The organism is Nocardia brasiliensis (assembly GCF_011801125.1).
In the GTDB taxonomy this organism is placed as follows: domain Bacteria; phylum Actinomycetota; class Actinomycetes; order Mycobacteriales; family Mycobacteriaceae; genus Nocardia; species Nocardia brasiliensis_C.
The window spans coordinates 2626050-2680475 of sequence record NZ_CP046171.1; the positions used below are offsets into that span (position 1 = coordinate 2626050).

61 protein-coding genes and 1 tRNA gene (2 of these 62 running past the window's edge) are annotated in these 54426 nt (G+C 68.0%); 41 read left to right on the forward strand and 21 right to left on the reverse strand.

The genetic code is table 11. The annotated features are described in order from the left end of the window. The 4 genes from hisD to hisH all read left to right on the forward strand — a co-directional run. A protein-coding gene (hisD, locus tag F5X71_RS11895) for a histidinol dehydrogenase (RefSeq protein WP_167461991.1) crosses the window boundary here: on the forward strand, positions 1-102 show its end. The gene continues 1236 nt to the left of window position 1, outside the view; only the last 102 of its 1338 coding nucleotides appear in the window; its start codon lies off the left edge, out of view; its stop codon occupies positions 100-102. Between the two features lie 73 nt (positions 103-175). Beyond that, complete coding sequence (locus F5X71_RS11900; RefSeq protein WP_167461992.1) at positions 176-1309, forward strand: histidinol-phosphate transaminase; 1134 nt, start codon at positions 176-178, stop codon at positions 1307-1309. Between the two features lie 20 nt (positions 1310-1329). Continuing rightward, positions 1330-1947 carry an imidazoleglycerol-phosphate dehydratase HisB gene (gene hisB / locus F5X71_RS11905; RefSeq protein ID WP_167461993.1) on the forward strand — a complete coding sequence of 206 codons (618 nt, stop codon included), beginning with the start codon at positions 1330-1332 and terminating at the stop codon, positions 1945-1947. Continuing rightward, on the forward strand, positions 1944-2579 hold the full coding sequence (hisH, locus tag F5X71_RS11910) for an imidazole glycerol phosphate synthase subunit HisH (RefSeq protein ID WP_167461994.1): 636 nt from the start codon (positions 1944-1946) through the stop codon (positions 2577-2579). Before hisB ends, hisH begins: the two co-directional genes overlap by 4 nt. A 9-nt stretch (positions 2580-2588) precedes the next feature. Here the strand turns inward: hisH and F5X71_RS11915 are convergent, their stop codons facing one another. Next, positions 2589-3050 (reverse strand): hypothetical protein, encoded by a 462-nt coding sequence (locus F5X71_RS11915; protein ID WP_167461995.1) that lies wholly within the window; start codon positions 3048-3050, stop codon positions 2589-2591. A 204-nt stretch (positions 3051-3254) separates the two neighbouring features. Between F5X71_RS11915 and F5X71_RS11920 the strand changes: the two genes are divergently transcribed. From F5X71_RS11920 to hisF, 4 genes are all read left to right on the forward strand, one after another. Next, positions 3255-3710, forward strand: a complete 456-nt coding sequence (locus tag F5X71_RS11920; protein WP_167461996.1) for a MarR family winged helix-turn-helix transcriptional regulator — start codon at positions 3255-3257, stop codon at positions 3708-3710. A 141-nt stretch (positions 3711-3851) separates the two neighbouring features. Further along, the gene (gene priA, locus F5X71_RS11925) at positions 3852-4583 is read left to right on the forward strand and encodes a bifunctional 1-(5-phosphoribosyl)-5-((5-phosphoribosylamino)methylideneamino)imidazole-4-carboxamide isomerase/phosphoribosylanthranilate isomerase PriA (RefSeq protein ID WP_167461997.1); all 732 of its coding nucleotides are present in this window, start codon (positions 3852-3854) and stop codon (positions 4581-4583) included. After that, on the forward strand, positions 4580-5410 hold the full coding sequence (locus tag F5X71_RS11930) for an inositol monophosphatase family protein (RefSeq protein ID WP_167461998.1): 831 nt from the start codon (positions 4580-4582) through the stop codon (positions 5408-5410). Before priA ends, F5X71_RS11930 begins: the two co-directional genes overlap by 4 nt. A 4-nt stretch (positions 5411-5414) precedes the next feature. Next, positions 5415-6188 carry an imidazole glycerol phosphate synthase subunit HisF gene (hisF, locus tag F5X71_RS11935; RefSeq protein ID WP_167461999.1) on the forward strand — a complete coding sequence of 258 codons (774 nt, stop codon included), beginning with the start codon at positions 5415-5417 and terminating at the stop codon, positions 6186-6188. Positions 6189-6512: 324 nt separating this feature from the next. Here the strand turns inward: hisF and F5X71_RS11940 are convergent, their stop codons facing one another. Together F5X71_RS11940 and F5X71_RS11945 are read right to left on the reverse strand one after the other, a co-directional pair. Further along, positions 6513-6833 (reverse strand): DMT family transporter, encoded by a 321-nt coding sequence (locus F5X71_RS11940; RefSeq protein WP_167462000.1) that lies wholly within the window; start codon positions 6831-6833, stop codon positions 6513-6515. Between the two features lie 37 nt (positions 6834-6870). Then, complete coding sequence (locus F5X71_RS11945) at positions 6871-7221, reverse strand: DMT family transporter (protein WP_167462001.1); 351 nt, start codon at positions 7219-7221, stop codon at positions 6871-6873. Positions 7222-7295: 74 nt separating this feature from the next. Between F5X71_RS11945 and F5X71_RS11950 the strand changes: the two genes are divergently transcribed. Together F5X71_RS11950 and hisI are read left to right on the forward strand one after the other, a co-directional pair. Beyond that, a complete protein-coding gene (locus F5X71_RS11950) occupies positions 7296-7712 on the forward strand; it encodes a MarR family winged helix-turn-helix transcriptional regulator (protein WP_203218287.1) in 417 nt (138 codons plus the stop codon). A 20-nt stretch (positions 7713-7732) separates the two neighbouring features. Then, entirely contained in the window at positions 7733-8080 is a 348-nt protein-coding gene (gene hisI / locus F5X71_RS11955; protein ID WP_167462002.1) for a phosphoribosyl-AMP cyclohydrolase, read from the forward strand. A 7-nt stretch (positions 8081-8087) separates the two neighbouring features. Here the strand turns inward: hisI and F5X71_RS11960 are convergent, their stop codons facing one another. From F5X71_RS11960 to F5X71_RS11975, 4 genes are all read right to left on the reverse strand, one after another. Then, positions 8088-8525, reverse strand: a complete 438-nt coding sequence (locus F5X71_RS11960; RefSeq protein ID WP_238815853.1) for a MarR family winged helix-turn-helix transcriptional regulator — start codon at positions 8523-8525, stop codon at positions 8088-8090. 202 nt (positions 8526-8727) lie between these two features. After that, positions 8728-9309, reverse strand: coding sequence for a permease (locus tag F5X71_RS11965; RefSeq protein WP_167462003.1), 582 nt, complete (start codon positions 9307-9309; stop codon positions 8728-8730). Positions 9310-9397: 88 nt separating this feature from the next. After that, on the reverse strand, positions 9398-9859 hold the full coding sequence (locus tag F5X71_RS11970; protein WP_167462004.1) for a peroxiredoxin: 462 nt from the start codon (positions 9857-9859) through the stop codon (positions 9398-9400). 161 nt (positions 9860-10020) lie between these two features. Further along, positions 10021-10320 carry a hypothetical protein gene (locus F5X71_RS11975; protein WP_167462005.1) on the reverse strand — a complete coding sequence of 100 codons (300 nt, stop codon included), beginning with the start codon at positions 10318-10320 and terminating at the stop codon, positions 10021-10023. Between the two features lie 174 nt (positions 10321-10494). Between F5X71_RS11975 and F5X71_RS11980 the strand changes: the two genes are divergently transcribed. From F5X71_RS11980 to F5X71_RS12030, 11 genes are all read left to right on the forward strand, one after another. After that, entirely contained in the window at positions 10495-12054 is a 1560-nt protein-coding gene (locus tag F5X71_RS11980; RefSeq protein WP_167462006.1) for an anthranilate synthase component I, read from the forward strand. Positions 12055-12127: 73 nt separating this feature from the next. Then, positions 12128-13027: a TIGR02234 family membrane protein gene (locus F5X71_RS11985; RefSeq protein ID WP_342803767.1), complete on the forward strand. Its 900-nt coding sequence runs from the start codon at positions 12128-12130 to the stop codon at positions 13025-13027. Positions 13028-13210: 183 nt separating this feature from the next. After that, entirely contained in the window at positions 13211-14029 is an 819-nt protein-coding gene (gene trpC, locus F5X71_RS11990) for an indole-3-glycerol phosphate synthase TrpC (protein WP_167462007.1), read from the forward strand. Then, positions 14026-15288 carry a tryptophan synthase subunit beta gene (gene trpB, locus F5X71_RS11995; RefSeq protein ID WP_167462008.1) on the forward strand — a complete coding sequence of 421 codons (1263 nt, stop codon included), beginning with the start codon at positions 14026-14028 and terminating at the stop codon, positions 15286-15288. The genes trpC and trpB overlap by 4 nt, the downstream gene beginning before the upstream one ends. Then, a complete protein-coding gene (trpA, locus tag F5X71_RS12000; RefSeq protein WP_167462009.1) occupies positions 15285-16085 on the forward strand; it encodes a tryptophan synthase subunit alpha in 801 nt (266 codons plus the stop codon). Before trpB ends, trpA begins: the two co-directional genes overlap by 4 nt. Positions 16086-16272: 187 nt before the next feature. Continuing rightward, on the forward strand, positions 16273-17622 hold the full coding sequence (gene lgt, locus F5X71_RS12005) for a prolipoprotein diacylglyceryl transferase (RefSeq protein WP_167462010.1): 1350 nt from the start codon (positions 16273-16275) through the stop codon (positions 17620-17622). Between the two features lie 246 nt (positions 17623-17868). Beyond that, positions 17869-18393, forward strand: coding sequence for a TM2 domain-containing protein (locus F5X71_RS12010; protein WP_167462011.1), 525 nt, complete (start codon positions 17869-17871; stop codon positions 18391-18393). A 220-nt stretch (positions 18394-18613) separates the two neighbouring features. Further along, entirely contained in the window at positions 18614-19342 is a 729-nt protein-coding gene (locus tag F5X71_RS12015) for an amino acid ABC transporter substrate-binding protein (RefSeq protein WP_167466411.1), read from the forward strand. Between the two features lie 12 nt (positions 19343-19354). Then, the gene (locus tag F5X71_RS12020) at positions 19355-20023 is read left to right on the forward strand and encodes an amino acid ABC transporter permease (protein ID WP_167462012.1); all 669 of its coding nucleotides are present in this window, start codon (positions 19355-19357) and stop codon (positions 20021-20023) included. 287 nt (positions 20024-20310) lie between these two features. Next, positions 20311-21729 carry a pyruvate kinase gene (gene pyk, locus F5X71_RS12025; RefSeq protein ID WP_174817047.1) on the forward strand — a complete coding sequence of 473 codons (1419 nt, stop codon included), beginning with the start codon at positions 20311-20313 and terminating at the stop codon, positions 21727-21729. Positions 21730-21732: 3 nt separating this feature from the next. Next, complete coding sequence (locus tag F5X71_RS12030; RefSeq protein WP_167462013.1) at positions 21733-22653, forward strand: acyl-CoA thioesterase; 921 nt, start codon at positions 21733-21735, stop codon at positions 22651-22653. A 63-nt stretch (positions 22654-22716) separates the two neighbouring features. On the opposite strand, the gene F5X71_RS12035 is transcribed toward F5X71_RS12030, so the two are convergent. From F5X71_RS12035 to F5X71_RS12045, 3 genes are all read right to left on the reverse strand, one after another. After that, positions 22717-23085 carry a hypothetical protein gene (locus tag F5X71_RS12035; RefSeq protein WP_238815854.1) on the reverse strand — a complete coding sequence of 123 codons (369 nt, stop codon included), beginning with the start codon at positions 23083-23085 and terminating at the stop codon, positions 22717-22719. A gap of 175 nt (positions 23086-23260) precedes the next feature. Continuing rightward, entirely contained in the window at positions 23261-23878 is a 618-nt protein-coding gene (locus F5X71_RS12040) for a low molecular weight phosphatase family protein (RefSeq protein WP_167462015.1), read from the reverse strand. A gap of 239 nt (positions 23879-24117) precedes the next feature. Beyond that, positions 24118-24630: a monooxygenase family protein gene (locus F5X71_RS12045; RefSeq protein ID WP_167462016.1), complete on the reverse strand. Its 513-nt coding sequence runs from the start codon at positions 24628-24630 to the stop codon at positions 24118-24120. Positions 24631-24794: 164 nt separating this feature from the next. Between F5X71_RS12045 and F5X71_RS12050 the strand changes: the two genes are divergently transcribed. From F5X71_RS12050 to crcB, 3 genes are all read left to right on the forward strand, one after another. Then, positions 24795-25451, forward strand: coding sequence for a hypothetical protein (locus tag F5X71_RS12050; protein ID WP_167462017.1), 657 nt, complete (start codon positions 24795-24797; stop codon positions 25449-25451). 216 nt (positions 25452-25667) lie between these two features. Then, positions 25668-26192 carry a fluoride efflux transporter FluC gene (locus F5X71_RS12055; protein ID WP_174817048.1) on the forward strand — a complete coding sequence of 175 codons (525 nt, stop codon included), beginning with the start codon at positions 25668-25670 and terminating at the stop codon, positions 26190-26192. After that, positions 26189-26554 carry a fluoride efflux transporter CrcB gene (crcB, locus tag F5X71_RS12060; protein WP_167462018.1) on the forward strand — a complete coding sequence of 122 codons (366 nt, stop codon included), beginning with the start codon at positions 26189-26191 and terminating at the stop codon, positions 26552-26554. Before F5X71_RS12055 ends, crcB begins: the two co-directional genes overlap by 4 nt. A gap of 122 nt (positions 26555-26676) precedes the next feature. On the opposite strand, the gene F5X71_RS12065 is transcribed toward crcB, so the two are convergent. Continuing rightward, positions 26677-27051, reverse strand: a complete 375-nt coding sequence (locus F5X71_RS12065; protein WP_167462019.1) for a nitroreductase family deazaflavin-dependent oxidoreductase — start codon at positions 27049-27051, stop codon at positions 26677-26679. A gap of 143 nt (positions 27052-27194) precedes the next feature. Between F5X71_RS12065 and F5X71_RS12070 the strand changes: the two genes are divergently transcribed. Next, the gene (locus tag F5X71_RS12070) at positions 27195-27842 is read left to right on the forward strand and encodes a TetR/AcrR family transcriptional regulator (RefSeq protein WP_167462020.1); all 648 of its coding nucleotides are present in this window, start codon (positions 27195-27197) and stop codon (positions 27840-27842) included. A 346-nt stretch (positions 27843-28188) separates the two neighbouring features. On the opposite strand, the gene hspQ is transcribed toward F5X71_RS12070, so the two are convergent. Further along, positions 28189-28419 carry a heat shock protein HspQ gene (gene hspQ / locus F5X71_RS12075; RefSeq protein WP_167462021.1) on the reverse strand — a complete coding sequence of 77 codons (231 nt, stop codon included), beginning with the start codon at positions 28417-28419 and terminating at the stop codon, positions 28189-28191. Positions 28420-29061: 642 nt separating this feature from the next. Next, positions 29062-29145, reverse strand: a tRNA-Leu gene (locus F5X71_RS12080). A gap of 226 nt (positions 29146-29371) precedes the next feature. Here F5X71_RS12080 and F5X71_RS12085 point away from each other — a divergent pair. From F5X71_RS12085 to polA, 8 genes are all read left to right on the forward strand, one after another. After that, entirely contained in the window at positions 29372-29989 is a 618-nt protein-coding gene (locus tag F5X71_RS12085) for an ANTAR domain-containing response regulator (RefSeq protein ID WP_014983319.1), read from the forward strand. Positions 29990-30276: 287 nt separating this feature from the next. Next, positions 30277-31473: a branched-chain amino acid ABC transporter substrate-binding protein gene (locus F5X71_RS12090; RefSeq protein WP_167462022.1), complete on the forward strand. Its 1197-nt coding sequence runs from the start codon at positions 30277-30279 to the stop codon at positions 31471-31473. A gap of 97 nt (positions 31474-31570) precedes the next feature. Then, entirely contained in the window at positions 31571-32608 is a 1038-nt protein-coding gene (locus F5X71_RS12095) for a branched-chain amino acid ABC transporter permease (RefSeq protein WP_167462023.1), read from the forward strand. Beyond that, positions 32605-34035: a branched-chain amino acid ABC transporter permease gene (locus F5X71_RS12100; protein WP_167462024.1), complete on the forward strand. Its 1431-nt coding sequence runs from the start codon at positions 32605-32607 to the stop codon at positions 34033-34035. The genes F5X71_RS12095 and F5X71_RS12100 overlap by 4 nt, the downstream gene beginning before the upstream one ends. Beyond that, a complete protein-coding gene (locus F5X71_RS12105; RefSeq protein WP_167462025.1) occupies positions 34032-35027 on the forward strand; it encodes an ABC transporter ATP-binding protein in 996 nt (331 codons plus the stop codon). The genes F5X71_RS12100 and F5X71_RS12105 overlap by 4 nt, the downstream gene beginning before the upstream one ends. Positions 35028-35035: 8 nt before the next feature. Then, entirely contained in the window at positions 35036-35794 is a 759-nt protein-coding gene (locus F5X71_RS12110) for an ABC transporter ATP-binding protein (RefSeq protein WP_167462026.1), read from the forward strand. 54 nt (positions 35795-35848) lie between these two features. Further along, the gene (locus tag F5X71_RS12115) at positions 35849-37525 is read left to right on the forward strand and encodes a DUF885 domain-containing protein (RefSeq protein WP_238815855.1); all 1677 of its coding nucleotides are present in this window, start codon (positions 35849-35851) and stop codon (positions 37523-37525) included. Positions 37526-37650: 125 nt separating this feature from the next. After that, positions 37651-40395 carry a DNA polymerase I gene (polA, locus tag F5X71_RS12120; RefSeq protein ID WP_167462028.1) on the forward strand — a complete coding sequence of 915 codons (2745 nt, stop codon included), beginning with the start codon at positions 37651-37653 and terminating at the stop codon, positions 40393-40395. Between the two features lie 1224 nt (positions 40396-41619). Here polA and F5X71_RS12125 read toward each other — a convergent pair. From F5X71_RS12125 to F5X71_RS12140, 4 genes are all read right to left on the reverse strand, one after another. Then, a complete protein-coding gene (locus tag F5X71_RS12125) occupies positions 41620-41979 on the reverse strand; it encodes a hypothetical protein (RefSeq protein ID WP_238815856.1) in 360 nt (119 codons plus the stop codon). A 429-nt stretch (positions 41980-42408) separates the two neighbouring features. Beyond that, positions 42409-42642 carry a hypothetical protein gene (locus F5X71_RS12130; RefSeq protein WP_167462029.1) on the reverse strand — a complete coding sequence of 78 codons (234 nt, stop codon included), beginning with the start codon at positions 42640-42642 and terminating at the stop codon, positions 42409-42411. A gap of 325 nt (positions 42643-42967) precedes the next feature. Continuing rightward, on the reverse strand, positions 42968-44176 hold the full coding sequence (locus F5X71_RS12135; RefSeq protein WP_174817049.1) for an FAD-dependent monooxygenase: 1209 nt from the start codon (positions 44174-44176) through the stop codon (positions 42968-42970). A gap of 352 nt (positions 44177-44528) precedes the next feature. After that, positions 44529-45101, reverse strand: coding sequence for a TetR/AcrR family transcriptional regulator (locus F5X71_RS12140; protein ID WP_167462030.1), 573 nt, complete (start codon positions 45099-45101; stop codon positions 44529-44531). 76 nt (positions 45102-45177) lie between these two features. Between F5X71_RS12140 and F5X71_RS12145 the strand changes: the two genes are divergently transcribed. Beyond that, a complete protein-coding gene (locus F5X71_RS12145; RefSeq protein WP_167462031.1) occupies positions 45178-45570 on the forward strand; it encodes a nuclear transport factor 2 family protein in 393 nt (130 codons plus the stop codon). Then, complete coding sequence (locus F5X71_RS12150) at positions 45567-46055, forward strand: DUF1772 domain-containing protein (protein ID WP_167462032.1); 489 nt, start codon at positions 45567-45569, stop codon at positions 46053-46055. The genes F5X71_RS12145 and F5X71_RS12150 overlap by 4 nt, the downstream gene beginning before the upstream one ends. 8 nt (positions 46056-46063) lie before the next feature. On the opposite strand, the gene F5X71_RS12155 is transcribed toward F5X71_RS12150, so the two are convergent. Both F5X71_RS12155 and F5X71_RS12160 read right to left on the reverse strand, forming a co-directional pair. Further along, positions 46064-46792 (reverse strand): MerR family transcriptional regulator, encoded by a 729-nt coding sequence (locus F5X71_RS12155; protein ID WP_167462033.1) that lies wholly within the window; start codon positions 46790-46792, stop codon positions 46064-46066. A gap of 190 nt (positions 46793-46982) precedes the next feature. After that, positions 46983-47885, reverse strand: a complete 903-nt coding sequence (locus tag F5X71_RS12160; RefSeq protein ID WP_167462034.1) for an alpha/beta hydrolase — start codon at positions 47883-47885, stop codon at positions 46983-46985. Positions 47886-48244: 359 nt separating this feature from the next. Between F5X71_RS12160 and F5X71_RS12165 the strand changes: the two genes are divergently transcribed. Next, positions 48245-48739: a beta-class carbonic anhydrase gene (locus F5X71_RS12165; RefSeq protein WP_167462035.1), complete on the forward strand. Its 495-nt coding sequence runs from the start codon at positions 48245-48247 to the stop codon at positions 48737-48739. A 492-nt stretch (positions 48740-49231) separates the two neighbouring features. Next, positions 49232-49666 carry a 2-keto-3-deoxygluconate kinase gene (locus F5X71_RS12170; RefSeq protein ID WP_167462036.1) on the forward strand — a complete coding sequence of 145 codons (435 nt, stop codon included), beginning with the start codon at positions 49232-49234 and terminating at the stop codon, positions 49664-49666. A gap of 73 nt (positions 49667-49739) precedes the next feature. On the opposite strand, the gene trxA is transcribed toward F5X71_RS12170, so the two are convergent. Then, a complete protein-coding gene (gene trxA / locus F5X71_RS12175) occupies positions 49740-50114 on the reverse strand; it encodes a thioredoxin (protein ID WP_167462037.1) in 375 nt (124 codons plus the stop codon). 220 nt (positions 50115-50334) lie between these two features. Here trxA and F5X71_RS12180 point away from each other — a divergent pair, with 220 nt between their 5' ends. The 4 genes from F5X71_RS12180 to F5X71_RS12195 all read left to right on the forward strand — a co-directional run bounded on the left by F5X71_RS12180 (position 50335) and on the right by F5X71_RS12195 (position 54226). Beyond that, positions 50335-51429: an isocitrate/isopropylmalate dehydrogenase family protein gene (locus F5X71_RS12180; RefSeq protein WP_167462038.1), complete on the forward strand. Its 1095-nt coding sequence runs from the start codon at positions 50335-50337 to the stop codon at positions 51427-51429. A 182-nt stretch (positions 51430-51611) separates the two neighbouring features. Beyond that, positions 51612-52475 (forward strand): ABC transporter substrate-binding protein, encoded by an 864-nt coding sequence (locus F5X71_RS12185; RefSeq protein WP_238815995.1) that lies wholly within the window; start codon positions 51612-51614, stop codon positions 52473-52475. 3 nt (positions 52476-52478) lie between these two features. Further along, on the forward strand, positions 52479-53438 hold the full coding sequence (locus tag F5X71_RS12190) for an amino acid ABC transporter permease (RefSeq protein ID WP_167462040.1): 960 nt from the start codon (positions 52479-52481) through the stop codon (positions 53436-53438). Between the two features lie 35 nt (positions 53439-53473). Beyond that, positions 53474-54226 (forward strand): amino acid ABC transporter ATP-binding protein, encoded by a 753-nt coding sequence (locus tag F5X71_RS12195; protein WP_167466416.1) that lies wholly within the window; start codon positions 53474-53476, stop codon positions 54224-54226. A gap of 59 nt (positions 54227-54285) precedes the next feature. On the opposite strand, the gene F5X71_RS12200 is transcribed toward F5X71_RS12195, so the two are convergent. After that, positions 54286-54426, reverse strand: the final stretch of a protein-coding gene (locus F5X71_RS12200) for a LysR family transcriptional regulator (protein ID WP_167462041.1). 771 nt of this gene lie beyond the right edge of the window; only the last 141 of its 912 coding nucleotides appear in the window; the start codon falls outside the window, past its right edge; it ends in the stop codon at positions 54286-54288.

Sequence of the window (54426 nt, forward strand, 5' to 3'; positions counted from 1 at the left end):
GCGCTGAAGGATGTCGCCGGGCACGTGGTCGCGCTGGCGAACGCGGAGGATCTGCCCGCGCACGGTCAGGCCGTGCAGGCGCGTTTCGAGGCGCTGTCATGAGCGAACGAAGAGAGCGAATCATGACACAGCGCGCATCGCGCATGACGGAGCCGAGCGCCGGCGAGGTGCGGTCATGAGCCGTCCCGCGACCGTGCCCGGGTCGGGGATCGGCCTCGACGACCTGCCGCTACGGGAGAGTCTGCGCGGCAAGAAGCCCTACGGCGCACCGCAATTGACGGTGCCGGTGCAGTTGAACACCAACGAGAACCCGCACCCGCCAAGCCGCGCCCTGATCGACGACGTCGCCGAATCCATCCGGATCGCCGCCGAGGACCTGCACCGCTACCCGGACCGGGACGCGGTGGCGCTGCGCGCCGACCTCGCCGAATACCTCACCCGGCAAACGGGTGTCGCGGTGACCGGTGGCAACGTCTGGGCCGCCAACGGTTCCAACGAGATCCTGCAGCAGCTGTTGCAGGCGTTCGGCGGGCCGGGCCGCAGCGCACTGGGTTTCGTGCCGTCGTATTCGATGCACCCGATCATCTCCGAGGGCATCGACACCGAGTGGGTCGAGGCGAAACGCAGCGCCGATTTCTCCCTCGACATCGACTACGCGGTGGCCGCGATCGCCGAGCGCACGCCGGACGTGGTGTTCGTGACCAGCCCGAACAATCCGACGGGGCACAGCATTCCGGTGGCGGAGCTGGCGCGGATCATCGAGGCAGCGCCGGGCATCGTGGTGGTCGACGAGGCCTACGGCGAGTTCTCGGCGCAGCCGAGCGCGCTCGGCCTGATCGACCGGTTCCCCAGCAAGCTGGTGGTGACCAGGACGATGAGCAAGGCCTTCGCCTTCGCGGGCGGTCGCCTGGGCTACCTGATCGCCGCGCCCGCGGTGATCGACGCGATGCTGCTGGTGCGGCTGCCCTACCACCTGTCGGTGGTCACCCAGGCCGCCGCGCGAGCCGCGTTGCGGCACGCGGACGAAACGCTCGGCAGCGTGGCCGAACTCGCCGCGCAGCGGGACCGGGTCGCGGCGCAACTGCGCGAGCTGGGCTTCGACGTGGTGCCGAGCGACGCGAACTTCCTGCTGTTCGGGCGGTTCCTGGACGCGCCGCGCACCTGGCAGCGCTACCTGGACCACGGCGTGTTGATCCGCGACGTCGGCATCCCCGGCTACCTGCGCACCACGATCGGCCTCGCCGCGGAGAACGACGAATTCCTGAAGGTCAGCCGCGTGCTGGTCGACACCGACCTGACGCCCCGATGAATCCGCCTGTGGAGGAAGCAATGACGAACCGAACCGCGCGGGTGGAGCGCATCACCAAGGAATCCAGCATCGTGGTGGAGCTGGACCTCGACGGCACCGGCAAGACCGAGATCGCCACCGGCGTCCCGTTCTACGACCACATGCTGACCGCGCTCGGCGCCCACGCCAGCTTCGATCTGACCGTGCGGGCCGAGGGCGATATCGAGATCGAGGCGCACCACACCGTCGAGGACACCGCGATCGTGTTCGGCCAGGCGCTGGGAAAGGCGTTGGGGGACAAGGCCGGTATCCGCCGCTTCGGTGACGCCTACATCCCCATGGACGAGACTCTGGCGCACGCCGCGGTCGACGTGTCCGGCCGGCCGTACTGCGTGCACACCGGCGAGCCGGAGCACCTGCTGCACGCGGTGATTCCGGGATCTGGCCCCGGCGCGCCGTACTCGACGGTGCTGAACCGGCACGTCTTCGAGTCGATCGCGTTGAACGCGCGGATCGCGCTGCACGTCCGCGTGCTCTACGGCCGCGACCAGCACCACGTCACCGAGGCCGAGTTCAAGGCGGTGGCCCGGGCGCTGCGCGCCGCCGTCGAGATCGATCCGCGGGTGCAGGGCGTGCCGTCCACCAAGGGGACGCTGTGAGCCTGAAATCTGTTGCGCTGCTGGACTACGGGTCCGGGAACCTGCACTCCGCCGAGCGGGCGCTGGTGCGCGCGGGCGCCAAGGTCGAGGTGACGGCCGATCCCGAGATCGCCTTGGCCGCCGATGGTCTCGTGGTGCCCGGGGTCGGTGCGTATGCCGCCTGTATGGCGGGGCTGCGCGCGGTGCGCGGTGAGCGGATGATCGGTCAGCGGCTCGCCGGCGGCAGGCCGGTGCTCGGCATCTGTGTCGGCATGCAGATCCTGTTCGAGCGCGGGGTCGAGTTCGGGGTGGAGACCGAGGGCTGCGCCGAATGGCCCGGCACCGTCGAGCGATTGGCCGCACCCGTGCTGCCGCACATGGGCTGGAACACCGTCGCCGCGCCCGCCGACAGCATGCTGTTCGCCGGAATGGACGCCGACACCCGCTTCTACTTCGTGCACTCCTACGCCGCACAGACCTGGGAGCTGCCGCCCGGCCAGCATTTCGCGGAGCCGAAACTCACCTGGGCCGAGCACGGCGTGCCGTTCCTCGCCGCGGTGGAGAACGGGGCGCTCTCGGCGACCCAGTTCCACCCCGAGAAGTCCGGCGACGCCGGCGCCCAGCTGCTGCGCAACTGGGTGCTGTCGCTTTAGCCCTGGGGGTCAGTCGGTCTCGGCCCGGTTGACCAGCCACCGGCCGTCCACGTTCACGACGGTGACCAGCAGCGAGAGCTTGTTGGTCTTGGGCAGGCCCGCGGTGGCGTCGCTGGTGGTGGTCTGCACGACGGTGAGGGTCACGTCGGCCTGGTTCGCGTCGCCGGAGACGACGCGGCAGTCCACCGAATTGACCTCCGCCCTGGTGTGATTGGCGGCGAGCTCGGCCTGGATCGTCGGCTGGGCCTGCTCGAATTGGTCCCGGAAGTCGCCGACGGTGACCTCGCGCATGCCCGACACGTGCGCGCCGAAGTCCGCGTAGTCGTATGTGCCTGCGATGCGGCCGAACTCGCACCCGGCCAGCCTGGCCTGCTCGGGTGCGGCGGCCGCGGCGGTCGGCGCGGCGGCGATGCCCGCCAGGCAGCAGGCCGCCGAGAGGGTGGACAGGGCGGCAAGAGTCGAGCGTGACATACGGGAACCCCAAGGGAGAGTACGGAATAGGCGATCGGAGTGAGCGCCGAGCCGAGACACTACCGGGCCGAGAGCCGCCGCGCCGGGTGCTCGGCGTAGCGCACCGCGCCCGCCATGCGCGCGCACGCTGATCCACGCGAGTGCCCCGCCTCGGCTCGGTCGATCCCGTGGTGGGTGCTGCCGGCACGGGCTACATTGGCCGTCATGGCGATCGCGCGCGACGGGGCGCCGGACAGGCTCGGGGCTATGCCGACACGACTGCTCGATCAAGTCGCGCTGCTGGCCAATCGGGCCGCGGAGCGAGCTCTGACCAGTACCGGCTCGCGGCGGCACCACTACGCGCTGCTCGCGGTGCTGGGTGAGACGGGCGCCGCGGGCCAGGCCGAAATCGGCAGGCGCACCAGGATCGACCGCAGCGACATCGTCACCACGGTCAACGAACTGGTCGCGCGCGGCTTCGTGGAACGCGGCCCGGACCCGGGCGATCGCCGCCGCAAGATCGTCACGTTGACCGCGGCGGGCGCGGCGCACCTCGCCGAACTGGACCGCCGGCTCGCCGGTGCGCAGGACGAACTGCTCACCGGGCTGGCCCCCACCGAACGCGCCGAACTCGTCCGGCTGCTCACCCACATCCTCGATCGGCACCACCCGCCGCGCTGACCGGCACGGCTATTCCCGCAGGCCGGAGGTGGGGCGCGCAGACCGAACGACTAGGCTGCCTGGAGTGAGTGAGCGGAGCGAACCAACCATCAACGCGGCGTCGCGGACAGTGACGAAGCCGAGCCTCGGCGAGGCGCTGTCGTGAGTCTTGTACTGCTGCCCGCGGTCGATGTCGCCAACGGTGAGGCTGTGCGCCTCGTGCAGGGCGAGGCCGGGAGCGAGACCAGCTACGGTTCGCCCCGTGAGGCGGCGCTGGCCTGGCAAGAGGCGGGCGCGGAGTGGGTCCATCTGGTCGACCTCGACGCGGCGTTCGGGCGCGGCTCGAACCGGGAACTGCTCGCCGAGGTCGTCGGCGAGCTCGACGTCAAGGTGGAGCTGTCCGGCGGAATCCGCGACGACGATTCGCTGGCCGCGGCGCTGGCCACCGGTTGCCACCGGGTGAACCTCGGCACGGCCGCACTGGAGGATCCGGTCTGGTGCGCCAAGGCCATCGCCCAGCACGGTGAGCGGATCGCGGTCGGTCTGGACGTGCGCATCATCGACGGCGAGCACCGGCTGCGCGGCCGCGGCTGGGTCAGCGACGGCGGCGATCTGTGGGAGGTGCTCGAGCGCCTGGAACGCGACGGCTGCACCCGCTACGTGGTCACCGACGTCACCAAGGACGGCACCCTGACCGGTCCGAACCTGGATCTGCTTCGCGAGGTCTGCGCCGCGACCGACGCGCCGGTCATCGCCTCCGGTGGCGTGTCCACCATCGACGACCTGATCGCGATCGCCGAGCTGGTGCCCGATGGTGTCGAGGGCTCGATCGTCGGCAAGGCGCTCTACGCGGGCCGGTTCACCCTGCCCGAGGCGCTGGCCGCGGTGAGATGAGCCAGGCTTCCCCGCTGCCCGACCTTTCGGCGCTGCTCGGTATCGCGCGCGAAATCCTCGACTCGGTCGCCTCGCGCTTCGTCGAGGGGGTCGGCGCGCCGAGCGCGGTGACCAAGGGGCGCAACGACTTCGCCACCGAGCTCGATCTGGAGCTGGAGCGCACCATCTCGGCGCAGCTGGAGCAGCGCACCGGAATCGGGGTGCACGGCGAGGAATTCGGCGGTCCCGACCTGGTCTCGGGCACCGCCTGGGTGCTCGATCCGATCGACGGCACCTTCAATTACTCGGCCGGGCACCCGCTTTCGGGCATGCTGCTGGCCTTGGTGCACGAGGGCGAGCCGGTGCTCGGCCTCACCTGGCTTCCGCTGCTCGGGCAGCGCTACGCGGCGCAGGCGGGCGGCCCGGTGCTGCTGAACGGACAGCCGTTGCCGCCCCTGCCGCACGGCAAGCTCGCCGAGGCGATGATCGGCTTCGGCGCGTTCAATGTCGATGCGCGGGGCCGGATTCCCGGCCAGTTCCGGTTCGATCTGCTCGGCCCGTTGAGCAGGCTCTCCTCCCGGGTGCGGATGCACGGCTCGACGGGCATCGACCTGGCGTTCACCGCCTCCGGGGTGCTCGGCGGCGCGATCGTGTTCGGGCATCACCCCTGGGACAACGCCGCGGGGGTGGCGCTGATCCGGTCCGCGGGCGGCGTGGTGACCGACTTGGCGGGGGAGCCGTGGACCATCACCTCGGGCTCGGTGCTCGCCGCGGCGCCAGGCGTGCACGAGGAACTGCTCGAGATGATCTGCACGGTCGCCGATCCGGCGACCGCGGAGGAAGGGTGAGGCAATGACGTTGGCGGTACGCGTGATTCCGTGTCTGGATGTCGACGCGGGCCGGGTGGTCAAGGGCGTGAACTTCGAAAACCTGCGTGACGCCGGCGATCCCGTCGAGTTGGCCGCGACCTATGACGCGCAGGGCGCCGACGAGCTCACTTTTCTCGACGTCACCGCCTCGACCGGCGATCGCGGCACCATGATCGACGTGGTGACCCGCACCGCGGAGCAGATCTTCATCCCGCTCACCGTCGGCGGCGGGGTGCGCACCGTCGAGGACGTGGACCGGCTGCTGCGCGCGGGCGCGGACAAGGTGTCGGTGAACACCGCGGCCATCGCGCGACCCGAGGTGCTGCGCGAGATGTCGGAGCGCTTCGGCTCGCAGTGCATCGTGCTGTCCGTCGACGCCCGCACGGTGCCCGATGGCCAGCCGGCGACGGCGTCGGGCTGGGAGGTCACCACCCACGGCGGTAAGCGTGGCACCGGTATCGACGCGGTCGAATGGGCCACCCGCGGCGCCGAATTGGGCGTCGGGGAGATTCTGCTGAACTCGATGGACGCCGACGGCACCAAGGCCGGTTTCGATCTCGCGATGATCCGGGCCGTGCGGGCCGCCGTCAGCGTGCCGGTGATCGCGTCCGGCGGTGCGGGCGCCGTGGCGCACTTCGCCCCCGCGGTCCAGGCCGGTGCGGACGCGGTCCTGGCGGCCAGCGTGTTCCACTTCGGCGAACTCACCATCGGCCAGGTCAAGGATTCGATGCGCGCCGCGGACATCGTCGTCCGCTAGCCGCCCCGTTGTCGCCTCGCACGAGGTAGTTCTACAACGACATTCCGTCCTATCGCCGCTCGATCGAGCTCTCCGGGGCCGCACGCGCGGCGGATCTGGTCGCCCTCGGTGACGAGGACGCGATCGCGGCCCGCGTCGCCGAGTACTTCGACGCCGGCGCTACGGAGGTCGTGTTCTCCCAAACCGATCTCGGCACACCGGAAGACGAGCAGCGCACCTGGCGGTTGCTGGGGGAGCTGAACCGAGCACGCCCGCGCTGAAACGGTTTACGCCCCAACGCACACGACCCGCTCAGCCGGTGGCCGAGCGGGTCGTTGTGTGGGTTCAGGCTCCAGCGGCCACCTTGAGCAGCACCGCGCCCGCGATGATCGCCGCGAAGGACACGACCTTGGGCAGGGTGATCTTCTCGTGGTAGACGAGCGCGCCGAGGATGACGGTGCCGACCGCGCCTACGCCGGTCCAGATGGTGTATCCCACACCGACATCCAGCGTGCGCAGCGCCAGGCTCAGCGTGAAGATGCCGCCCGCCGCGGCGAGCACGGTGAAGACCGATGGCCACAGCTTGGTGAAGCCGTTGGTCGCGTTGGTGCCGAGTGCGAACGCGATCTCGAAGATGATGGCGATGCCGAGGAAGATCCAGGCCATGACGAAAACTCCTGTGCTGGTAGTGAAATAGGGGAGATCAGGCGGCGACGGGGCGGGCCGAGCGGGCGGTGACGGTGTCGGCGAGTTTCAGGCCGAGTACCCCGCCGATGATCAAGACGAAGGCGAGCACCTTCCAGGCGTTCAGGGCCTCGTCGAAGATCACCGTGCCGAGGCTGACCGTGCCGACCGAGCCGATGCCGGTCCAGACGGTGTAACCCACCCCGACGTCGAGGGTGCGCAGCGCGAGGCTGAGGAAGAAGATCCCGCCAGCGGCGGCCGCCGCGGTGAGCAGGGACGGACCGAGCACGGTGAATCCGTCGGTGGCATTGGTCGCCAGCGCGAACACCACTTCGAACACCGCCGCGATCAGCAGGTAGATCCAGGCCATCGGAAACAGCTCCTTTAGTTGTATGTACGTGCAACTTTCTTGCGTGAGGAGAAGTATGCATGTACAAATAAGTTGTGTCAAATACTCTGCGGGACGAGGAGATGTGGGGTCGGCTCTCGGCCCTGTATGCCCAGGTGGAAGGCCGATTGGCGACGGCGGTGCAGCGCGGGCACGGGCTCGGGCTCTCAGAGTTTCGCGCCCTCGGGTTCCTGAGCGAGGCCGAGGACGGGGAACTGCGCATGCAGGATCTGGCGAACCGGCTCGGGCTCAACCAGAGCTCGGTGACGCGGTTGGTCGGGCGGCTCGACGCGGCGGGTCTGGCCTATCGCGACCTCTGTCCGGACGATCGGCGCGGCGTCTACACGGTGATCACCGACGAGGGGCGGGCGCGGCACGAGGCCGCGCGCGGCACCTATCGGGACACCCTTTCCGCGGCGTTGGACGACGCGGGCGATGACACCGTGGCCGCCCTGCGCCGGGCCCAGGTCTGAGTCCTGTTATAAACGGACACATGAGTCTCGATCCCTCCATCGCCGCCCGGCTCAAGCGCAACGACGCCGGCCTGGTGTCCGCCGTCGCCCAGGAGCGCGGCACCGGCGCGGTGTTGATGGTCGCGTGGATGGACGACGAGGCGCTGGCCCGGACCCTGGAAACCCGCAAGGCCACGTACTTCTCGCGTTCGCGGCAGCAGTACTGGGTCAAGGGGGAGACCTCGGGTCACACGCAGTATGTGCACGAGGTCCGGCTGGACTGTGACGGGGACACGGTCCTGCTGGTCGTCGACCAGGAAGGCGCGGCGTGTCACACCGGCACGCACACCTGTTTCGATACGGACGTGTTGCTCGCCGATCCGGCCTAGGTTCTGGCTAGGCCTGATCCGTGGCGCGCTCGGCGCCGGTGTCCGGGCGGCTGAGCGCGTCGGTCAGGTGCTCGGCGAGCAGGTCGCTGAGTTCGGCGAGCTGGGCGGTCTGTTCCGGTGTCAAACCGTCGAAAACCATGTGCCGCACCGCATCCAGGTAACCGGGGGCCGCCTCGACCACCTTGTGATAGCCGTCGTCGGTGAGTACCGCCTGGACGCCACGCCGCCCGGCGGTAGCCGAACGTTGCGCCCAGCCCATCCGCTCCAGCTTCGACACCACATGCGACAGCCGTGATAGCGATGCATTTGCCTTGTGTGCGAGGTCACTCATCTGCAGTCGATGTCCCGGTTCCTCGGACAGTAGCGTCAAAACCCAATACTCGAAATGGGTGACCCCGGATTCCCGTTGCAGCTGTGTATCCAAAGCGCCTGGTAGGCGCGTCATGAGCGCAACAACCGCGCGCCAAGCTCGTTGTTCTACGGGGTCTAACCACTTCGTCACTGGTGTGCCTTCTTTCAAGCCAAGTGACGTGGTTTTGTTAGTAAGCCTAGCGATTATTGAAAAGCGTGTTCACAGTCACCCGCGACTTCGAGTTTGCCACGACTTCGCTCGACCGTCATGAAGTTGGCAGGTGAGGTGAGTTCACTCACAGCTCGCCGGGGCCGGTCATGGGTTTCGCCGCATCGGCGGGCGGGCTCGATTGTGCATGTGCACGCTTCGGGTGACGCCTGCGCCACCAGCGGGTGACGGTCAGGCCAACCACCGCGAGCCACAGCACCGCGGCCGCGATCGCGCCGACCAGCGCGGCGCCGCGGAACGCGGGCGCGTCCACGTCCAGGATTCGTTGCCCGGCGTGCGCGGCGTTGCTGCCGCCGAGCACGATGGTCAGCGTCATCAGGTTGGGGATCGCGACCAGCGCGGCGAGCACCACGGCCACCCCGGCCAGGAAACGGCCTGCCCGTCGTCGCCACACCCGCACCGCGAACAGCAGCAGAAGCAGCGGGACGAAGGTGCAGATGACGCCGTAGACCAGACCCCAGCCGATGCCCTTGGCGAAGCTGCCGTTCACCATCTCCGCGATCCGCTGCGCCCACCAGCGCGGAATGAACGCGGAGAGGATGAAGTAGGCGACGACCAGCAGTGCGAGCAGGGCCAGCCCGCCGATGATCCACGTCCGCCACGCGGGCCCGCCCGACTTCTGCTCCAGCTGTCCCTCGGTCGCAGTCATGCCCCCAGGGTAAGCCGGGTCAGCGGCGGAAACGGGCTGATCTATCCGGCGTTTCGGTACGTCCGTGCCGAGACCGCGCGGTACCGGACTACTTCGCGCGCTCGCGCAGGAACTTCAGCGCCTCGTCGGCGTGCACGTTGGCTCGCAACTCGCCGGTGATGATCTTGCCGATGGTGCGGTCCTGATCGATCACGAATGTCTGGCGCTTGACCGGCGCGAGCTTGCCGAGCAGGCCGCGCTTCACGCCGAACTGCGCGGCGACCACGCCGTCGGGATCGGAGAGCAGGGGATAGCCGAGCCGCTGCTTGTCGGCGAACCCGGCCTGCGTCTGTACCGCGTCTGCGCTGATGCCGGCGCAGGAGGCGCCGAGCGCGGCGAAATCGGCGGCCACGTCACGGAAGTGGCAGGCCTCGGCCGTGCAGACCGGAGTATTGGCGGCGGGATAGAAGAACAGGACCAGTGGGCCGTTCGCGAGCAACGCGTCGAGCGAACGGGGCGTGCCGGACTGATCGGGAAGCTCGAACTGCGGAGCGAGCTGACCTGTGCGCATAAAAGAGACAGTACTGCGCCGGTGTCGCGTGGGCGTGGGGGCGCGGGCGCCCAAGGTGTCTCGCGTTCCGGCTGCCGTGCTTGGGTGCGACAGCGGGAACGCGAGACGGGTCGTGCACGGTGCGCGCCGGGCTCGCGTCCGCGGTGCGTTCCGATGGGAAGTCAGACGCCGATGAGCGCGGCGACTTCCGGGTTCTTGACCTGCATGACGTCGAGGATGCCGTGGGCGCGCAGGAACGGCTTGAGCTCCTTGATCCGGTCGGCGTGCATGGCGTACTCGTCCGGAAAGTGATTCCGGTCGAGCGATTCGAGCGCCTTCGCGTAGGTGACGAAGGTGGCTAGCGCGCTCTGCGCGCCTGCCGCCTGGGCGGCTTTGTTCGACTGCAGTCCGACCATCCGTGGGGGCTGGTTAGGCGCACCACCCGGTGCGGCGTGCCTGCCCTCCGGTTGCGAGGGGTACATCGGTTGACTCCTCTCGATATGGATACCGCGTGCGAGATGGAACGGAGCGAGTGTAGAGACGTCGATCACAGCCCTGTGCGCGGCATCGGAACCGGACGGTTGCTTTTGTGGTGGAAGTGAACAGAGTCAGGGTGCGCGCGAAAAGGCGCTGGAGGTACCTGGGATGATGGCCCCATGCACGGCGCGTCGACTCCAACCACCACGACCCGCGAACAGTTCCACCAGCTGGCCGCGGAGCATCGAGTGGTACCGGTGACCCGAAAGGTGTTGGCGGACTCCGAAACTCCGCTCTCCGCGTACCGCAAGCTGGCCGGCGACCGGGCGGGAACCTTCCTGTTCGAGTCGGCGGAGAACGGGCGATCGTGGTCGCGCTGGTCGTTCATCGGCGCGGGCAGCCCCTCGGCGCTGACCGTGGTCGACGGCGAGGCGGCGTGGCTCGGCGCCATCCCGGTCGACGCGCCCTCCGGCGGTGACCCGCTGGTGGCCCTGCGCGAGACGCTACAGCTGCTGCGCACCGAGCGGCTGCCCGGCCTGCCGCCGCTGACCAGCGGGATGGTCGGCTACCTCGGCTACGACGCGGTCCGGCGCATCGAACGGCTGCCGAACCTGGCGCTCGACGATCTGCGGCTGCCGGAGATGGTGCTGCTGCTGGCCACCGACCTGGCCGCGTTCGACCATCACGAGGGCGCGATCACGCTGATCACCAACGCGGTCAACTGGAACGGCACCGCCGAACGGGTCGACGAGGCCTACGACGAGGCGCTGGCCCGGCTGGACCGGATGACCGAGGCGCTCGCGGCCCCCGCGCCCTCCACGGTCTCGGTCTTCGATCAGCCCGACCCGCAGTACCGGCGCAAGCGCACCACCGACGAATTCGGCGCGGGGGTGCGTCGCCTGGTCAAGGAGATCGAGGCGGGCGAGGCGTTCCAGGTGGTGCTGTCGCAGCGCTTCGAGATGGACTACGACGGCGCCCCGCTGGATCTGTACCGGATGCTGCGTGCGTCGAACCCGAGCCCGTACATGTACCTGCTGCACATCCCCGACGGTGACGGCGGCACCGCGTTCTCCATCGTCGGCTCCAGCCCCGAATCGCTGGTGACGGTGAAGGACGGGGTGGCGACGACCCATCCGATCGCGGGCACCCGCTGGCGCGGCGCCACCGAAGAGGACGACTTGCTGCTGGAGAAGGGTCTGCTCGCCGACGAGAAAGAGAATGCCGAGCACCTGATGCTCGTCGACCTCGGCCGCAACGATCTCGGGCGGGTCTGTCAGCCGGGCACGGTGCGGGTCACCGAGTACCGCCACATCGAGCGCTACAGCCATGTGATGCACCTGGTTTCTACGGTGTCGGGCCGGCTGGCCGCGGGCAAGAACGCGCTCGACGCCGTGCGCGCCTGCTTCCCCGCGGGCACGCTGTCGGGCGCGCCGAAGGTGCGCGCGATGGAACTCATCGAGGAGCTCGAGCCCACCCGCCGCGGCGTCTACGGCGGCGTCGTCGGCTATCTCGACTTCGCGGGCGACGCCGACACCGCGATCGCGATTCGCACGGCGCTGCTGAAGGACGGAACCGCCTACGTGCAGGCGGGCGCGGGCGTGGTCGCCGACTCCGATCCCGAGTACGAAGACGTCGAGGCCCGCAACAAGGCCATGGCGGTGCTGCGCGCGATCGCCGCCGCGAAGACGGTGCGCGCGTTCGGCGCCGAGCCGGACGCGACGAACGGCGACACCGCATGAGCGAGCGAAGAGAGCGAATCATGCAACAGTGTGTCTCGCGCATGCCTGTGGCGAGCGTCAACGAGGCACAGGCATGAGTGAACCCGACCCGTCCCCGGCCGAAGGCGAGCGAGGCCCGGCTGGAGGCGAGCGCACTTCAGCCGAAGGCGTATCGAGCCCCGCGGAAGCCGCATCGAGCCCGGCCGAAGGCGCACGGCCGCCGGCCGATGGCGAACGGATTCCAGTCGAGGGCGAACCGAGCTCGACCGACGAAAGTCAGCACGCCGCAGGGGCGTCCGAGCCGGGACGCAAGTATCCGATCGTCCCGCTGGTGCTGCTCGCCCTGGCCGCCGCGGCGCTCTGGGGCGCCTCGCGACTGACCTGGGTGACGGTCACCTCGACCGACGGACTCACCGAGCCGCGCACCGACCGGCTCAACGGCGGCGTCTGGTTCGGTGCGCTCACCCCGCTGGCCCTGATGCTGCTGGCCTCGATCGCGGCGGTGCTGGCCACCCGCGGCTGGCTGCGCCGGTTGCTCGGGGTGCTCATCGCGCTGGTGGCCGCGGTCGCCGCGGTGCCCGCCTTCGCGCTGCTCACCAGCTCGGGCCAGATCGCCGAGCGGGCCGCGAAACTGGCCGAGCTGCCCGCCCGCGCAACGGTGGACCAGGCGAGCACCGCGCCGCTGCCCGCCGTACTCGCCCTGCTCGGCGCGCTGGCGGCGTTCGGGGCGGGCGCGCTGCTCACCCGGATGCCACAGGACACCGCGCGACTGTCCGGCAAGTACGACAATCCGGTGTTCCGGCGCGCGGCGGCCACCGAACAGGTCACCCAGCGGCGTGCGGCGCAGGCGGGTGCGCCGAATTCCGGCCAGCTCTCCGAGCGGGTGCTGTGGGATGCCCTGGACGCGGGCACCGACCCGACCGAGGACGCCGTGACCTCGGACGGGCAACCCGGCGACACCGGCACGGGTGAGGCGGGCGGTCGTGCCCGCTGAGATATCCGCGGCCGACGGCTGTGGCGGGCCCCACCTTGCGGGTGGATTGGTTGCCTGGTCCACAACGAGACCCGCCGGAAACGCGGCCGGTACGTCCATTTATTCTTTGTCAGCATCGGTGAGACAGCGCCTGGGGGGATTCTCAGGTAGCAAGTCCGTCTCCCCAGAAAGGATTCGAGCCAGATGACGGTACTCGACTCGATTCTCGACGGGGTCCGCGCGGATGTGGCCGCTCGGGAAGCCCTCCTCGACTTCCAGGCGATCAAGGCGGCCGCGGCGGCGGCGGCGAGCCCGCTCGACGCACGCGCGGCCCTGCTCGAAGACGGCATCGGCGTCATCGCCGAGGTGAAGCGGGCCAGCCCCTCCAAAGGCGAGCTCGCCGACATCCCGGACCCCGCGAGCCTGGCCAAGGCCTACGAGGACGGGGGCGCGCGGGTGATCAGCGTGCTCACCGAGGGCCGCCGCTTCCACGGGTCGCTCGACGACCTCGACGCGGTCCGCGCCACGGTGAACATCCCGATCCTGCGCAAGGACTTCGTCGTCGGCCCGTACCAGATCCACGAGGCCAGGGCGCACGGCGCCGACGTGATCCTGCTGATCGTCGCGGCGCTGGCGCAGGACGTGCTCTCCTCGCTGATCGACCGCACCGAATCGCTCGGCATGACCGCGCTCGTCGAGGTGCACACCGAGGAAGAGGCCGACCGCGCGCTCGAGGCGGGCGCGTCGGTGATCGGCGTGAACGCGCGCAACCTGAAGACGCTCGAGGTCGACCGCGACGTGTTCGCGCGGATCGCGCCCGGCCTGCCCACCGACGTCATCCGGATCGCCGAGTCCGGCATCCGCGGCACCGCCGACCTGCTGGCCTACGCCGGTGCGGGCGCGGACGCCGTGCTCGTCGGCGAGGGCCTGGTGACCAGTGGTGACCCGCGCGCCGCGGTGTCCGAGCTGGTGACCGCCGGTACCCACCCGTCCTGCCCGAAGCCCGCGCGGCGGGGCCGGTGACGACGGTGAGCGGTCTACCCGCGGCCAGCGCAGGCGTCGCCCACCGCAGCGCGCACGAGCCCGACGCGGGCGGCCATTTCGGCGTCTACGGTGGCAGGCACGTGCCGGAGGCGTTGATGGCCGTCATCGAAGAGGTCACCGCGACCTACGAGAAGTCCCGGCTGGATTCGGAGTTCCTCAACGAGCTCGACCGGCTGCAGCGTGACTACACCGGGCGGCCGTCGCCGGTGTTCGAGTGCACCCGCCTCGCCGAGCACGCGGGCGGCGCCCGCATCCTGCTCAAGCGCGAAGACCTGAACCACACCGGTTCGCACAAGATCAACAATGTGCTCGGTCAGGCGCTGCTCGCCAAGCGGATGGGCAAGACCCGCGTGATCGCGGAGACCGGCGCGGGCCAGCACGGTGTCGCGACGGCGACCGCGTGCGCGCTGCTCGGCCTGGACTGCGTGATCTACATGGGCGCCGTCGACACCGCGCGGCAGGCGCTCAACGTGGCGCGCATGCGCCTGCTCGGCGCCGAGGTGATCTCGGTGACCACCGGCTCGCAGACGCTCAAGGACGCCATCAACGAGGCGCTGCGCGACTGGGTGAGCAACGCCGACGACACCTACTACTGCTTCGGCACCGCCGCGGGCCCGCACCCGTTCCCGATGCTGGTGCGCGACTTCCAGCGCGTCATCGGTCTGGAGGCCAGGGCGCAGGTGCAGGAGTCGACGGGCGCGCTGCCCGACGCGGTGGTCGCGTGTGTCGGCGGCGGTTCCAACGCCATCGGCATCTTCCACGCGTTCATCGACGACGCCGACGTCCGGCTCGTGGGTTACGAGGCGGCCGGCGACGGCGTCGAAACCGGAAGGCACGCCGCCACATTCACCGGTGGCACGCCCGGCGCGTTCCAGGGCGCCTACTCGTACCTGCTGCAGGACGAGGACGGTCAGACCATCGAGTCGCACTCCATCTCGGCTGGTCTGGACTACCCCGGCGTCGGTCCCGAGCACGCCTACCTCAAGGACCTCGGCCGCGCCGAGTACCGCCCGGTCACCGACACCGAGGCGATGGACGCGCTGCTGCTGCTCAGCCGCACCGAGGGCATCATCCCGGCGATCGAATCCGCGCACGCGGTGGCGGGCGCGCTGAAGCTGGGCAAGGAACTCGGCCCCGGCTCGGTCATCCTGGTCAACCTCTCCGGGCGCGGTGACAAGGACATGGACACCGCGGCGCGCTGGTTCGGGCTGTTGGATGAAGGGGCTACGCAGTCATGAGCCAGCAATCTCGCCTTGCGAACACCTTCGCCGCCGCGCGCGGCGAAGGCCGGGCCGCGCTGATCGGTTACCTGCCCGCAGGCTACCCCGATCTGGCCGGTTCCATCGAGGTGTGCCGCACCATGGTCGAATCCGGTTGCGACATCGTCGAAGTCGGCGTCGCCTACTCCGATCCGGTGATGGACGGCCCGACCATCCAGGCCGCGGCCGATCAGGCGCTGCGCGGTGGCGTGCGGGTGCGCGACGTGTTCACCGTCGTCGAGGCGATCACCGCCGCGGGCGGCCAGGCCGTGGTCATGAGCTACTGGAATCCGGTGCTGAAGTATGGCGTCGACCGTTTCGCGCGCGATCTCGCGGCCGCGGGCGGGGCCGGAATCATCACGCCCAACCTGATTCCCGAGGAGGCCGACGACTGGTTCGTCGCCTCGTCCACGCACAACCTGGACCGCATCTTCCTGGTCGCGCCGTCCTCCACCGAGGAACGTCTGGTGAAGACCCTGGAGGCCTCGCGCGGGTTCGTCTACGCGGCGTCGACCATGGGTGTCACCGGCGCGCGGGACGTGGTCTCCTCGGCCGCGCCCGCCCTGTGCGCGCGGATCAGGACGCACTCCGACATCCCGATCGGCGTCGGTCTCGGCGTGCGCTCGGGCGCGCAGGCGGCCGAGATCGCTTCCTACGCGGACGGGGTCATCGTGGGTTCGGCGCTGGTGAGCGCCGCGGGCGAGAGCCTGGACGCGGTGCGCGCGCTGACGGCTGAACTGGCCGAGGGCGTGCGCTCGGCGACCGTCGCTTCCTGACGGTTCGCGCGGCGCGTGCCGCGCGTGTTCGGTGCTCCCGCGCGGGAATTCGCCGGTGGTTCAGTGCGCGTCAGCATGAGTTGCGCGCGGCTCGAGCCATGCGTCGGGGTCGGCGGCGGGCGGATCCCCAGTGGGGCATCGGTGCGGTGGTTCCAGCGCGTTGCGCGTTCTCCGCTACGGTGACCCCGTGACCTTACGAGTCCTGGCGTACATTCCCAGCCCCCCGCAGGGCGTGTGGCACATCGGTCCCTTCCCGCTGCGGGCCTACGCGCTGTGCATCATTCTCGGCATCATCGTCGCCATCTGGTGGGGCGAGCGCCGGTGGCGCGATCGTGGCGGACAGCCCGGCACGATCCTGGACGTCGCGATGTTCGCGGTGCCGTTCGGTCTGGTCGGTGGCAGGCTGTATCACGTCGCCACCGACTGGCAGAAGTATTTCGGCGCCGACGGCGACCCCATGGCCGCGCTGCAGATCTGGAACGGCGGCCTCGGCATCTGGGGCGCGGTGCTGCTCGGCGGCGTCGGCGCCTGGATCGGCTGCCGGGTGTATCGAATCCCGTTGCCCGCGTTGGGTGACGCGATCGCGCCGCCGATCCTGCTCGCCCAGGCCATCGGTCGCCTCGGCAACTACTTCAATCAGGAGTTGTACGGCCGCACCACCGAACTGCCGTGGGGCCTGGAGATCTACTTCCGCTACGACGACAACCTGAAGCCGGACGCGATGAACGGCGTCTCCAACGGCGTCGTCGACAAGGTCGTGCATCCGACCTTCCTGTACGAACTGCTCTGGAACGTGCTGATCGTCGTGCTGCTCGTGCAGCTGGACAAGCGTTATCGGATCGGGCACGGCCGCCTCTTCGCGCTCTACGTGGCCGGCTACAGCTTCGGACGCTTCTTCGTCGAGCTGATGCGCGACGACGAGGCGACCAAGATCGCGGGCATTCGGATCAACTCGTTCACCTCCGCGCTCGTATTCCTCGCGGCCATCGCCTATTTCGTGTTCGCGACCAAGGGCAGGGAGACGGCCGAGCAGCTGCAACCCGGGTCAGAGCCCCGGCCGTGGCCGTGGCAGCTCGGCGCGTTGCGGGCGGCGGGCGCGTCCGGCGCGGCAGCGGGTGCCGTTGCGCTGAGCAAGGATTCGGCAGACACGGAGGCGGCGGACGCCACCGGGTCGGGCGAGAGCGAAGCCGCGGCGGAGTCCGGCGGTGCGGCGGACGGGTCGACCGACGATGCCGCGGCGAAGGCGGAGGACGCGGCCGACACGGAAGCCGCCGCGGCAGCGGGCACTTCAGATGCCACAGGTAAGGCGGCCGCCGGAGCTACGTCCGCCGGTGAAGCGGCCGCCGCTTCGGACTCGACCGGTAACGCGGCCGACGGTGCCACCGGCAAAGCGGCCGATGCCGCGACAGCTGCCACCGGTAAAGCGGACGACGCCGCCTCGGATGCCGCCGAGGCGGACGGATCCGCCGACGCCGCTTCGGAATCCGGCGACAAGGCAGGCGCCCCGAAGGACGCCACCGACTCTGGCAAGTCCTGAACCGCACGGTGCCGCCGCACACCGCGGCGGCACCGCCACCGGTTTGCTCCGAATTCTCCACGGCGGATAACGGAACCACCGCGCGCGCGATAATTCGGGAGAATGCCCCGAGCGGTGAGGGGGCGACAAACTACGTCGGCCCGGCCAGAATGTCTCGTGATCGTCGCGAGCGGCTGCCCGCTCGGCGGATCGATCCAGGCCGGGGCCGATGAGGGAGCGTCCCGGACAACCGAGGAGGACATCTCAGTGACCGACCCCTACCAGCAGAACCCAGGTGCAGGCGGCCCGCAGTACGGCCCGCCCGGTACGGGTCCGGACCTGAACAAGCCCCAGGAGACGGCGGGCCAGCCGCAATACGCCCAGCCCGCCGACCAGTTCGCGCAGCCGCAATTCGGGCAGCCCGCCGACCCGTACGCCCAGCCGCAGTACGGTCAGCCCAGCCCGTACGGCCAGCAGCCGGGCGGCTACCCGCCGGTTGGCTACGGTCAGCCGCAGGGCTACAACCCGAACGATCCCGAGGCCCCTTACGGCCGTGATCAGTTCGGTGTGCCGTTCTCCGACAAGCAGAAGCTGATCGCGGGCTTACTCCAGATCTTCCTCGGCGCGTTCGGCGTCGGCCGCTTCTACACCGGCTACACCGGCATCGCCATCGCGCAGATCGCGGTCACGTGGCTGACCTGTGGTATCGGCGGCATCTGGCCGCTCGTCGACGGCATTCTGATGCTGGTTGGCAAGGTGCCCGACAGTGACGGTCGCCCGCTGCGCGAGTGAGTGCACGGACAGCGCAAGGGGCGGGTACCTCCGGGTGCCCGCCCTTCGCGGGTAACTGGTCGGATGATTCCGCGAGTACAACCGTTGGACTCACCATGATCGATATAGGGTTCTTCGCAGAAATACCGGCGTAGCCTTGGCCGGATTTGCGTGTTGTGTGTGGAGCGCTCCATACACCGAAGAGAGGGAACCCGTGCGTCGCAAGCTGTTCGCCGCCGCCATGCTCGCCATCGTCGCCGCCACCGGGCTCACTGCCTGCGGTAGCAGCAGCGATCCGAACGTGTTGAAGGTCGGCACCGAAGGCACGTACTCGCCGTTCAGCTTCCAGGGGGCCGACGGCAAGATCACCGGATACGACATCGAGGTGATCCAGGCCGTCGGCGACAAGCTCGGCAAGAAGGTCGAATTCGTGCAGACGCCGTGGGACGCGATCTTCGCAGGCCTCGAGTCCAAGCGTTTCGACCTCGTCGCCAACCAGGTGACGATCAACGACGAGCGTAAGAACAAGTACGCGCTGTCGAGCCCGTACACCACCTCCGACGGCGTGATCGTCACCCGCTCGGACAACAACGGCATCACCACACTGGCCGACCTGAAGGACAAGACCTGCGCGCAGTCGGCGACCAGCAACTGGGGCAAGGTCGCGGCGGGCGCGGGCGCGAAGGTCGAAGCGGTGGAAGGCTTCGTGCAGGCCATCCAGCTGCTGAAGAACGGCCGGGTCGACGCCACCGTCAACGACACCCTCGCCGTCGCCGAATACACCAAGAAGACCGGTGACACCGGCGTGAAGATCGCGGGCAAGACCGGCGAGACCAGCCAGCAGGCCTTCGCCGCCCGCAAGGACGACGCGCTGATCAACGATGTCGACAAGGCGCTCACCGAGCTGCGGGCCGACGGCACGCTGGCCAAGATCTCGGACAAGTACTTCGGCACCGACGTCAGCAAGTAGCCGACGCCGTTCATGGATGCCGCCACTCGGGAACTGATCTGGCACAACCTGTGGCCGATGCTGCAGGCCACGGTCAACAAGACGATTCCACTCACCGCGATCAGCTTCGTCATCGGTTTGGTGATCGCGCTGTTCGTGGCGCTGGCCCGGATGTCACCGGTGTGGCCGCTGTCCGCGGTCGCCCGGTTCTACATCTCGATCATCCGGGGCACGCCGCTGCTGGTGCAGCTGTTCATCGTGTTCTACGCGCTGCCGCAGTTCAACATCGTGATCGATCCGTTCCCGGCGGCGGTGATCGCGTTCAGCCTCAATGTCGGTGGCTACGCGGCCGAGATCGTCCGCGCGGCCATCCTCAGCGTGGCGAAGGGGCAGTGGGAGGCCTCGCAGGCGCTCGGCCTGCGCTACCCGCAGATGATGCGGTTGGTCATCTTGCCGCAGGCCTCGCGGATCGCGGTGCCGCCGCTGTCGAACACGTTGATCTCGTTGGTCAAGGACACCTCGCTGGCCTCGACCATCCTGGTCACCGAGCTGTTGCGGGTCGCGCAGCTGGCGGCGGCCCCGACCTTCGACTTCTTCGCCCTCTACGGCGTCGCGGCGGTCTACTACTGGGTCATCTGCCTGATCCTCGGCTTCGGCCAGACCAGACTGGAGACCCGGCTGGCCCGCCACGTCGCCACCTGAGCCCGCTGCTTCCGGCCCGCCGGACCGCGCGCCCGCCGCGTCGGTCCGGCCGGGATCGGCAGGAGTCGGGACGGTCCGCGGACACCGCGATTTCCCCCGATTCGGGGCCGCGAATTTCTACCAGCGAGTAACATTTTTCGGGCGCGTTTCAAATATGTACCGCTGGCCTGCGACGTTGCGCCATTCGTAACAGTTGTAGGTTTCACCAAGTCGCGATCGTTTTTTTCACCCAGCTTTCACCTGGGGCACAGCAGGCTATGGCTACCCGGCCGGACTAGGCTCTACCCGTGATGCGACGGACGAAGATTGTGTGCACGCTCGGCCCGGCTACTGCCACCGAGGAACGTATCCGCGAACTCGTCGAGAGCGGCATGGACGTGGCTCGGCTGAATTTCAGTCACGGCGAACACGCGGATCACGCCGAAAACTACAAGAAGGTGCGGCAGGCTTCCGATCACCTCGGCAGAGCGGTCGGCATTCTCGCCGACCTGCAGGGGCCGAAGATCCGCCTCGGCCGTTTCATAGAGGGCAAGACCGTCTGGGCGACGGGCGAAGAGGTCAGGATCACCGTCGACGACATCGACGGCACGCACGACCGGGTCTCCACCACCTACAAGGAACTCGCGAAGGACGCCAAGCCCGGTGACCGCCTGCTCGTCGACGACGGCAAGGTCGGACTCACCGTCATCGAGGTCGTCGGCAACGACGTGGTCTGCCGGGTGACCGAGGGCGGTCCGGTCTCGAACAACAAGGGCGTCTCGCTGCCCGGCATGGACGTCTCGGTGCCCGCGCTGTCCGAAAAGGACATCGAGGACCTGGAATTCGCGCTGAAGCTCGGCGTGGACTTCATCGCGCTCTCGTTCGTGCGGTCCCCGTCCGACGTCGAGCTGGTGCACGACGTGATGGACCGGGTCGGGCGCCGGGTGCCGGTGATCGGCAAGCTGGAGAAGCCCGAGGCCATCGACAACCTGGAAGCGATCGTGCTCGCGTTCGACGCGGTCATGGTCGCCCGCGGTGACCTGGGCGTCGAGCTCCCGCTGGAGCAAGTGCCGATCGTGCAGAAGCGGGCCATCCAGATGGCGCGCGAGAACGCGAAGCCGGTGATCGTGGCGACCCAGATGCTGGAGTCGATGATCGAGAACTCGCGCCCCACCCGGGCCGAGGCCTCCGACGTGGCCAACGCGGTGCTCGACGGCGCCGACGCGGTGATGCTCTCCGGCGAGACCTCGGTCGGCGCCTACCCGATCGAGACGGTGCGCACCATGGCGCGCATCGTGCACGCGGTGGAGACCGAGTCGACCAGGGTGCCCCCGCTGACCCACGTGCCGCGCACCAAGCGCGGTGTCATCTCCTACGCCGCCCGCGACATCGGCGAACGGCTCAACGCCAAGGCGCTGGTGGCGTTCACCCAGTCCGGCGACACCGTGCGCCGCCTGGCCCGGCTGCACACCCCACTGCCGCTGCTGGCGTTCACGCCGCTGCCGGAGGTGCGCAGCCAGCTCGCGCTGACCTGGGGCACGGAGACCTTCATCGTGCCGACCGTGGACAGCACCGACGCGATGATCCACCAGGTCGATGTAGCACTTCTCTCTATGGAGCGATACCAAAAAGGTGATCTGGTGGTAATCGTCGCGGGCTCCCCGCCCGGTACTGTCGGTTCCACTAATCTGATCCACGTACATCGCATCGGCGAGGAGGATCACTAGTCTATGAGCGGGTCTCTTGGTGGAACGGTGGTCGACACGTCGGCCGCCGGACGGTCTGATCTCGACGTTTTGCTCGGTCTGCTCGATCTGGAGCAGATGGACGAGGACGTGTTCGTCGGTCAGCACCCGGAGAAGGTGTGGAGCCGCACGTTCGGTGGCCAGCTGGTCGCGCAGGCGATCATCGCGGCGGGCCGCACGGTCGGCGACCGGCCCGTGCACGCGGTCAACGCGCACTTCGTGCGTGGCGGCGACACGAAGAAGCCGATCGAGTACCGAGTGGACCGGCACCGCGACGGCCGCGCGTTCGCCAACCGCACCGTCACCGCCTACCAGGACGACCAAGAGCTGTTCGTGATGCTCGCGGCGTTCCAGGATTGGAACAAGGGTCTCGAGCACGGGCATCCGCTGCCCGAGGTGCCCGACCCGGAGACCCTGCCCCGGGTCGAGGAGAGCTTCGAAGGCTTGGAAGACAAGCTGGAGATGTTCATCAAGGCGCCGCACCCGATCGATATGCGCTACACCAACGACCCGGCCTGGATTCTGAAGGGCACGGGGGAGCGGCTCAACCACAACCGCGTATGGATGCGCACCGACGGACGGCTGCCCGACGACCCGCTGTTGCATGTGGCGGCGCTGGGCTATTCCTCGGACACCACGGTGCTGGATTCGATCATCACCACCCACGGCCTGTCCTGGGGACTGGACCGGATCGTCGCGGCGACGGTGAATCATTCGATCTGGTTCCACCGGCCGTTCCGCTTCGATGAATGGGCGCTGTACGCCACCGAATCCCCGGTCGCCTCGGGGTCGCGCGGGCTGGCCACCGGCCGGTTCTTCTCGCGCAGCGGCGAGTTGCTCGCCACCACCGTGCAGGAGGGCCTGATCCGGCACTTCCCGGCGCGGTCCACCCGCGCCGCGGGCTGAACCTTCCGCTGTCCCGGCGACTCAGGTCGCCGGGCAGGCGGACGGGGAGTCGTTGGGCGGCAGTCAGATTCGTTCGCGCTCGGTGTCGAGATCGACGTCGGCGCGGGCCATGGCACGGATCGAGAACGGGATATCGGCACCGGCTACGCCGGAAATCCCTTGGCATAAGTGCAGTTCCAGCTGGGCCATATCGGCGTCGGTGAGTTCGGTGTCGGCGCCGACCAGGCTCAGTGCGATCTCGTAGGTGCCGCGTTCGGCCGGGTCGGCCTCGGGATGCGCCGCGCGCCATCGGGTTTCGAGTTCGGCGTGCGCCGGGTCGTCGGCGTCCACCGGCAGGGTGAAGCGCCAGGCGAATACGTCGCGGTCCTGCAGATGATCGTCGACCACCTCGCGCACGGTCTGGACGACGCGCTCGAGGGTTTCCGATGTCACATACACATTCAGAGAAAGATCCGAAATGCGATTCGGCATGTCTGATCCTGTCGTGTGTCGAACCAGCAACGGCGGAAGTTGTTGTCCGCGGGAGTGTAATCCCTCGCACCCGGAAATGGACATAGCAGCCCGGCATTGCTGTGTCGAACTGCGTTTATAGCCGAGGCGTACGCGGTTATCGGCGGTGTGCGGCGCGGAAAGAACCCAGCGGCGCGGATTCGCCGCCCGGCTCGATGATCAGGCCCGGCTCCGGGTCGCCGGCCCGGCGAGTGCCTTCGTGCGGTGCCAGCGCCAGCAGTAGCGGCACCAGCGCCTCGGCGATCCGGTCGCCCACCGCGCAGTAGGCCTGTTCGGACAGGCCGATCGGGTCGGTGATGTTCTCCCGGCCGACCAGTGCGAGATCGTCGCGCGCGTGGTGCAGTTCGGCGATCGAGCGCGCGCCGGTCACGTGCGCGATGCGGTGCGCCTCCAGCAGTGTGAAGGTGCGCGCCGCCACGCCGAACCCCATCTCGCTCACCTGGTCCCGGATCCGCTCGGTCATGGTGAGCACCAGATCGGCGTTGTCCACCAGCTCCGGCTTCAGCCGGCGCGCCTTGAACTCGCTCGCGTCCGCGCCGAGGCCCTCGATCGCCCGCGCGGCCAACGGCTCGACCGGAAAGCCCACCAGCGCACGGGTTCCCGCGCTCGCCGCGGTCAAATTCGGCAGCCCGTATTCGACCGCGAGAGCGCGGGTGACGCGCTCGGCAATCACCGAACGGCACACATTGCCGTTGCAGACGAACAGGACGTGCATGGGGATACGGTAAACGCTCGATATCGCCGTCGACGTTCGAAAACCGCCGAATTCGGGTACCTGGACGAGTGTTCATCTGCAGGTCGAGTGCCGTACACGGGCCGTCGTGGACAAAGTCGCGCGCCGTGCTGTGGATCGCATTCATCCGATGATCTCGGGCACTGCGTGGTCCGCACTTACCGCCCCTGTCGTTCCTCGAAAACAGGCGGTTGTGATTGCCTCGTGATCGGAGCGGACGATTACTCGAATTCGGTGCCGTAGAACGTCTTCTCGTCCACCACCGGCGCCAGCGAGTCCGGCTGGTCGTAGACCCGGCCGCGGGTACTGAACATCCGCCCGCGCGAATCGATCACCGGGGCGAACCGCGCCATCCCGGTCGGCCGGGCCATGTCGTCGTACATCGCGTCGATGCCGCCGCGCAGGAAGTACGCCTCGTGCCAGAAGCCCGTGCCGCCGGAGTCTCGCAGGAACCGGTGCCACCACTCGCGGTGCGGCTCGGAGCGGGTCCAGCGCTCCAGGCTCTCCAGGTCGCGCCAGTACTGGCGGGCGCCCCAGTGCGGCGGGAACAGCGACCAGATCACGTCCTCGTGCGAGAGCAATCCGTCCGGCCGATCCCGATGGGAGCGATACAGTTTCGGGCCCAGCCCGAGCAGGCGCAGCAGGCCGCGCGGTTTGTGTACCCGGATCCCCAGGTAGATGACCACCAGGTCCGGATAATCGTGCAGATCGACCGTTGTCCTGTGCACCCGCATCGCCACCTCCACTGACTCGGGCCCTGCCGCTGCCCTCTGCGGTGAATACGAGACGCGGGGCCGATCAGTTCAGATGAGCCGGTGGACGACCGGGTCCGCGCGACGCGGGCGTGGCGCGTCGGTGGTTCCGCGATTCTGTCGGTGCGCGGCGCTAATCTGCGGAGATGGCCACACCCGACGCGGCGCTGCGCCGCCTGCTGCGCGATACCGGAAAGCTCTTGCAGCCCTATGGGTTCGAGGGCGCCGAGCCCAGCTGGACCCGGGTCGAGGATGGCGGTGTCGCGGTGGTCGGCCGGACCAGGGCGATTCGCTCCTGGACCGACGGTCAGCAGGTGCTGCGCTTCGGGCTGTGCCTGCGCGCCACCCCGACCGCGTGGTGGGAGTTCGGTAATTGGCGTGCCGCGCAACTGGGCCGCGCGCCCAGTCCGATCGAGGCCGCCACCGGCCCCGATCTGCTCGCCGACGGCCTGCCGGAGGCCACGACCCAGCTGTGGTCCCTGCGCACGGAACCGGACCAGCCAGGCCAGGTCCAGAGTGGCGATGTCGAGCTCATCCGCGCCGAGCTACCCCGCCGCGTGCACGCCTACGCGCGCCGCGCCCGCCAACTGCTCGAGCCGGACCGCTACCTCGACGAACTGCTGGCACAGCCGGACCGGAACCGCGCCACCTGGGAGGCGATCTGTGTCCTGCTCGCCGAGCGTGGTCCCACTCCCGACCTCGACGATGCCCTCGCTCAACTACGCGCCCTCGCCACCCCGGACCACCCCACCCAAGCCGACGAGATCACCGCCTACGCCCAAGCCAGGGCCGCCGTGGGCTGAGCGCCGGCCCCGAGTGGTTGGCTCTGTGATTGCTGACCCGGCTGCGGGGCAGTGTACGGAGCAGTTCTATTCTTGGCAGAGTGCGGCATCGCTTGTCGAAGGCGTGTCGCGCGGCGGTGGGGCCCGCCGTACCCGAACCGCGGCGATGTTGCCGACAACGGTCCCTGCTTGTGATGGCACGCGCCCGCTGCGGGCGCTACACGAGTGGGAGCCTCGATGACTACCGCCAGTACCGGTTGCACGCAGACCGATATCGATCCTGATCTGTACGACCCCGCGCCGTTGCGCGCCGAGCTGAGCGCGCAGGCGCCGATCGTGGCGGTCATCGCGCTCGGCGGTGCGCTCGGCGCCGCCCTGCGCTACGGCGCGGCCCTGATCTGGCCCACCGCCCATGCCGCGTTCCCGGTCACCACGATGGTCGTCAACGTCACCGGCTGCGCGATCATGGGCGTGTTCATGGTCCTGATCACCGAGGCTTGGACCGCGCCCGCGCTGCTGCGTCCGTTCATCGGGACCGGTGTTCTCGGCGGCTACACCACGTTCTCCACCTACGCCGCCGACAGCGCGCACCTGCTCCGAACCGGAAGTCCGGCACTCGGTTCGGCGGTCTTGGTGGCCACGCCGCTGGCGGCGCTCGGTGCGATCTGGATCGCCGCGGGTCTCACGCGGCGACTCGTGCTCCGCGGTGCTCGGCACGTCCTGCTCGATGTCCAGGTCGCCACGCCGGAGGACGCGCGATGAACTGGGTGCTCGTCCTCGGTGCGGCCGCGGTCGGCGCACCGCTGCGCTATCTGGTCGACCGGTTCGTGCAGCGCCGCCACGGCAGTCTCTTCCCGTGGGGCACCCTCGCGGTCAACACCGTCGCCTGCCTGATTCTCGGCTTCCTCACCACGGCGGTGACCGCGGACTCGCGGCTGCTATTGCTGGTCGGCACCGGCTTCTGCGGCGCGCTGAGCACCTATTCGACCTTCACGTTCGAGTCGGTCCAGCTGGCCCGCAATCGCGCCCGCGGCTACGCCATCGCCAACGTCGTGGGCAGCATGGTCGCCGGCCTGGCCGCGATCTTCCTCGGTTCGGCTCTCGCCCAGGCCATTTGGGCCTGAGCCGACTCAGGCGCCCGGCTCGCGGTCACCAGCCCGGCGACCGCGAGTGCCCAGATGCTGAGAGATCGCCTGCCTGCTCGATGACATGTCGGCTTGCATGTCATGTCAGGTTGTTGTCGAACTCAGCTCGGCGCCAGGTCCATGCGGAGGAACTCGGTGATGCGGAGCAGCTTGGGCGGGCGCGTCACCTCCGGTGGCAGCGCGTCGAACGCTTCGGTTTCCCCGATCAGTCGCGGTGCCGCGAGGCGCAGTTCCTTGCCGTTGATCCGGAGCCGGGCGCTGCCCGCCTTCAAGATGTTCTGCACCCAGTCCGCGCCTGACCCGTACACCAGGACGAACAGGTAGCCGCCGTCGACCGGATGGGCGTCCAGCGGCGTGCGGTAGGTCATGCCCGACGTGCGTCCGACATGCGTCAGCACCGGCCACTTCCCGCCCGCGATCGCGCGCGGGTTGAACACCCGCTTGTTCACGTGTCCCCACCATTTCGGCATCGGCATCGCAGTCTCCTTATCTCACCTGTGGCGGCGCTTCGTGCGCGTCGAGCTTCCGGCTCGGCGACTTACGCCTGTAAGGCTGTCTTACATGTGTAAGGTTGACTTACGATCGTAAGGCTGTCAACTGTCTGTTCCGAGGAGCCGCCATGTCCCGCCCCCCGCTACCGCTCAGCAGAGGCCGCGTGCTCGAGGCCGCGGTCCGGGTCGCCGATCGCGGTGGGGTGGGAGCGATCACGATGCGTCGCGTGGCGCAGGAGCTCGGCGTCGAGGCGATGTCGCTGTACCACCACGTGCCGAACAAGGACGCCATCCTCGACGGAGTGGTCGACATCGTGTTCGCCGCGATCGAGCTGCCCGGCAGCGGGCAGGCGGACTGGCGCGATGCCATCCGGACCCGCGCCCACTCCGCGCGAAAGATCTTGTCCCAGCACCGATGGGCGCTCGGCCTCTTGGATTCCCGGCGCAATCCCGGCCCCGCCACGCTGCGGCACCACGACGCCGTACTCGGCGTCCTGCGCGGCGCGGGATTCACCCTGCCCGCCGCCGCGCATGCCATCTCGCTAATCGACAGCTATATCGGCGGCTACGTTCTCCAGGAGGCGAACCTGCCCGCGGCGACCCCGCACGATGTCGAGGATGTCGCGGCCGACATCCTCGACCGGATGCCCGACGACCTGCCGCACCTGCGCGAGCTGATCGTCGAGCATGCGCTGCGTCCCGGCTATGACCACACCGCGGAATTCACCTACGGCCTCGACCTCATCCTCGATGCCCTGGATGCGCGGCGCGGGTAGGCGTTCGTCATCTGCGTGACCCGTTTGGTCGTCGGCGCGGCCTCGGTTCTGTCCGTCGTCCCGCTACTGCCACGATCCTCGATACCGGCAGTGCGTGTTCCAGTGCCCCCGGTCCCGGGCACCCGGACGGCCCACCGCCGGTCGAGGGTGAGCCGTGCGGTGCGTACGGGATTCGTGGGTGCATCTGGAGGGCGGGAACGCCGCACGCTACGGCACCGCATGGCTGTGCCGATCCTGATCGTGCCGGGTCGATCCAGGGTCGTCGCTCTGATCCTGTTGTGCACGAAGCGAATCCGGAACGTTCCCGCAATCGTATGGGAGTGTCGCCCGATGCCGCCGGGCGAGCTCAGCTGTCCGAGGTGAGTTGGCCTTCGGAGAGGTAGGTGTCCACCGGTTCGCCTTGTTCGTCGTCGATGGTCACCAGGTACCAGGGACTCGAGCGCACGTCGGGGTTGAGGGTGAGCCCGTTGTCGTCGTGCGCGGGCGTGTATTCGAGGTCGACCTCGACGACGACGCCGTGCCTACCGAGGGAGACGTGCCGAACCCGATCGCCGACACCGTATTTGGCTTCCGACATGCTGCACGCTCCTTCGCTCTCGCATTCGCCTCTGTATCCGGTGTGCCCCCAACGAGATCGCCCAATCCTTCCCGATCAACCGGGCCGCGGCGGCGAGCGGCGCCCAACACGCAGGAATGCAGCCTAACCGCCCACCAGCCCACCGAGCCGCCCCCACGCCCACCAACCAAGATCAAAAATTCCAGAGGCTCAGTCCTATATAAGGACGGCAGCACTGCGTGCAACTAGCCGGCCCTGCGTGATTGGGGTTGCGGGCGCAAGCTTCACCGCGCGAACCTCGGTGGCCCACGCCGCAATCGCTGAAGCTGCACGCGCAGTTTCCGCAACCCTCCGCACACGTCGTCTGCCTAGATGGCATACGTTGCCTCGTCACCACGCACCCGCTCGCAACAATCACCAACACACTCCGCCATCGGCGGATTCAGAGCAAAGCGCCGCCGAGCGGGGACCAGCAACCGACGTGCCGCAACATCGGCAGCACCGCACACCTGACTCCGCAACACCCCCACCCAACGCCCCCACCACCAAGGGGGGTTCGGGGGCAAAGCCCCGCCGAGCGGGGCCCGGGGGTCGCACCCCCGGAAAACGCAACGAGCGACCCAGGTCCGCGCATTCCGCGGACAAGGGTCGCCCAGAGTCGAGTGCCGAGTGTGGGACTCGAACCCACACGTCCTTTCGGACAACGGTTTTTGAGACCGTCGCGTCTGCCAGTTCCGCCAACCCGGCGCACCGGGACGAAATGATAGCGGGTGTGGGGGGCTGGTACCTAACCGGTTGGTCGAGTGGCCGAGGGAAGGGGGTTTGCCCTGGGTATATGCGTTCTATGCGGAAGTGAAAGGTACTCTTTACATCACTCGACGACCGATGGTGAGGTCGATGGTCGGCAAGTTGGACCAACGTCCACTCTGCGGCGTGTCGGGGACAGGCATCGAAACCATGAGGGGTCTTACCTATGAGCACAGCAGCAGGGGGCGCAGGCACTAAGCGCGACGCGGGGGCCAAGCGCGTCGTCGTCGCGGAAGATGAGGCGCTCATCCGCATGGACCTGGTCGAGATGCTGACCGAAGAGGGCTATCTGGTGGTCGGCGAGGCGGGTGACGGGCAGCAGGCGGTGGATCTCGCGGTCGAGCACCGGCCGGATCTGGTGATCATGGATGTGAAGATGCCGCGCCGCGACGGTATCGATGCGGCGGCCGAGATCGCGTCGAAACGTGTTGCGCCGGTGGTGATTTTGACCGCGTTCAGCCAGCGGGATCTGGTCGAGCGGGCGCGTGACGCGGGGGCGATGGCGTATCTGGTGAAGCCGTTCACGAAGTCCGATCTGGTGCCTGCGATCGAGTTGGCGGCGAGCCGGTTCCACGAGATCACCGCGCTGGAGGGCGAGGTGGCGAATCTGTCGGACCGGTTGGAGACGCGCAAGCTGGTGGAGCGGGCCAAGGGCGTTTTGATGCAGACGCAGGGTCTGTCCGAGCCGCAGGCGTTCAAGTGGATTCAGCGCACGGCGATGGATCGCCGGACGACGATGAAGGCGGTCGCCGAGGTCGTGCTGGAGAACTTGGCCCCGAAGTGACAGGCGTGGTCCGGCGAGCGGACCACCGACCTTTGCACGCCTTGCTGACGGACTGTGCCCGCCTGCGCCGATTAGGCGGAAATTTTACTCACGCGAAACGGGATGGTGAACAAGAATTCGACACGATGTCGGATTCATGATCCGAATGTGATGCGGAACTAACGTACCAACGCTATGTTCTGACCGGGCTGACGTGGTCGGCCCCCTCGGTGATCCCGGGGGAGCACAGGACTTAGAGGTGAAACGTGCTTAGTTCGACATGGCACAGTCGTACGACGCGAGGTGTTTTGGCAATCGGTGCAGCTGCCGCGCTGGTGCTGACCGGTTGTAGTGACAAATCGACCAGCACCGGTACGGATGCGTCCGGTACCAGTGGGGCGTCCGGCCTGAAGATCACGCCGGTCGTGCAGGTGGACACCAACGGCAAAGAGGTCGCGAAGGTCGATCCGGCGAAGGCCGCCGATCCGGCCGGTGACGGTAAGGCGACGTGCGCGCCGACCAACATCGCCTTTGCCGGCGCGTTGACGGGTCCGAACGCTGCTCTCGGGATCAACATCGAGCTGGGTGCGAAGCTGGCCCTCGACCAGCACAACAAGGCCAACCCGGGCTGCCAGATCACGTTGAAGTCGTTCGACACCGAGGGTGACCCGCAGAAGGCCACGCAGGTGGTGCCGCAGATCGTCAACGACAAGTCGATCGTGGCGCTGCTCGGCCCGACGTTCTCCGGCGAGACGAAGGCGACCGGCAAGATCCTCAGCGACGCCGGCCTGCCTTCGCTGTCGTCGTCGGCGACCAACGCCTCGCTCACGTCCAACGGCTGGACCAGCTTCTTCCGCGGTCTGGCCAACGACGATGTGCAGGGCCCGTCGGTGGCGAAGTACCTGACCGAGACCGCCGGCTACAAGAAGGTCTGCGTCGTACAGGACAACAGCGACTACGGCACCGGCCTGGCCAAGAGCATCACCGATGGTCTGGGTGCCGCGGCCGACGCGAGCTGCTCGTCCAGCATCAAGACCGGTGACAAGGACTTCTCCGCGACGGTCACCAAGATCGCGGGCGCGAACGCGGACGCGGTGTTCTTCGCCGGCTACTACGCCGAGGGCGCGCCGCTGGCGCAGCAGTTGAAGTCGGGTGGCTTCAAGGGCGTCTTCGTGGCGCCGGACGGCACCAACGATCCGCAGTTCCTGTCCCAGGCGGGTAGCGCGGCCAAGGGTGCGACGCTGACCTGCCCGTGTGGCCCGGCCCCGGAGAAGTTCGAGCAGGACTACCAGGCCTTCAACAAGCAGCCCTCGGGTGTGTACTCGGTCGAGGCCTACGACCTGGCCACGATCCTGACCAAGGCGATCGGTGCGGGCAAGGTGACGCGCCCCGACATCCTGGAGTACGTGCGCGCCTATGACGGCGCGGGCCTGGCCCGTCAGTACAAGTGGAGTGCCAACGGCGAGCTGAGCAACGCGCTCATCTGGATCTACACGGTCAAGTAACCCGGCATACGAGTCGCGCAGCACGTAACGGGGTTCGCGCGAATCCCGTTACGTGCTGCTGTTTCGTGAAGGGCGAATCAATGAGGGCGAATTACGAATGACTTCCACTGTATTAGCCGACGCAGTACAACTCGTCGGTGGTTCGATCGACTTCAACTATCAGGGAGTGATCGACGATTTCTGGCGACTGACCGTCGACGGATTGTCCTACGGTGCTATCTACGCACTGGTTGCTGTGGGCTACACCCTGGTCTACGGCGTACTGCGGCTGATCAATTTTGCCCATTCGGAAATATTCATGCTCGGCCTGTTCGGCCAGTACGTCGGGCTGATGCTGCTCGGTTTCTCGCCGAGTGGTGATGTGTATTCGCAGGGCATCATCCTCACCATCACCTATCTGGCGCTGGCGATGATCTTCGGCATGGCGGTCTCCGGTGCCGCCGCGGTCGGCCTGGAGCGCATCGCCTACCGGCCGCTGCGCAGGCGCGGCGCCAAACCCCTGATCTTTCTCATCACCGCGATCGGCGCCTCGTTCGTGCTGCAGGAGATCGTGCACTTCGTCTTGCCGAAGATCTGGCCGAGCCTGGGCGGCTCGAACGCGCAGAAGCCGATCATGCTGGTGGAGCCGACGAAGCAGTTCAGCTTCGGTGGCGCCGACATCACCAACGTGACGATCGTGATCATCGTCGCGGCGGTGATCCTGGCGATCGCCACCGAGCTGGTGATCAATCAGACCAAGTTCGGCCGCGGCATCCGCGCCGTGGCGCAGGATCCGGATACCGCGACGCTGATGGGTGTTTCGCGGGAGCGGATCATCATGCTCACCTTCCTCATCGGCGGCGTGCTCGCCGGTGCGGCGGCGCTGTTGTACGCGTTGAAGATTCCGAACGGCATCATCTATTCGGGCGGGTTCATTCTCGGCATCAAGGCTTTCAGTGCCGCGGTGCTCGGCGGTATCGGCAATCTGCGCGGCGCGCTGCTCGGCGGATTGTTGCTCGGTCTGGCGGAGAACTACGGCCAGATTTTGTTCGGTACCGAATGGCGCGACGTGGTCGCGTTCGTGGTGCTGATCGCGGTGTTGATGATCCGGCCGACCGGCATTCTCGGTGAGAGCCTCGGGAAGGCACGCGCATGAGTGACGCAACCACGAAAACCGTTGTCCCCCCTGCCGAACCGGAACGGCCCAAGCACGGCGTCGGCGACGCCCTGCGGACCTGGTGGGGTGGTCTTTCCCGGCCGGCCCAGTGGGCGGTCGGCGTGCCCGCCATCATCGCGCTGGCACTGCTTCCGTTGTTCCCGCCGCCGTTCATCGATACCCCAGGCACCAGCTTCGGCGGTGTGATGGCGCAGTTCGCGATGTACGCGCTGATCGCCATCGGGCTGAATGTCGTTGTCGGACAGGCGGGTCTGCTCGATCTGGGCTACGTCGGCTTCTATGCCGTCGGTGCGTACACCGTCGGTCTGCTCACGAGTCCGAACAGCCCGTGGAACCAGACCGACGGCGGCTGGCTCGGCAGCAAATGGGCCTGGCTGGCCTGTGTGCCGCTGGCCGTGGCCGTCACCGCGGTGTCCGGGTTGATCCTCGGCTCGCCGACGCTGCGATTGCGCGGCGACTATCTCGCGATCGTGACGCTCGGCTTCGGTGAGATCGTTCGGCTGCTCGCCGACAACCTCGGCGATGTGACCAACGGCAGCCTCGGCCTGTCCGGCATCGCCTACCCGTCGGTCGGAGTGTCGGAAACCAAACCCAACGGTGTCTTCTCCGCGGGCAATGTCGGCAACCCGGATACCTCGAACCTGTTGGACCGGGCCAATGCCGGCGTGTGGTGGTTCTGGGTCGGCATGGTGCTTGTGGTGGTGATCCTGCTGATCGTCGGCAACCTAGAGCGCAGCCGGGTCGGACGGGCCTGGGTCGCGATCCGCGAGGACGAGGACGCGGCCGAGATCATGGGCGTGCCGACGTTCAAGTTCAAGCTGTGGGCATTCATGATCGGCGCCGCGGTCGGCGGGCTCTCCGGTGCGCTGTACGCGGGGCAGGTGCAGTTCATCAACCCGACCGGGTTCAACATCATCAACTCCGTGCTGTTCCTGTGCGCGGTCGTCATCGGCGGTCAGGGCAACAAGCTCGGCGTGATCGTCGGCGCGTTCGTCATCGTCTACCTGCCGAACCGGTTGCTGTCGGTGCAGGCGGTGGGTCAGTCCGCGGTGGGCTGGGTGTCGATCGTCGTCGGCATCGCGCTCGTCGTCGGCCTGATCGTGGTGTGGCGCAGGTGGGCTCGCGATCAGGAGCGCCCGATCCGGCTGGCCTATCTGGGCGGCGGCGCGGTCGCGGTGATCGCGATGCTCGTCGTGCTCAACAACGTGCTGGTGTTCCAGAAGCCGGGTGCGCAGTCGCTCGGCGACTACAAGTACCTGTTCTTCGGTATCACGCTGATGGTGGTCATGATCTTCAAACCGCAGGGCCTGTTCCCGGTCCGGCAGAAGCTGCTCGCCTACGGGCGGCAGGTGTATCAGGCGGTGCGCAGACCGTCCGGTGACGATGCGATCGGAGCGACCCGATGACCGGGCCCGGCGCCGGTGGCGCGCTGTTCGACAACGAGGACATGGCGGCGGGCTACGCGGCCGAGCCGGAGACCGAACCCAGTGCCGGCGTGGTCGATCTGACCGCGGTGATCCCGGACCTGGCCGACGCGGAGACGGTCGCGGAGGTGGTCGCCTCGCATCGCGAGATCGAGACGGCCGTCGGCGCGCCGTTGTTGCGCACCGAGGACCTGACCGTGAAGTTCGGCGGCCTGACCGCGCTGGACGCGGTGAGCTTCGAGATCCGCCGCGGCGAGATCCTCGGGCTCATCGGGCCTAACGGCGCGGGCAAGACCACCTGCTTCAACGCGATCACCGGCGTCTATCGTCCGGCCTCTGGCACCGTGTACTTCGACGGCGCACCGCTGACGAAGACCAAGCGCAACGCGATCACTCGGCTCGGTATCGCGCGCACCTTCCAGAACATCCGGCTCTTCGGCGAGATGACGGCGCTGGAGAACGTGGTGGTCGGCACCGACGCCAGGCACAAGACCTCGGTGCCCGGCGCCATCTTCCGCACCAACCGGCATCGCAGGGAGGAGCACGACGCGATCGAGCGGGGCATGGCGCTGCTCGAATTCGTCGGCATCGCACCGCGTGCGGTGGAGAAGGCGCGCAACCTGTCCTACGGCGATCAGCGCAGGCTGGAGATCGCCAGGGCGCTGGCCACCGAGCCGAAACTGCTCTGTCTGGACGAGCCGGCCGCCGGGTTCAATCCGAGCGAGAAGTCGGCGCTGATGGATCTGATCCGCAAGATCCGCGACGACGGGTTCACCGTGTTGCTGATCGAGCACGACATGCGCCTGGTCATGGGCGTGACCGACCGGATCGTGGTGCTGGAGTTCGGCCGCAAGATCGCCGACGGACTGCCCGCCGACATCAGGGAGGATCCCGCGGTGATCGCCGCCTACCTCGGGGTGCCCGACGACGGCACCGACCTGGGGACGGCAAGCGCACACGGGACCAACGGGTAGGAGCAGCGATGACATCGCAGACAGAATCGGTGCGGCCCAACGGCTCCGACGCCTTGCTCGCGGTCGAGGACATGGTCGTCAACTACGGCAGAATCCAGGCGCTGCACGGGATTTCGCTGGAGGTGGCGCCGGGTGAGCTGGTGACGCTGCTCGGCGCGAACGGTGCGGGCAAGACCACGACCATGCGCGCGCTGTCCGGGCTGCTGCCCCTGACCAAGGGGCGGGTCCTGTTCGAGGGCAAGGACATCAGCCACATGAAGGCGCACGAGCGGGTGGGTCTCGGGTTGATCCAGGCACCGGAGGGCCGTGGTGTGTTCCCCGGCATGACGGTGCAGGAGAACCTCGACATGGGTTGCTACGGAAGGCCGTTCAAGCAGAAGGCGGAGTACGACAAGACCCTCGAGTGGGTGTTCGAGTTGTTCCCGCGCATGCTGGAGCGGCGCAAGCAGGTCGGCGGCACGCTCTCCGGCGGCGAGCAACAGATGCTGGCGATCGGCCGTGCACTGATGGCACGGCCGCGGCTGCTGCTGTTGGACGAGCCATCGATGGGCTTGGCGCCCATGATCATTCAGCAGATCTTCCGGATCATCTCCGAGATCAACAAGCAGGGCACCACGGTGTTGCTGGTCGAACAGAATGCCCAGCAGGCGCTTTCGCGCAGCGATCGCGCCTACATCATGGAAACCGGTGAGGTCACCAAGACCGGCTCCGGTGCCGAGTTGCTGACCGACCCCGCGGTGAAGTCGGCCTACCTCGGCGTCGGCTAGATCGATGGCGTAACTCCGGTGCCGCTCGGCCGCGCTCGAGGCATGATCGTGCTCATGGACGAGCATGATCAGCTGACGGATCTGGCCGAGCGGTACTGGGATTGCTTCCTTGCCGCGCACCCGAGCGACGCGACGTTGCTCGGCGATCGGCGCTTCGACGACAAGATCGAGGATCTGTCCGCGGCCGCCGACGAGCGGTTGCTCTCGACCTGGCGGGATCTGCTCGGTCAGGTCGACGCGCTCGACCCGGACCGGCTCGCCCCCGCCGACCGGGTCACCCGCAGCCTGCTGCGCACCGAATTGTCCGGTGCGATAGACCGTTTGGCGTGGCGGCCGACCGAGCTTGCCTCCGATCAGATGGAGGGCGTGCACGCCTGGGTGCTGACCATGGCGCCGCAGCTCAACGCCCCGCAACCGGAGCACGCGCTTGCGCTGGTCCAGCGGTTCCGCCAATTCGGCGACCTGCTCGGGCAGGCGGTCGTGCGGTTCCGGGACGGTCTCGCGGCAGGCCGCACGCCACCGCGGATCACGCTGGAGCGTTCGCTCAACCAGCTCGACGGCTACCTCTCCTCGGAGCTGTCCGAAGACCTGTTCGTCACCTTCCCCGGCCCGCGGGACTGGGCGGGCGAGGCGCAGTGGCGCGCCGAATTGACCGAGGTGGCAAGGGATGTCATCCGGCCCGCGTTCCAGCGCTATCGGGACGTGCTGCTCGCCGATCTGGTGCCCGTCAGCAGGCCCGACGACAAGCCGGGCCTGTGCTGGCTCGGCGCCGACGGCGAGGACATCTACCGGCGCCAGCTGAGCTATCACACCACCCTGCCCGAACTCGGCGCCGAACAGATCCACGAGCTCGGCATGACCGAATTGGCCGGGCTGCGTGAGGAATACGCCACCATCGGCGAGCGGCTGTTCGGCACCGCCGAGCTCGGCGAGATCTTCGCCAGGCTGCGCGATGATCCCGAGCTGTGCTACACCGACGGTGAGCAGATCATGTTCGACGCGCGCCACGCGCTGGCCGCGGCGAGCGCCGAGATGGGGAACTGGTTCGGCAGGCTGCCCAAGCAGACGTGCGACATCGTCCCGATCCCGGAGTTCCTCGCCGCGGATGCCCCCGCGGCGTACTACTTCTCGCCCGCCGCCGACGGATCACGGCCCGGCGCCTACTTCGTCAACCTGTATCACCCGACCGGCCGGGGCCGGTTCGAGACGGCGTCGGTGGCCTTCCACGAGGCCATTCCCGGTCATCACCTGCAGCTCACCATCGCCAACGAGCTCGACCACCTGCCCCGGTTCCAGCGGCAGTCCTTCGCGAACACCGCGTTCGTCGAGGGCTGGGCGCTCTACACCGAGCGGCTCGCCGACGAAATGGGTTTGTACGAGGATGATCTCGGGCGCCTCGGCATGCTGGCCGGCGACTCGTGGCGCTCCTGCCGGCTGGTCGTCGACACCGGCCTGCACGCGAAGGGCTGGACCAGGCAGCAGGCCATCGACTTCATGGTGGCCAACGTGCCCGCCGGACTCGCCGAGATCACCGCCGAGGTGGACCGCTACATCGGCATGCCAGGCCAGGCCGTCGGCTACAAGATCGGTCAGCTGGAGATCCGGAAGCAGCGCCTCGCCGCGACCGAACGCCTCGGCTCTGCCTTCGACATCAAGGCGTTCCACGACGTCGTTCTCGGCTCCGGCTCGGTGAGCCTGCCGGTGCTGCGGGAACTCGTCGCCACGCTGTGACGTGAGGTCGCGGCGGGCGGCGCGGCAGTGTCGGCTACGTCACCGACGGGGTCGCCGGGGCTCGATGCGATGCGCATGGGTGTCGGCGTAACACCTTGTCGGTGGCGGTCCCTAGACTCGGGGGCGTGAGTTCACCCACGACTGCGCAGCGTCCTGCCACCGCGTCCGCCACCAGCGAAGTCGCGCCGGGAGACCGGCCGACGCTGATGTTGCTGGACGGGCATTCGATCGCCTATCGCGCGTTCTTCGCGCTACCGGCGGAGAACTTCAAAACGGTGACCGGGCAGACCACCAACGCGGTGTACGGATTCACCGCGATGCTGATCAACCTGCTGCGCGACGAGAAGCCGACGCATATCGCGACGGCGTTCGACGTGTCGCGCAAGACGTTCCGCACCGAGGCGTACCCGGAGTACAAGGCCAACCGGTCGCAGACCCCGGACGAGTTCCGCGGGCAGGTCGAACTCACCAAGGACGTGCTCGGCGCGATGGGCATCCCGGTGATGGCGATCGAGGGCTTCGAGGCCGACGACATCATCGCCACGCTCACCACGCAGGCGGTGGCGGAGGGCTTCCGGGTGCTGATCGTCTCCGGTGACCGCGACGCCATCCAGCTCGTCAACGACAACGTGACCGTGCTCTACCCGCGCAAGGGCGTCTCCGATCTCACCCGGTTCACCCCCGACGAGGTGTTCGCGAAGTATCAGCTCACCCCCGCCCAGTACCCGGACTACGCGGCCCTGCGCGGCGACCCGAGCGACAACCTGCCCGGCATTCCCGGCGTGGGGGAGAAGACCGCGGCCAAGTGGATTCGCGAATACGGCGACCTGAACACCCTCGTCGACAAGGTGGACGAGGTGAAGGGCAAGGTCGGCGACGCGCTGCGGGCGAACCTGAGCAGCGTGGTGCTCAACCGTCAGCTCACCGAGATGGTGCGCGACGTGCCGCTGCCGTACACGCCCGACCAGCTGGCGCAGCAGCCGTGGGACCGCAACAAGATCCATCAGCTCTTCGACGATCTGGAGTTCCGCGTGCTGCGGGACCGGCTGTTCGACACGCTGGCCCCGAAGGAGCCCGAGGCCGAGGCCGGTTTCGAGATCAGCGGTGGCGCGCTCGAGGTCGGCGCGGTGGCCGGTTGGCTCGCCGAGCACGCGAAGGCCGGTGTGCGGCAGGGTGTCTCGATCGTCGGCAGCGGTACGCCCGGCGGCGGTGACGTGCGCGCGCTCGCCATCGCGGCGGGCGACGGCGAGAGCGGTTACATCGACGTCGCCGTACTGACCCCGGAAGACGAAGCGGCCCTCGGTGCCTGGCTCGCCGACCCTGCGGTGCCGAAGGCGCTGCACGAGGCCAAGGCGGCGATGCACGCGCTGCGTGGGCGCGGCTGGACGTTGGGCGGACTCACCAGCGATACCGCGCTCGCCGCGTACCTGGTCCGTCCCGGGCAGCGCAGCTTCAACCTCGACGACCTGTCCCTGCGCTACCTGCGCCGGGAACTGCGCGCCGAGACCGACGAGACCCCGCAGCTGTCGCTGCTCGACGACGAGGACACCGTCGACGCCGAACTCGCGCAGACCGAGATGCTGCGCGCCAGGGCGGTCGCCGACCTCGCCGACGCCCTCGACACCGAGCTGCGGCAGATCGAATCGGTGCCGCTGCTTGCCGACATGGAACTGCCGCTGCTCGGTGTGCTTGCCACGCTGGAGGATTCGGGCATCGCGGTCGACACCGATCAGCTCGAGACGTTGCAGCGGCAATTCGCCGACAAGGTGAGCGAGGCCGCCAACGCCGCCTACGAGGTGATCGGCAAACAGATCAACCTCGGCTCGCCGAAGCAGCTGCAGGTGGTGCTGTTCGACGAGCTCGACATGCCGAAGACCAAGCGCACCAAGACCGGCTACACCACCGACGCCGACGCGCTGGAGTCGCTGTTCGAGAAGACCGAGCATCCGTTCCTGCAGCACCTGCTCGAGCACCGGGACGCGACCCGGCTCAAGGTGACCGTCGACGGCCTGCTCAAGTGCGTCGCCGACGACGGCCGCATCCACACCACCTTCAACCAGACCATCGCGGCCACCGGCCGGCTCTCCTCGACCGAGCCGAACCTGCAGAACATCCCGATCCGCACCGACACGGGCAGGCAGATCCGCGACACGTTCGTCGTCGGCGCCGGCTACGAGTCGTTGATGACCGCCGACTACAGCCAGATCGAGATGCGCATCATGGCGCACCTGTCCGGCGACGAAGGCCTCATCGAGGCGTTCAATTCCGGTGAGGACCTGCACACGTTCGTCGCGTCCAAGGCGTTCGACATCCCGCTCGCCGAGGTGACGCCCGAGCTGCGCCGCCGCATCAAGGCCATGTCCTATGGCCTCGCCTACGGTCTCAGCTCCTACGGCCTTGCCGCCCAGCTGAAGATCAGCACCACCGAGGCCAAAGAGCAGATGGACGTCTACTTCGACCGGTTCGGCGGCATCCGCGACTACCTGTACGAGGTCGTCGAGCAGGCCCGCAAGGTCGGCTACACCTCCACCCTGTTCGGCCGTCGCCGCTACCTGCCCGACCTCGACTCCAGCAACCGGCAACGCCGCGAGGCCGCCGAGCGGATGGCACTCAACGCCCCCATCCAGGGCACCGCCGCCGACATCATCAAGGTGGCGATGATCAACGTGCACAAGGCGATCCAGGAGGCAGGCCTGCGTTCACGCATGCTGCTCCAGATCCACGACGAACTGCTCTTCGAGGTAGCCGAAGGAGAAAAGGAAACCCTCGAGGCCCTCGCCAAGTCCCAGATGTCCGCCGCCATCCACCTCTCCGTCCCCCTCGACGTCTCCGTAGGCACCGGCCGCAGCTGGGACTCCGCCGCCCACTAACCCATCCGCCGCACGGTCCGGTGGTCGTGCGGGTCCGGTAGTCGTGCGGTCCGGGTGGTCGTGCGGCTGCCGTGCGGGTCCGGCCGCCGCCGTAGGTCCTGTCGCTGTGCGGCTGTCGTGCGGGTCTGGTGGTTGTGCTGGTGGTCTGGTGGTCCTGCGGCTGGTGTGGGGTCTTGACGCTGTGAGGCCGATGGTCGTGGTGCTGTCGTGGGGTCTTGTCGTGGGCCTGGTTGGCGTGCGGGTCTGGTGGTCGTGCGGCTGCCGTGCGGGTCCGGCCGCCGCCGTAGGCCCTGTCGCTATGCGGCTGCCGTGCGGGTCTGGTGGTTGTGCGGCCGTTGTGTGGTCCGGCCGCCGCCGTAGGTCCTGTCGCTGTGCGGCTGCCGTGCGGGTCTGGTGGTTGTGCTGGTGGTCTGGTGGTCGTGCGGCTGCCGTGCGGGTCCGGCCGCCTTGCGCGTGGCGTCCGGGGTATCCGACGACTCCAAATCGAGGACATACCCGGGCAGAACCCAGCCCGGAATCCTGGTCGCCTGATCACCAGGTAATGGTGGCGGCATCGCCCGAGAGGTGACCGCCACCATTACCTGGTGATCAGGCGTCCAACAGTCGGGTTCGCTGATCGGCCGCAGCTGGCTCGCGCGTCGGCCGTTAATGAGGACTCGTCGGCCCAACCGGGTCGAGATGCGATGTGCCAGTTGGTGGTGGGGTCGAGGGCGGGCACGCATGCCGATGGTCTGGCCGCTACACCGGCCATCGCTACGGGGCGAGCTTGCCTTGACTGGTTTGCGCGCGGTGTCGCCAGCTGCGCGGGGGTAGCGCCGGGAGTACGCGGGCTAGCGGGCCGCCTCGCGGCGTTCGCGGCCGGGTCGTGTTGCCGGTGTCCGGCTATCCGGCCAGTGCACCGGCCGCGGGTGGGACTTCGCCCGCTCCGGATGTCGCGCCCTCACGTGAGGGATCCCGGTGGCGTCTGATCGAGGGGCGCACCGGGCAGAATCCTGGTCGATTGATCACCAGGTAATGGTGGCGGCATCGCCCGGGAGGTGGCCGCCACCATTACCTGGTGATCAAGCGTCCAACAGACGAGGCTCCCCGATCTACTCCGCCTGGCCCGCTGTCCGGTGCGCCGGCAGTGCGAGGGTTCCACCGGTTCGCCTGGTCTACGCCAGGGATGGCACGGTCGAGTAGACCTGCTCGGGGCGCGTGAGTCGGCGGCCCTTGTCGGGCTGGTCATGGTTGGTCGGTGCGGGGGCGTAGGGCATAGGCGGGAACCAGTTGACCTTGCACAACCAGATCGGGACGGCCGTCGGCGTATTGCACGCTGAATGTCACCCGCCCCATCCAGTCGCCGGCCACCGTCGGCACCCAGTGGGTCAACAGCCCGGCCCGCTCGCCCGTCATGATCACTCCCGCACCATTGGTGTGCTTGGGCGTGCCCGGATCACGGATCACGATCGCGTCCAACCGCACCCATACCGGCCGCGGCCGCACGGTAACCGCCGCCGCGTAATGCCCCACACCACCAGGCTCGACCAGCTCCGGCTCTGTACCCTCCGTCCGCGGCACCCCCGACTCTGATGTCGAACTCATGTTCGAATAGTAGCTCCTATCCTGTCCTGGAATGCTCGGTAGGTGCCCGGCATCCACGGCTCGGTGCTGGAAGCCTAGGGGGTGGGTAATGGCGATCGAGCCCCCGCGCGGGCGGGGAAGGCGTGCTGGTCGTGCGCGATGTCAGTCGCGGCGCACTCCACAATTGCCCGTTCCGGCGCGCGAAGGCCGCCGCTGGGCCGAAGGGGGCGGCGGCAGCTGCTGGTGGACGAGTGATCAGGAGGAACTGGTGTCACTGCCTTCTCGGCCGATGCCGCCGTCAGTTCCTCCTGATCGTTTGACCTGTAGCTGAGTCCGGCGGTGGTCCCAGGTCTACCGTGAAGATCAAAGGGTGAGTGATGCGGGCGGTCCGGCTGTCCGTTGAGCAGGTGCCCCGAGCGCTCGATCGATGGATGATGTTCGGGGCCTTCGCTACTTGCCGCAGTCCGGGCGGGTGTCGAAACTGCACTGGCTGCCGGTGCTTTCGCCGATTATTCCGGTGATGAACTGGTGCAGCAGGGTTTTCGGGTTGGGGGCGACGAAGGCGGGCTCCGCGGGGCGATCGAGTTCGGCCGCGGCGGCGGTGCCCGCGCCGCCCAGCAGTGCCGCGGTCGCTACGATGGCCGCTGCGGCGATGCGTACCGAAATGGTCTGTGTCGAAGGCATTTCTCTCACTTCATGTCCGTTGATGTCGGGCGATTCCGCATCGGAATGCGCCCCCGATTTTGATGACGCTCACTCTCACTGCCGAACGATTACCACCCCCTTCGGCCCGGCCGCCCCCGTGTACGACGCGTCCTCGACAGGACGATCACTGCGCACGAGATGCTACGGGCCCGCACATATCGTCGGCGTATCGAAATTCGAAGGTCATGTCGCGCTTGACAACCGAGATCGTAGGTACCGAGATCGGCCGAAGTCCGGCGCGGCAATCGCGTACCTCAGCGAAGTGAGCTGGGCGCCAACCTGTCTGGGCGCGGAGGCGGGTGCGCTACGGGTTGGTCGACCGGGTGCGGACGCCCGAGTCCGGCACCCCCGCGTAGTCGGGGAGTTCGACGCCGTTGAGTGCGCGCTCGATCAGCTCGGCGAACCATGCTCCGGTGAAATCGGGGGCGGGTTCGGCGTCCGGGCCGGGGAGGTCGCGGCTGTGGGCGTGCAAGCGGCCGATCTCCTGGTTGGCTTCGACGAACGAGCGCATCCGCTGCTCGTAGGCGGCGAAGCCGATCTCGGGATGCCAATCGGCGGCGGCGAGTTCGCCGGCCAGCAGGTAGGCGCCGACCAGGGCCAGTCCGGTGCCCTGCCCGGACATCGGGGACGAGCTGAACGCCGCGTCGCCGAGCAGTCCCACGCGACCTTTCGACCAGCGGTCCAGCACCACCTGGGCGACCTGGTCGAGATAGAAGTCCGGGGCGTCGTCCAGGTGCGCGAGAATGCGCGGAGCCAGCCAGCCCATGCCGCTCATCCGCTCGCGCAGCAGGCGCTTCTGCGCTTCGGTGTCGCGGTAGTCGACGTCGAAGTTGGGCGCGGAGAAGGAGAACAGGGCCATCGCGCGGGTGGCGTCCTGGATGGGCCGCAGCATGGCGGAGCGTCCCGGCTCCTGATAGTCGATCAGCCAGCGATCCAGTTCGAATTCGTTGGGCAGACTGTAGAAGGCGAGCACGTGCCCGAGGTGCCGGACGCAGTGCTCGTGCGGCCCGAAAACCATGGCGCGCAGGGCGGAATGCAGTCCGTCCGCCCCGACCACGAGGTCGAAGCGGCGCCGATCGCCGCCGGCGAAGGTGACGTCGACGCCGTCCGCGTCCTGGGTGAGTCCGGCGATCCGGTCGTCGAAGCGATACTCGACGCTGTCGCGGGTGTCGTCGTAGAGGACCTGGGCCAGGTCGCCGCGCAGGATCTCGATCTCGGCGATGAATCCGTCGCCGCCGTCGTCGTCCGCGCGGAAGGTCTCGAGCACGTTCCCGTCCGCGTCGACGGTGTGCGCGCCCGCGGTCTCGGTGCGGGCCGCGCGCACCGCCGCGTCCAGCCCCATCCGCTGGATGACCTCCTTGGTCACCCCGCGCGCGTCCACCGCCTGACCACCTGGACGCAGCTCGGCCGCCCGCTCCACCACGGTCACTGTCGCTCCACGCCGGTGCAGCCAATGGGCCAGCGCGGGCCCCGCGATGCTCGCTCCCGCCACCAACACCCTGATACCGCTCACTGAAATGTCCTTCGCGCCGGTCCGGACCGGTGTCCGGCTCACTCTTCCCGCACCGCGACGTCCTGGCACGGGCCACCGCTATCGGTGTCCAACGGTATCGACGCCGGGACGCGCCGAAACTCATCGGTGCTGCTCGATCCGCGCCTCGAGCGCCCGGACGGGAACCTGACAGGGCAGATACCGACCTTAGCTGCGAACCGCGCCGGGGTGGCCAAGCCTGCGACGACGGACGCCATCGTGGCGGCGTCGGGGGCGTTCGCGCCTTGGGCATTCGGTGACGGCGGCCAGGCTGTGGCCCGCGTCGGCGCGATCGCGAGCGTCGGTGCTGCGGGCCGGGGCGGTCCGCGCGCTGTCAGTGCGCTTGCACGAGCCGAACGACCGTGTCGCGCAACGACTTCTGTGCCTGTGCTACCGACATGTGGTCCGCGCGCACCTGCTCGCCCGCCGCATGGCTGACCGCGATGATCGCGGCGACCAGCCACTGCGGGTTGGCGTCGGTATCGAATTCGCCTGCGCGGCACCCGCGTTGGATCAACTGCAGGAGCCGTGCTTCGACCGGGACGTGGCGGTCGCGGTCGCGGTGGGGCGCGAACGCGCCTAAGTGTTCGGGGCCGGGGGACTTTCGGAAGAACTGCCAGCCGACGTCCAGCATGCGCAGCAGGGCCTCGGTCGCGGTGCCGCTGTCGAGATCCGCCGCGTCCATGGCGGCGACGGCGCGCGCGGTCGTGTGATCGACGACCGCGTGCAGTAGCTCTTCGCGCGAGGCGAAGTGTGCGTACACGGTTTGACGGGTGACCCCGGCCGCGGCGGCGATGGCCGCCAGGCCGACCTCGGGTCGGTCGGCGAGCAAACGGGTTGCCGCGGCCAGGATGTCGGCCCTGCTGCGTTCGGCGTCCGCGCGCCGCTTCGCCTTCGCCTCGGTCAAAATTTACATCCTTGTCAAAGTTGATCGAACTGAACTAGCCTTTACAGTGTTGTAAGAATTCTACCGCTGGAGTGCTATGAACCACGCACCGACCCGCTCAGCCGAGCAACTCGTCGCCGCCTTTTTCTCCGACTACACCGCTGCGGCCATGGACCTGGACAACGATCCGGCCGAGGTGATCGATCGCTTCCACACCAGCGACATCGTGCAGCTCGCCGACGGTGTCCGGCTCGACCGCGACCGCCTCGTCGCGCACATCAAGCCGGTACGAAAGAATCTGCGCGACTATCGATTCGAGGTGCACGAGGCGTTCATGGACGGCGCCCGGTTCGCCGCGCGCATGACCATCCACGCCGAGATGCGCAATAGGGGCACCGTCGCCTCCGAGGTCTTCATGTTCGGCGAGTTCGCGCCGGACGGCAGGTTACGGCGGGCCGAACAGCTCACCAGGACGGTGCGGGGCGCATGAACGAGACCTCGACGTTGATAGCCCCCGTGCGGGGGCTGGCGCTGCTCACCACCGGGCTGCTGGCCGGTGCGTTCGGCTACGGCGCGGCCAATATCGCACCGACCTTCCATCGGGTGCCGCTGCAGATGCGCCTGGAGTTCCACACCGAGCTGATGAAGAACAACAGCGTCAGCATGCAGCTCACCATGGCCGCGGCGGCATTGAGCTGCCTCGGGCTGACCTTCCTGCTGCGGGGCCGGGCCCGTGCCCTCGCCGGTGGCGCCGTCGCGTTGGTCGTGACGACCTTCCTCGTCACCCGGCTGGGGAACGTGCCGATCAATCATCAGATCAACCGCTGGGTCGTGGAAGGCGCACCGGCCGACTATCTTTCGATCCTCACCCGCTGGGACTATTTCCACTATCTGCGCACCGGCACCGCGCTCGCCGCATTCCTCGGGATCATCGTGCTCGTCCTGCGGTCGCGCACTGCCGAACGCGCACAGTAGCCTCGTATTCAGCTGCTGTGCATGGCCTTTCGGCGCTGCGCCGCCCGATGTGACAGCACCTCGACAATGCGTTGCCAGGCTGGTGCCGCCGCGGCGATCTGCGCGGTCACCAGCTTCAGGTAACCGGGTTGTCCGGTGGTGTGCTCATCCTCGATCGCCTGGGCGTCCAGGTCGTCGATGAGCCGGTCCACCCGCGGGTCGTGCGGATCCCAGTCGGCCGCTCGATCGCAGGCCAGATACCGGCGCACGGTCTCGGGATCGTCGAGGCCTGCGTGCTTGTCCGCGATCCGCCGGGGCAGCAGGTCCGGGTCGAGCGCCCGCATCAGGATCCACGCGTCACGTTCGAGCCGGACCCGCTGCTCGCCGATGCCGAGCCGGCGCATCCGGTCCAGGACGGCGACCACATCGGGTGGCAGGACCAGCTTTTCGCCGCTGGCCAATTCGGCGATCCGGCGGCGGTATTCGACCAACTCATCGATCTTGCGCCGCAGTGCCGCGTCGATATCGGTGATGGCGGCGTCGAATTCGGCCGGGTGCGCGTGCAGCAGCGCGTCGATCCTGGCCAGCGGGACACCGGCAGCAGCGAGTGTTCTGATCCGGATCAGATCCACCGCCGCCTGCGGGCGGTAGCGGCGGTAGCCCGAGGCGTCGCGCTCGGGCTCGGGCAGCAAGCCGATCTGGTGGTAATGGCGCACGGTGACGCCGGCGGTGGCCGCCAGCTGGCCGATCGTGAGCACCTGCCTCCTCGGTTCGCGAAACGCGACGTCGAGTCTATGTCCCGTGTCGAAGTCCCATCCGGCGCATCCGCGGCCCAGCTCGCCGCCTGGCCGCGTCGTCACCGATACAAGCCGGTATCGGCTCCTGGTCCGCCTTGCCGGGCGACGAGCTGAACCGCGGATGCGTCCGCCGCACTTGTGACACAGGGATCTAGGGGCCGCGTCGATCGACCCGGTCGACCACGTCGCGCACCGCCTGGACCACGGCATCGGGACGGTCGAAGCACAACCGGTGGTGGCAGGTGTCGGTGAGCAGCCGCTGCTCCCCGTGCGTGACCGAATCCACCAGGGCCGCATCCATTCTGGTCTTGGCTTCGTTCATCGCCTGCCACGGCAACGGCTGGGCGGGATCGGTGCCGAGCACGGTGAGCGCGATCACCGGGACGTCCGGCAGTGCGGGCCCGGCCCGCAGTTCGGCGGCGAGCCCGGTGAGTGCGCTGCGCTCGGCGATGCCGGAGCGCAACCACGCGTCGGTGCACTTGGCCTCGACCAGCGGCCGCCGCAGGTGTTCCGGGTAGTCGGCGAGCAGCTCGGTGTGCATCGCGTGCACCATCGGGCGCAGTCGGTCGAGCTGAGCCGGATCGGGTGCACCACCCCCGATGGCGGCCGAACTCGCCTCGGGCGACATGAATTCGTCCCAGTCGTGATGAAATGCGTCCAGCCACACCAGCCCGGCGACGTCCTGCGGGAACAGCTGCGCGAACCGATACGCGTAGGCGCCGCCGAGCGAGTGCGCCGCGAAAACGTAAGGAGCGGCCAGATGTTGAGCGCGCAGCAACGCCCGCAGCTCGGTGGCCACCGCGGCAGCGCTGCGCGGCAGTGGCACCGCGTCGCTGTACCCGGTGCCGCCGCGGTCGTAGAGCACAGCCGTGGTGAACCGCGAAACCCGTTGCTGGACCCCGAAATAGTCCAACCCGACCGCGCTCGCACCAGGCAGGAACACCACCGCGGGCCCGCCTGCCCCCGCCCGGTGCGCGAAGACCCGCCGCCCTTCGATCTCGTGGAATTCGCCGATCGGTGCTACAGGCAGAGTGGATGAGGTGCTCTTGGTCATGCCGACAACCCTGCAACCCTGACGTAGCGTCAGGGTCAAGCCCGATTCCCGTGCGGGCCTAAGGCGCGTAGAACGGGACCACGGTGCAGGGGGTGTTGTCGGGTGTTCGGGGTCTAGGGCGTTGGCGACCAGGGTTACGCACGCTGTCTCAGACGGGCGGCGTGCGCGCACAGATTAGGGTGGGGCCGGTCGGGGGTGTCAATCGCCGTCGGCGCGATGTGAAGCGAGTCTGGGTCGTTCGCGCCGCGCCAGTAAACGAATCACGGTGAGCGCGACCGGTCCGTTCCGCGGTGTGGGTACCTATCGTGGGCCACGCCATATATAAGCAGCCACGCATACCTAGCGCAGGGGACCGCCCAATGACTGTGACCGACGAGTATCTGCAGAACAACGCCGTCTACGCGAGCACCTTCACCGGACCGCTGCCGTTGCCGCCCGCCAAGCATGTCGCGGTGGTCGCGTGCATGGACGCCAGGCTGAATGTCTATGGCGCACTGGGCATCCAGGAGGGCGAGTCGCATGTGATCCGGAACGCGGGCGGCGTCGTCACCGCCGACGAGATCCGCTCGCTGGCGATCAGTCAGCGGCTGCTCGGCACCCGCGAGATCATCCTGATCCACCACACCGACTGCGGCATGCTGACTTTCACCGACGACGAGTTCCGGGCGTCGATCCTGCAGGACACCGGCATCAAGCCCGAATGGGCCGCCGAGGCGTTCAGTGACCTGGAAACCGATGTGCGCCAATCGATCGCGCGCATCAAGGCGAGCCCCTTCGTCGTGCACAAGGACTCGATCCGCGGCTTCATCTTCGACGTCGCCACGGGCAAGCTGAACGAAGTGATCGCCGACTGATCCGCGCCACACCCTCACGAGATCCGGGCCCATCGGCCCGGATTTCGTGTTTTCCGCCCCGCCGCGCCGAGTCTCGCGACGCGACACGCCGCGTCAGGTGTCGATCGGGCGACGCGCGGGCGGACATGCGTCGCGTTGCCCCCGCATATCCGGCGTGGCGGCGCGGAACACGCCTGAGCTGCGTGAACACTACTGGCTGGTAGACAAAACGGGCGCCGAATATGGTTGCGATCGCGCCGCGATGTCCCTATCCTCGATCGCGTGCCGAATCCCGCCGACCGCCACAGCGCAGCGCTCAACGTCGCAGACCGCGACAGCGCCGTGCTAATTCCGCTTACCGCGATGGTGGCGCAGCGGCGACTTCTCGTAGTACCCCGCCGTAGCGGGGTCTGATTCGGACCGGCCCCCTCGCTGCGGGCTGAAGACTTCTTTTCCTTGCTGGTCCCCTCTGTCAACTGAGCCACGACATTTATCGGGAAGACCTAACTTTCAATGACCATCCTCACCCTTGATACAGACACGTTCCAGTCCGCCGCGCCCAGGGGGCTGCGCGCCGAAAGCATCGGCCTCACCCCGGCGCAATTCCACGACCGCTACTGCGAGCACAGCGGGCCGATCCGGCTCGGCGACTGGTCGCCCGCGGGCAGCCGCGGCGCGGCATTCACCGCCACGCTGGAATTCACCGACCACCTGCGCACAGTCATCGCCTCCGGTAGCCCGGTCGCGGCGATGACCTCGGCCCTTTACGACGAGGGCTACCCGGTCGAGATCCTGCAGTTCCATCAGCGCCGCACCCCCGAGGGCACCGCGACCTTCGTGCAGTGCGAATGCAACGGCAGGCGCGGCTGGGGCGCGGCCCTGGCCGATGACGGCGCCGAGTCGACGGTGCGCGCGATGATCGCGGGCGTCAACCTGCTCGGTCACTGAGTTTCCGTAGACAGCGACAAGGCCGTCCCTCCGCTGGGAGGGACGGCCTTGTGCGGTCAGCGGTTCGTGCGAATTACTGCTCGGCGCCGGCCTGCTGCTCGGCGAGCTGCTTGCGCACCTCGTCCATGTCGAGCGCCTTCACCTGGGTGACCAGGTCCTCGAGTGCGGCGGGCGGCAGGGCGCCGGGCTGTGCGAACACGAGCACGCCCTCGCGGAAGGCCATGATGGTCGGGATCGAGCGAATGTTGGCGGCGGCCGCGAGCCCCTGCTCGGACTCGGTGTCGACCTTGCCGTGTACGACATCGCTGTGCTTTTCCGACGAGGCCTCGAAGGTCGGCGCGAAGCTCTTGCACGGGCCGCACCACTCAGCCCAGAAATCGACGAGTACCACGTCGTTTCCGGTGACTACCTCATCGAAATTCTGTTGGGTCAGCGTCTGGGTGGCCATGACGTCCTCTCATTCGGTATGTCGGCTATAACGCCGACCGTCGCTCTAATCTTCCATGGGCTGTGCGGACGCCCGCCCCTTATCGCCGTCCTTTCGCCGGATACCCACGTCCGTCGGCGGGAAATCACACCCGTGTGCCGGCCGGGTTGTTCGGCGCGGTCACCGGGTCCGGTGGTGGCCCGGTGCGCGGGCCGCGGACCGGCGAGGTAAGGATGAGGCGGTGACGGATCGAACCGACGGGCCGGTGCGGCTCGGACTGATCGACGGTGACGGCATCGGGCCGGAGGTGGTGCGAGCCGCCCGGTTGGTCGTCGACGAGGCCGTGGCGGCGGCGGGCGGCACGCCGATCGCGTGGGTGCCGCTGCTCATCGGGCATCGGGCGATCGAGGAGTACGGAAACCCGCTGCCGGAAGCGACCCTCGCCGCGCTCGACGCGGTCGACGCCTGGATTCTCGGTCCGCACGACAACGCGTCGTATCCGGCCGAGCACCGCGCCGCGCCGGGCGGCGCGATCCGGAAACGGTTCGGCCTGTACGCCAACATCCGCCCCGCGCGGGCCTTCGCCGGTGTGCGCGCGCTCGCGCCCGCCATCGACCTGGTGATCGTCCGGGAGAACAGCGAGGGCTTCTACGCCGATCGCAATATGTTCGCCGGATCGGGGGAGTTTCGCGCCACCGAGGATGTGGCCATGGCGGTCGGCGTGGTGACCCGTCAAGCATGTGAGCGAATTGCGCACGAGGCACTCCGGCTCGCCGCTACGCGACGTAAGCGACTGACCATTGTGCACAAGGCGAACGTGCTCCCGATGACCATGGGCTTGTTCCGTGACGTTTGCTATGAGATTGCGCACGCCTATCCGGGCGTTGAGGTGGACGACGAACACGTCGACGCGACGGCCGCGCATCTGGTGCGCGCCGCGGCCGATTACGACGTGCTGGTCACCGAGAATCTGTTCGGCGACATCCTCTCCGATCTGGCCGGTGAGCTCAGCGGATCGCTCGGTGTGGCCGCCTCGCTGAACTGCTCGGCCACCCGCGCGATGGCGCAGGCGGTGCACGGCGCGGCCCCCACACTGGCCGGGCACAACCGCGCGAATCCCGCCGCGTTGCAACTGTCGGCGGCAATGCTGTTGCGCTGGTTGGGAACTCGCGAGGGTGACCGGCGCAACACCGCCGCGCTGAGCCAGGCCGCCGAGCGGGTCGAACGCGCCGTCGCCGCCACCTTCGAGGCCGGCATCGCCACCGCCGACCTGGGCGGACTGGCCTCGACGAGCGAGTTCACCGAACAAGTTTGTGCTAGGGTCCACCGCCGGTAGTCGTGGTGTTGTAGCTCGGAGTGTTCAGCACGGAACGGATGAATCTTCCGTTACTGTCCAGCACGAAGCGTCTCGGTCGCTTAGATTGCCAACGGGTGGTGACACCCGGGTTTCTTGAATCCGAAATGTGGAGGGCTGCTGTGTCTGTTCGATCGGTTGTTGGCAGGCGCGCCCTGCAGGCGATGTGTGTACTCGCCGGCGGCGCACTGGTGCTGACGGGCTGTAGTAATACCGAAGACTCCGGACCCGCGGTAGAGAAGGTGCAGGGGATCGAGAAGGTCGACTCGATCGCCGCGCAGCTGCCCGACAAGATCAAACAGTCCGGCAAGCTGATCGTCGGCGTGAACATCCCCTACCAGCCGAACGAATACAAGGACCCCAGCGGCAAGATCGTGGGCTTCGACGTCGACCTGATGGACGCTGTCGCCGCCACGCTCGGGGTCAAGGCCGAGTACCTCGAGTCCGCGTTCGAGAAGATCATTCCCACGATTCAAGCCGGTACCTACGACCTCGGCATGTCCTCGATCACCGACTCCAAGGAACGTGAGCAGCAGGTCGACTTCACCACCTACTTCAGCGCGGGCATCCAGTGGGCCCAGCAGAAGGGTAAGCCGATAGACCCGAACAACGCCTGCGGTAAGCGGGTCGCGGTACAGGCCACCACTGTCGAGCACACCGAAGAGGTGCCCGCCAAGAGCGCCAAGTGCGTCGCCGAGGGCAAGCCCGCTATCGACATGAAGTCGTTCGAGGATCAGAGCGCGGCCACCAATGCCCTGGTGCTCGGACAGGTCGACGCGATGTCGGCCGACTCCCCGGTCACCGCGTACGCGATCAAGCAGAGCGACGGCAAGCTCGAAAAAGCCGGCGCCGCTTTCGATTCCGCTCCCTACGGCTGGGCGTTCGCGAAGGGCTCGCCGCTGGCCCCCGTCCTGCAGCAGGCCGTGCAGCACCTGATCGACAACGGAAAGTACCTGGAGATCGCGAAGGCGTGGGGCGTCGAGGAAGGCGCGATCGCCAAGTCGGTCATCAACGGTGCCGTGAGCTGATCGATGACTTCGCACGAGACCAAGCCGGTGCCCGGTGACCCCGGGCCCGGCACGGCAGCCCAATCCCAGGAGCCGGAGCCGATCAAAGCGGTTCCGCTGCGCAGACCCGGCCGGTGGATCGCCGCCGTGGTCATCCTGGTACTTGTCGGACTGTTCGTCTACGGTGCCGCGACCAACCCGGCCTATCAGTGGAGCACCTACGCGAAATACCTGTTCGACAGCAGGGTGGTCGCGGGCGCGGTGGTCACCCTCGAACTGACGGTGCTGTCCATGGCGCTCGCCGTCACGCTCGGCACGGTGCTGGCGGTGATGCGACTCTCGCCGAACCCGGTGCTGAATTCAGCTGCCTGGGTGTATCTCTGGATCTTCCGTGGCACCCCCGTCTATGTCCAGTTGGTGTTCTGGGGCCTTTTCCCCTCGCTGTACAAGACCATCGTGCTCGGCGTCCCGTGGGGTCCGCACCTGTTCGAGCTGGACGTGCAGAATCTGCAAGCCGCCTTCACCTTCGCGGTGATCGGCCTGGGTCTCAATGAGGCCGCCTACATGGCCGAGATCGTCCGTGCCGGAATCAATTCCGTGGGCGAGGGGCAGCGCGAGGCATCCACCGCGCTCGGCATGTCCTGGGGCATGACCATGCGCAGGACGGTGCTGCCACAGGCCATGCGGGTGATCATCCCGCCGACCGGCAATGAGCTCATCGGCATGCTGAAGACCACGTCACTGGTCGCGGCGCTGCCGCTGACCACCGACCTCTACGGTCGGGCCCGCGATATCTCCGCGGTGAACTTCCAGCCGGTCCCGCTGCTGCTGGTCATTGCGACCTGGTATCTCGCGATCACCAGCGTGCTGATGGTCGGCCAGTTCTACCTCGAGCGCTACTACTCGCGCGGCCTGTCGCGGCAGCTCACCGGTAAGCAGCTGCAGGAGCTGGCCGACGCCCAGACGATTGTGAAGGCGAAATGAGCAGCGTCGACGTCGAGCAGACCGCTCGACTCCCCATGATCGTCGCCGACCGGGTCTGCAAGAACTTCGGCGCGTTGCAGGTGCTCAAGGGTGTCTCGCTGGAGATCGGCCGCGGCGAGGTGCTGTGTGTCATCGGGCCGTCCGGCTCGGGCAAGTCCACCTTTCTGCGCTGCATCAACCACCTCGAGCAGGTCAACGCCGGACGGCTCTACGTGGACGGCGAACTCGTCGGCTACCAGGAGAAGAACGGCAAGCTCTACGAGCTGCACCCGCGCGAGGCGGCCCGGCAGCGGCGCGAAATCGGCATGGTGTTCCAGCATTTCAATCTGTTTCCGCACCGCACGGTGCTGGACAACGTGATCGAGGCGCCGACCCAGGTCAAGAAGATTCGCAAGGCCGACGCCATCGCCAAGGCGAAGGAGCTGCTCGCTCGAGTCGGCTTGGCGGAGAAGGCGAATGCCTATCCGGCGCAGCTGTCCGGTGGGCAGCAGCAGCGGGTGGCCATCGCCCGCGCGCTGGCCATGGATCCGAAGCTGATGCTGTTCGACGAGCCGACCTCCGCGCTGGATCCGGAACTGGTCGGTGAGGTGCTCACGGTCATGCGCGAGCTCGCCGAGTCGGGCATGACCATGGTCGTGGTCACCCACGAAATGGGTTTCGCCCGTGAGGTGGCCGACAAGCTCGTGTTCATGGACGGCGGCGTGATCGTCGAGTCCGGCGCGCCGCGCGAGCTGCTCGCGAACCCGAAACACGAACGTACCAAGGCGTTCCTGTCCCGGCTGCTCTGAGCCCCGGCTGCTCCCGCGCCCGTATTCGGGTGCGGGAGCACAGAACTGGGCCGAGTGGCTTAAATCGTAGGTGCCGTCTCGGCGCCCAACGCGATCCGTAACTGGCCGAGCAGCACCTTGGCGGCCGGTGCCGCCGGTCGGTCGGCCCGCCAGACCAGTGCGAGCCTACCGTGCAGTTCCGGCCGCACGATCCGCACCAC

What these genes read in the sequence shown, in the direction of transcription:
- F5X71_RS11900 (WP_167461992.1), top strand. Translation starts at nt 176, where the DNA reads ATGAGCCGTCCCGCGACCGTGCCCGGGTCGGGGATCGGCCTCGACGAC.
- hisB (WP_167461993.1), top strand. Translation starts at nt 1,330, where the DNA reads ATGACGAACCGAACCGCGCGGGTGGAGCGCATCACCAAGGAATCCAGC.
- F5X71_RS11915 (WP_167461995.1), bottom strand. Translation starts at nt 3,050, where the DNA reads ATGTCACGCTCGACTCTTGCCGCCCTGTCCACCCTCTCGGCGGCCTGC.
- F5X71_RS11920 (WP_167461996.1), top strand. Translation starts at nt 3,255, where the DNA reads ATGGCGATCGCGCGCGACGGGGCGCCGGACAGGCTCGGGGCTATGCCG.
- F5X71_RS11930 (WP_167461998.1), top strand. Translation starts at nt 4,580, where the DNA reads ATGAGCCAGGCTTCCCCGCTGCCCGACCTTTCGGCGCTGCTCGGTATC.
- hisF (WP_167461999.1), top strand. Translation starts at nt 5,415, where the DNA reads ATGACGTTGGCGGTACGCGTGATTCCGTGTCTGGATGTCGACGCGGGC.
- F5X71_RS11940 (WP_167462000.1), bottom strand. Translation starts at nt 6,833, where the DNA reads ATGGCCTGGATCTTCCTCGGCATCGCCATCATCTTCGAGATCGCGTTC.
- F5X71_RS11945 (WP_167462001.1), bottom strand. Translation starts at nt 7,221, where the DNA reads ATGGCCTGGATCTACCTGCTGATCGCGGCGGTGTTCGAAGTGGTGTTC.
- hisI (WP_167462002.1), top strand. Translation starts at nt 7,733, where the DNA reads ATGAGTCTCGATCCCTCCATCGCCGCCCGGCTCAAGCGCAACGACGCC.
- F5X71_RS11960 (WP_238815853.1), bottom strand. Translation starts at nt 8,525, where the DNA reads ATGACGCGCCTACCAGGCGCTTTGGATACACAGCTGCAACGGGAATCC.
- F5X71_RS11965 (WP_167462003.1), bottom strand. Translation starts at nt 9,309, where the DNA reads ATGACTGCGACCGAGGGACAGCTGGAGCAGAAGTCGGGCGGGCCCGCG.
- F5X71_RS11970 (WP_167462004.1), bottom strand. Translation starts at nt 9,859, where the DNA reads ATGCGCACAGGTCAGCTCGCTCCGCAGTTCGAGCTTCCCGATCAGTCC.
- F5X71_RS11975 (WP_167462005.1), bottom strand. Translation starts at nt 10,320, where the DNA reads ATGTACCCCTCGCAACCGGAGGGCAGGCACGCCGCACCGGGTGGTGCG.
- F5X71_RS11980 (WP_167462006.1), top strand. Translation starts at nt 10,495, where the DNA reads ATGCACGGCGCGTCGACTCCAACCACCACGACCCGCGAACAGTTCCAC.
- F5X71_RS11985 (WP_342803767.1), top strand. Translation starts at nt 12,128, where the DNA reads ATGAGTGAACCCGACCCGTCCCCGGCCGAAGGCGAGCGAGGCCCGGCT.
- trpC (WP_167462007.1), top strand. Translation starts at nt 13,211, where the DNA reads ATGACGGTACTCGACTCGATTCTCGACGGGGTCCGCGCGGATGTGGCC.
- trpA (WP_167462009.1), top strand. Translation starts at nt 15,285, where the DNA reads ATGAGCCAGCAATCTCGCCTTGCGAACACCTTCGCCGCCGCGCGCGGC.
- F5X71_RS12015 (WP_167466411.1), top strand. Translation starts at nt 18,614, where the DNA reads ATGCTCGCCATCGTCGCCGCCACCGGGCTCACTGCCTGCGGTAGCAGC.
- F5X71_RS12020 (WP_167462012.1), top strand. Translation starts at nt 19,355, where the DNA reads ATGGATGCCGCCACTCGGGAACTGATCTGGCACAACCTGTGGCCGATG.
- F5X71_RS12030 (WP_167462013.1), top strand. Translation starts at nt 21,733, where the DNA reads ATGAGCGGGTCTCTTGGTGGAACGGTGGTCGACACGTCGGCCGCCGGA.
- F5X71_RS12040 (WP_167462015.1), bottom strand. Translation starts at nt 23,878, where the DNA reads ATGCACGTCCTGTTCGTCTGCAACGGCAATGTGTGCCGTTCGGTGATT.
- F5X71_RS12045 (WP_167462016.1), bottom strand. Translation starts at nt 24,630, where the DNA reads ATGCGGGTGCACAGGACAACGGTCGATCTGCACGATTATCCGGACCTG.
- F5X71_RS12050 (WP_167462017.1), top strand. Translation starts at nt 24,795, where the DNA reads ATGGCCACACCCGACGCGGCGCTGCGCCGCCTGCTGCGCGATACCGGA.
- F5X71_RS12055 (WP_174817048.1), top strand. Translation starts at nt 25,668, where the DNA reads ATGACTACCGCCAGTACCGGTTGCACGCAGACCGATATCGATCCTGAT.
- crcB (WP_167462018.1), top strand. Translation starts at nt 26,189, where the DNA reads ATGAACTGGGTGCTCGTCCTCGGTGCGGCCGCGGTCGGCGCACCGCTG.
- F5X71_RS12065 (WP_167462019.1), bottom strand. Translation starts at nt 27,051, where the DNA reads ATGCCGATGCCGAAATGGTGGGGACACGTGAACAAGCGGGTGTTCAAC.
- F5X71_RS12070 (WP_167462020.1), top strand. Translation starts at nt 27,195, where the DNA reads ATGTCCCGCCCCCCGCTACCGCTCAGCAGAGGCCGCGTGCTCGAGGCC.
- hspQ (WP_167462021.1), bottom strand. Translation starts at nt 28,419, where the DNA reads ATGTCGGAAGCCAAATACGGTGTCGGCGATCGGGTTCGGCACGTCTCC.
- F5X71_RS12085 (WP_014983319.1), top strand. Translation starts at nt 29,372, where the DNA reads ATGAGCACAGCAGCAGGGGGCGCAGGCACTAAGCGCGACGCGGGGGCC.
- F5X71_RS12095 (WP_167462023.1), top strand. Translation starts at nt 31,571, where the DNA reads ATGACTTCCACTGTATTAGCCGACGCAGTACAACTCGTCGGTGGTTCG.
- F5X71_RS12100 (WP_167462024.1), top strand. Translation starts at nt 32,605, where the DNA reads ATGAGTGACGCAACCACGAAAACCGTTGTCCCCCCTGCCGAACCGGAA.
- F5X71_RS12105 (WP_167462025.1), top strand. Translation starts at nt 34,032, where the DNA reads ATGACCGGGCCCGGCGCCGGTGGCGCGCTGTTCGACAACGAGGACATG.
- F5X71_RS12110 (WP_167462026.1), top strand. Translation starts at nt 35,036, where the DNA reads ATGACATCGCAGACAGAATCGGTGCGGCCCAACGGCTCCGACGCCTTG.
- F5X71_RS12115 (WP_238815855.1), top strand. Translation starts at nt 35,849, where the DNA reads ATGGACGAGCATGATCAGCTGACGGATCTGGCCGAGCGGTACTGGGAT.
- F5X71_RS12125 (WP_238815856.1), bottom strand. Translation starts at nt 41,979, where the DNA reads ATGAGTTCGACATCAGAGTCGGGGGTGCCGCGGACGGAGGGTACAGAG.
- F5X71_RS12130 (WP_167462029.1), bottom strand. Translation starts at nt 42,642, where the DNA reads ATGCCTTCGACACAGACCATTTCGGTACGCATCGCCGCAGCGGCCATC.
- F5X71_RS12145 (WP_167462031.1), top strand. Translation starts at nt 45,178, where the DNA reads ATGAACCACGCACCGACCCGCTCAGCCGAGCAACTCGTCGCCGCCTTT.
- F5X71_RS12150 (WP_167462032.1), top strand. Translation starts at nt 45,567, where the DNA reads ATGAACGAGACCTCGACGTTGATAGCCCCCGTGCGGGGGCTGGCGCTG.
- F5X71_RS12160 (WP_167462034.1), bottom strand. Translation starts at nt 47,885, where the DNA reads ATGACCAAGAGCACCTCATCCACTCTGCCTGTAGCACCGATCGGCGAA.
- F5X71_RS12165 (WP_167462035.1), top strand. Translation starts at nt 48,245, where the DNA reads ATGACTGTGACCGACGAGTATCTGCAGAACAACGCCGTCTACGCGAGC.
- F5X71_RS12170 (WP_167462036.1), top strand. Translation starts at nt 49,232, where the DNA reads ATGACCATCCTCACCCTTGATACAGACACGTTCCAGTCCGCCGCGCCC.
- trxA (WP_167462037.1), bottom strand. Translation starts at nt 50,114, where the DNA reads ATGGCCACCCAGACGCTGACCCAACAGAATTTCGATGAGGTAGTCACC.
- F5X71_RS12185 (WP_238815995.1), top strand. Translation starts at nt 51,612, where the DNA reads ATGTGTGTACTCGCCGGCGGCGCACTGGTGCTGACGGGCTGTAGTAAT.
- F5X71_RS12190 (WP_167462040.1), top strand. Translation starts at nt 52,479, where the DNA reads ATGACTTCGCACGAGACCAAGCCGGTGCCCGGTGACCCCGGGCCCGGC.
- F5X71_RS12195 (WP_167466416.1), top strand. Translation starts at nt 53,474, where the DNA reads ATGATCGTCGCCGACCGGGTCTGCAAGAACTTCGGCGCGTTGCAGGTG.